This is a genomic window from Proteus penneri (genome assembly GCF_022369495.1).
GTDB lineage: Bacteria > Pseudomonadota > Gammaproteobacteria > Enterobacterales > Enterobacteriaceae > Proteus > Proteus penneri.
This window is the reverse complement of the sequence record NZ_CP059690.1, coordinates 1,038,087-1,095,757: the sequence shown is the minus strand read 5'-3', so window position 1 is coordinate 1,095,757 and position 57,671 is coordinate 1,038,087. Positions and strand designations below refer to the sequence as shown.

39 protein-coding genes and 2 pseudogenes (1 of these 41 only partly in view) are annotated in these 57,671 nt (G+C 37.6%); 6 read left to right on the top strand and 35 right to left on the bottom strand.

Annotation, left to right across the window (positions count from 1 at the left end; all coding sequences use genetic code 11):
- The 20 genes from H1225_RS04890 to yceD form a co-directional block, all read right to left on the bottom strand.
- Nucleotides 1–1,147: the 5' portion of an NAD(P)/FAD-dependent oxidoreductase gene (locus tag H1225_RS04890; RefSeq protein ID WP_239739524.1), read on the bottom strand. It extends 161 nt beyond the left edge of the window; the window shows 1,147 of its 1,308 coding nt (coding positions 1–1,147); it begins with the start codon at nucleotides 1,145–1,147; its stop codon lies beyond the left edge, outside the window.
- A gap of 450 nt (nucleotides 1,148–1,597) precedes the next feature.
- Entirely contained in the window at nucleotides 1,598–2,137 is a 540-nt protein-coding gene (gene ycfP, locus H1225_RS04885; RefSeq protein WP_006537233.1) for an alpha/beta hydrolase YcfP, read from the bottom strand.
- On the bottom strand, nucleotides 2,134–3,153 hold the full coding sequence (gene nagZ, locus H1225_RS04880) for a beta-N-acetylhexosaminidase (protein ID WP_006537234.1): 1,020 nt from the start codon (nucleotides 3,151–3,153) through the stop codon (nucleotides 2,134–2,136). Before nagZ ends, ycfP begins: the two co-directional genes overlap by 4 nt.
- Nucleotides 3,154–3,191: 38 nt before the next feature.
- A complete protein-coding gene (locus H1225_RS04875; RefSeq protein ID WP_161730030.1) occupies nucleotides 3,192–4,091 on the bottom strand; it encodes a phosphotransferase in 900 nt (299 codons plus the stop codon).
- Nucleotides 4,069–4,650, bottom strand: a complete 582-nt coding sequence (locus tag H1225_RS04870; protein ID WP_006537236.1) for a penicillin-binding protein activator LpoB — start codon at nucleotides 4,648–4,650, stop codon at nucleotides 4,069–4,071. The genes H1225_RS04875 and H1225_RS04870 overlap by 23 nt, the downstream gene beginning before the upstream one ends.
- A gap of 17 nt (nucleotides 4,651–4,667) precedes the next feature.
- Entirely contained in the window at nucleotides 4,668–5,069 is a 402-nt protein-coding gene (locus H1225_RS04865; protein WP_072062709.1) for a YcfL family putative periplasmic lipoprotein, read from the bottom strand.
- A 39-nt stretch (nucleotides 5,070–5,108) separates the two neighbouring features.
- Nucleotides 5,109–5,459 (bottom strand): purine nucleoside phosphoramidase, encoded by a 351-nt coding sequence (hinT, locus tag H1225_RS04860; RefSeq protein WP_036913377.1) that lies wholly within the window; start codon nucleotides 5,457–5,459, stop codon nucleotides 5,109–5,111.
- Between the two features lie 42 nt (nucleotides 5,460–5,501).
- The gene (locus H1225_RS04855) at nucleotides 5,502–6,287 is read right to left on the bottom strand and encodes a metal-dependent hydrolase (protein ID WP_006537239.1); all 786 of its coding nucleotides are present in this window, start codon (nucleotides 6,285–6,287) and stop codon (nucleotides 5,502–5,504) included.
- 71 nt (nucleotides 6,288–6,358) lie between these two features.
- A complete protein-coding gene (gene holB / locus H1225_RS04850) occupies nucleotides 6,359–7,345 on the bottom strand; it encodes a DNA polymerase III subunit delta' (protein WP_161671333.1) in 987 nt (328 codons plus the stop codon).
- Nucleotides 7,342–7,989: a dTMP kinase gene (tmk, locus tag H1225_RS04845; RefSeq protein ID WP_072062712.1), complete on the bottom strand. Its 648-nt coding sequence runs from the start codon at nucleotides 7,987–7,989 to the stop codon at nucleotides 7,342–7,344. The genes holB and tmk overlap by 4 nt, the downstream gene beginning before the upstream one ends.
- 2 nt (nucleotides 7,990–7,991) lie before the next feature.
- Nucleotides 7,992–9,014: an endolytic transglycosylase MltG gene (gene mltG / locus H1225_RS04840; RefSeq protein ID WP_161671332.1), complete on the bottom strand. Its 1,023-nt coding sequence runs from the start codon at nucleotides 9,012–9,014 to the stop codon at nucleotides 7,992–7,994.
- Nucleotides 9,015–9,031: 17 nt separating this feature from the next.
- Nucleotides 9,032–9,859, bottom strand: a complete 828-nt coding sequence (pabC, locus tag H1225_RS04835) for an aminodeoxychorismate lyase (protein ID WP_161671331.1) — start codon at nucleotides 9,857–9,859, stop codon at nucleotides 9,032–9,034.
- A 131-nt stretch (nucleotides 9,860–9,990) separates the two neighbouring features.
- Nucleotides 9,991–11,232, bottom strand: coding sequence for a beta-ketoacyl-ACP synthase II (gene fabF / locus H1225_RS04830; protein WP_072062715.1), 1,242 nt, complete (start codon nucleotides 11,230–11,232; stop codon nucleotides 9,991–9,993).
- Between the two features lie 74 nt (nucleotides 11,233–11,306).
- Nucleotides 11,307–11,543 (bottom strand): acyl carrier protein, encoded by a 237-nt coding sequence (gene acpP / locus H1225_RS04825; protein ID WP_004247087.1) that lies wholly within the window; start codon nucleotides 11,541–11,543, stop codon nucleotides 11,307–11,309.
- A 157-nt stretch (nucleotides 11,544–11,700) separates the two neighbouring features.
- Entirely contained in the window at nucleotides 11,701–12,435 is a 735-nt protein-coding gene (gene fabG, locus H1225_RS04820; RefSeq protein ID WP_006537248.1) for a 3-oxoacyl-ACP reductase FabG, read from the bottom strand.
- Nucleotides 12,436–12,443: 8 nt separating this feature from the next.
- On the bottom strand, nucleotides 12,444–13,376 hold the full coding sequence (gene fabD, locus H1225_RS04815; protein WP_006537249.1) for an ACP S-malonyltransferase: 933 nt from the start codon (nucleotides 13,374–13,376) through the stop codon (nucleotides 12,444–12,446).
- Between the two features lie 19 nt (nucleotides 13,377–13,395).
- Nucleotides 13,396–14,349: a beta-ketoacyl-ACP synthase III gene (locus H1225_RS04810; RefSeq protein WP_006537250.1), complete on the bottom strand. Its 954-nt coding sequence runs from the start codon at nucleotides 14,347–14,349 to the stop codon at nucleotides 13,396–13,398.
- Nucleotides 14,350–14,353: 4 nt separating this feature from the next.
- A complete protein-coding gene (gene plsX, locus H1225_RS04805) occupies nucleotides 14,354–15,391 on the bottom strand; it encodes a phosphate acyltransferase PlsX (RefSeq protein ID WP_072062717.1) in 1,038 nt (345 codons plus the stop codon).
- A gap of 24 nt (nucleotides 15,392–15,415) precedes the next feature.
- The gene (rpmF, locus tag H1225_RS04800) at nucleotides 15,416–15,586 is read right to left on the bottom strand and encodes a 50S ribosomal protein L32 (protein ID WP_006537252.1); all 171 of its coding nucleotides are present in this window, start codon (nucleotides 15,584–15,586) and stop codon (nucleotides 15,416–15,418) included.
- Nucleotides 15,587–15,591: 5 nt separating this feature from the next.
- Complete coding sequence (gene yceD / locus H1225_RS04795; protein ID WP_006537253.1) at nucleotides 15,592–16,125, bottom strand: 23S rRNA accumulation protein YceD; 534 nt, start codon at nucleotides 16,123–16,125, stop codon at nucleotides 15,592–15,594.
- Nucleotides 16,126–16,266: 141 nt separating this feature from the next.
- Here yceD and H1225_RS04790 point away from each other — a divergent pair.
- Nucleotides 16,267–16,866, top strand: a pseudogene (locus tag H1225_RS04790) (Maf family protein).
- Between the two features lie 46 nt (nucleotides 16,867–16,912).
- Entirely contained in the window at nucleotides 16,913–17,314 is a 402-nt protein-coding gene (locus H1225_RS04785) for a hypothetical protein (protein ID WP_006537255.1), read from the top strand.
- A gap of 104 nt (nucleotides 17,315–17,418) precedes the next feature.
- Here H1225_RS04785 and rluC read toward each other — a convergent pair whose 3' ends face one another.
- Nucleotides 17,419–18,372, bottom strand: coding sequence for a 23S rRNA pseudouridine(955/2504/2580) synthase RluC (gene rluC / locus H1225_RS04780; protein ID WP_006537256.1), 954 nt, complete (start codon nucleotides 18,370–18,372; stop codon nucleotides 17,419–17,421).
- A 531-nt stretch (nucleotides 18,373–18,903) separates the two neighbouring features.
- Here rluC and rne point away from each other — a divergent pair.
- A complete protein-coding gene (rne, locus tag H1225_RS04775) occupies nucleotides 18,904–22,407 on the top strand; it encodes a ribonuclease E (protein ID WP_239739523.1) in 3,504 nt (1,167 codons plus the stop codon).
- Nucleotides 22,408–22,594: 187 nt separating this feature from the next.
- Here the strand turns inward: rne and tmaR are convergent, their stop codons facing one another.
- Together tmaR and H1225_RS04765 are read right to left on the bottom strand one after the other, a co-directional pair.
- Nucleotides 22,595–22,933 carry a PTS system regulator TmaR gene (tmaR, locus tag H1225_RS04770; protein ID WP_006537261.1) on the bottom strand — a complete coding sequence of 113 codons (339 nt, stop codon included), beginning with the start codon at nucleotides 22,931–22,933 and terminating at the stop codon, nucleotides 22,595–22,597.
- A gap of 253 nt (nucleotides 22,934–23,186) precedes the next feature.
- Complete coding sequence (locus H1225_RS04765; RefSeq protein WP_072062720.1) at nucleotides 23,187–24,449, bottom strand: MFS transporter; 1,263 nt, start codon at nucleotides 24,447–24,449, stop codon at nucleotides 23,187–23,189.
- 357 nt (nucleotides 24,450–24,806) lie between these two features.
- Between H1225_RS04765 and sbcB the strand changes: the two genes are divergently transcribed.
- A complete protein-coding gene (gene sbcB / locus H1225_RS04760) occupies nucleotides 24,807–26,237 on the top strand; it encodes an exodeoxyribonuclease I (protein ID WP_109847707.1) in 1,431 nt (476 codons plus the stop codon).
- 67 nt (nucleotides 26,238–26,304) lie between these two features.
- Here the strand turns inward: sbcB and dld are convergent, their stop codons facing one another.
- Nucleotides 26,305–28,074, bottom strand: a complete 1,770-nt coding sequence (dld, locus tag H1225_RS04755; RefSeq protein ID WP_239739522.1) for a D-lactate dehydrogenase — start codon at nucleotides 28,072–28,074, stop codon at nucleotides 26,305–26,307.
- 232 nt (nucleotides 28,075–28,306) lie between these two features.
- A complete protein-coding gene (locus tag H1225_RS04750; protein ID WP_161671328.1) occupies nucleotides 28,307–29,194 on the bottom strand; it encodes a LysR family transcriptional regulator in 888 nt (295 codons plus the stop codon).
- Nucleotides 29,195–29,342: 148 nt separating this feature from the next.
- On the opposite strand from H1225_RS04750, the gene H1225_RS04745 reads away from it, so the two are divergent.
- Nucleotides 29,343–30,992, top strand: a complete 1,650-nt coding sequence (locus H1225_RS04745) for an alpha-keto acid decarboxylase family protein (RefSeq protein WP_161671327.1) — start codon at nucleotides 29,343–29,345, stop codon at nucleotides 30,990–30,992.
- A 332-nt stretch (nucleotides 30,993–31,324) separates the two neighbouring features.
- Nucleotides 31,325–34,246: an autotransporter domain-containing protein gene (locus tag H1225_RS04740; protein ID WP_239739521.1), complete on the top strand. Its 2,922-nt coding sequence runs from the start codon at nucleotides 31,325–31,327 to the stop codon at nucleotides 34,244–34,246.
- Nucleotides 34,247–34,258: 12 nt separating this feature from the next.
- Here H1225_RS04740 and H1225_RS04735 read toward each other — a convergent pair whose 3' ends face one another.
- The 10 genes and pseudogenes from H1225_RS04735 to H1225_RS04690 form a co-directional block, all read right to left on the bottom strand.
- The gene (locus H1225_RS04735) at nucleotides 34,259–34,396 is read right to left on the bottom strand and encodes a hypothetical protein (RefSeq protein ID WP_157955976.1); all 138 of its coding nucleotides are present in this window, start codon (nucleotides 34,394–34,396) and stop codon (nucleotides 34,259–34,261) included.
- 595 nt (nucleotides 34,397–34,991) lie between these two features.
- Nucleotides 34,992–35,195, bottom strand: a complete 204-nt coding sequence (locus H1225_RS04730; protein WP_109847711.1) for a hypothetical protein — start codon at nucleotides 35,193–35,195, stop codon at nucleotides 34,992–34,994.
- On the bottom strand, nucleotides 35,195–37,042 hold the full coding sequence (locus H1225_RS04725) for a VENN motif pre-toxin domain-containing protein (RefSeq protein ID WP_161706402.1): 1,848 nt from the start codon (nucleotides 37,040–37,042) through the stop codon (nucleotides 35,195–35,197). Before H1225_RS04725 ends, H1225_RS04730 begins: the two co-directional genes overlap by 1 nt.
- A 79-nt stretch (nucleotides 37,043–37,121) precedes the next feature.
- Nucleotides 37,122–37,382 (bottom strand): hypothetical protein, encoded by a 261-nt coding sequence (locus H1225_RS04720; RefSeq protein ID WP_109848579.1) that lies wholly within the window; start codon nucleotides 37,380–37,382, stop codon nucleotides 37,122–37,124.
- A 37-nt stretch (nucleotides 37,383–37,419) separates the two neighbouring features.
- A pseudogene (locus H1225_RS04715) lies at nucleotides 37,420–37,632 on the bottom strand (VENN motif pre-toxin domain-containing protein); the annotation flags it as partial.
- Nucleotides 37,633–37,869: 237 nt separating this feature from the next.
- Entirely contained in the window at nucleotides 37,870–38,361 is a 492-nt protein-coding gene (locus H1225_RS04710) for a hypothetical protein (protein ID WP_109848581.1), read from the bottom strand.
- On the bottom strand, nucleotides 38,351–51,046 hold the full coding sequence (locus tag H1225_RS04705) for a two-partner secretion domain-containing protein (protein ID WP_239739520.1): 12,696 nt from the start codon (nucleotides 51,044–51,046) through the stop codon (nucleotides 38,351–38,353). The genes H1225_RS04710 and H1225_RS04705 overlap by 11 nt, the downstream gene beginning before the upstream one ends.
- An 81-nt stretch (nucleotides 51,047–51,127) precedes the next feature.
- On the bottom strand, nucleotides 51,128–52,840 hold the full coding sequence (locus tag H1225_RS04700) for a ShlB/FhaC/HecB family hemolysin secretion/activation protein (protein WP_239739519.1): 1,713 nt from the start codon (nucleotides 52,838–52,840) through the stop codon (nucleotides 51,128–51,130).
- Nucleotides 52,841–53,231: 391 nt separating this feature from the next.
- Nucleotides 53,232–54,611 carry an APC family permease gene (locus H1225_RS04695; protein ID WP_072062731.1) on the bottom strand — a complete coding sequence of 460 codons (1,380 nt, stop codon included), beginning with the start codon at nucleotides 54,609–54,611 and terminating at the stop codon, nucleotides 53,232–53,234.
- Nucleotides 54,612–55,576: 965 nt separating this feature from the next.
- On the bottom strand, nucleotides 55,577–57,598 hold the full coding sequence (locus H1225_RS04690; RefSeq protein WP_161670965.1) for a ligand-gated channel protein: 2,022 nt from the start codon (nucleotides 57,596–57,598) through the stop codon (nucleotides 55,577–55,579).
- Nucleotides 57,599–57,671: the final 73 nt, after the last annotated feature.

The following is a 57,671-nucleotide window of genomic DNA, read 5'->3' as shown; positions in this document are numbered from 1 at the left end:
TTAAATTCCCCATCAAACTCCCCACAGTACTAAATTTTGAGAGTGAAACTAATGAGCCATGATCGGTAAACACATAATCTTTGAGCGGTTTGTCTTTTAACATTGCTAATATATTGCCATAACAACGACTTGCCATTTGATGTGCAGATTGTGCTCTTGGTGGAACAAAACCGCCACCTTTTCTTGGGCAAGAAGAACAGTCGCCAATAGCAAAGATAGACTCATCTAAGGTTGTTTGTAAGGTCGGTTTAACAACCAGCTGATTAATACGGTTAGTCTCTAGACCCGCAATCTCTTTCATAAAATCAGGTGCTTTAATACCTGCAGCCCACACCATTAAGTCGGCATCGATATGCTCGCCTTCTTTGGTGTTTAACCCGCCTTCATCTGCACTTGTGACCATAGTTTTAGTCATCACTCGCACACCTAATTTTGTTAACTCTTGATGTGCCGCACTCGAAATACGTACCGGTAATGCAGGTAAAATGCGTTCTCCAGCTTCAACCAAAGTGATATTTAATGCTGAAGGTGCTAATTTTTTTAATCCATAACTATTTAATTGGCGTACTGCGTTATGCAATTCAGCTGAAAGCTCAACCCCCGTCGCACCACCACCCACAATCGCAATATTTACCTTACGATTTTCTTCTTGTGCATTGGCATCTGCTGAGTATTTTAAAAACAAATTCAACATTTCGTTATGGAAACGATGGGCTTGCTGTGGGCTATCTAAGAAAATGCAGTTTTCTTTAATGCCTGGAGTACCAAAATCATTCGATTTACTGCCTAACGCCATCACTAAAATATCGTAGTCTAATATGCGTTCAGGTACGAGTAGCTCTTGCTCTTCATTATAAATAGCAGCCAGTGTGATATTTTTTTGCTCACGATCAAGCCCTATTAATGAGCCTAATTGGAAATTGAAGTGATGATTATAACCATGAGCTAAATAACTTAGTGCATCAACTCCATCGTCTAAAGAGCCTGTCGCTACTTCATGTAATAACGGTTTCCATAAATGGCTATTATTACGATCAACTAAGGTGATTTCTGCTTTTTTGCTGCGACCTAATTTATTGCCTAATTTAGTCGCCAGCTCTAACCCACCAGCGCCACCACCGACAATAACAATTTTTTTTAATGACATTTAACGTCACTCCATAAAGATATTTACTGTTGTTATTTAAATAACCTTAGTGAAATCTACTTAAATAACGACAGTTAAATCGTTTCGGCTGTTATTTTTGTTCTTAAATAAGTTAGCTGGGAAGATGGTCATACCAAAGTTGATTTATATCAAAAATATTTGAATATTCATATCTCTTTTTTGAAGAAAAGAGTCATTTTTTGCTATTCAGTGATAAATCAATCACCATTAAAAACATAAGGATATTTTTTAATCAATTAATACAATCAACTAGAAAACAAGCATAACGAGGATCATTAAAATCAATCGCGATATTGAGATGATAAAAATAAAGGATCAAAACAAATATTGAAAAGAGATAGATAGCAGAAGAGTATGCACATTTTAGCTATGTTAGATAGAAAAATGGATGGAACAAACACCATCCATTTTAAACACATTACTTTAGTCTTACTTTTTACTATAAAACGCTTTAATTTTAAATAGATGCTCAGAAAGGCTCTTAAATTTATGCGTTTGCACTTCATCCCAAATGACAGAGTAATAAGGCGATAATTCATCAGCAGAACGCTGGTTATCTAAAATCTCATCATTGCGAGATAAAATCACTAAAGCGCTATCTTTGTTTTTAGAACGAAAATCTTTAATACATTTCGTTGCAATATCTAAATATTCTTCAGGTCTGTCGATTTTGTCTGTCATGTTTTCGTAAGGAAAAAGATTAGGATTAATCATTACCTGACGAATATTACATAAGAAACCAATACGCTCTGCCCAATATCCACCTAATCCTACGCCACAAATTAATACGGGCTCTTTTGTGGATTTAATCACTTTATCCGTTTCTTTCAGTAAGTGTTGCATGTCATGACGAGGATGCAACGTACTGTAGCTTAAAAAACGGACATCAGGATCAATAAACTGTAGCTGTAAAACTTTCTCATGATTTCCAGGACTTGTGGAATCAAAACCATGTAAATATATAATCATGCTCGCTCCTGCCATTGCTCCTGTAATTGGGTCAGCAACTGATTCGCTTTTTTCCAACGATCAGAGGTTTGTAGCTCACTCAATGTGTAACGACCTCGGTGATGGTACAATGTGGCAATGCGTTCTGCTTTGACAGAGGACAGGTTATCTAACACACTCACTGCCCCTTTTCGGTTATTACACACTAAAAGCATATCACAACCAGCATCTAGTGAACGTTGTGCTCTTTCTGCATAACTTCCCATAATGGCAGCACCTTCCATCGATAAATCATCAGAAAAGATAACGCCTTGGAAGCCTAGTTGTTCACGTAAAATCGATTTCAACCAATATGATGAACCGCTTGCAGGACGTTCATCAACCTGAGAATAAATAACATGAGCCGGCATAATGGCATCTAATAGCTGGCGTTGAATAAAGTCTTTGAAAATAGACATATCACGTTGGCGAATATCATTTAAAGAGCGGTCATCACGAGGTGTTTCTTTATGAGAATCAGCCCTGACTGCACCATGACCTGGGAAATGTTTACCTGTTGATTTCATACCTGCAGAGCGCATACCTTTAATAAAGCTCTCTGCCATTGTCATGGCAATTTCAGGCGAATCATGGAAAGAACGTTCACCAATGGCAATACAGTTATGACCTAAGTCGAGCACAGGTGCAAAACTGATATCAATATCCATGGCAATCATTTCTGATGCCATTAACCATCCCGCTTCTTGTGCTAAATGACTCGCTTGATAACTTTCATTTAATGCTGCGTAGGATTGTGCCGCGGGTATGCGAGTAAAACCATCACGGAAACGTTGTACTCGTCCCCCTTCTTGGTCTACTGCAATCACTAGACGTTCATGAGATGCATCACGAATTTGACGGACTAATTCATTTAATTGTTCAGCATCGTGGAAGTTGCGGGTAAAAAGGATTAATCCACCGACAAGAGGATGCTTTAAAATTTCACGCTCTTCACTATCGAGTTCATACCCTTCAACATCAAGCATTACTGGACCCATAACATTCCTCTCTTTGTAATTGTGACAAGATAATGTCTTTAATTCATCAGACTAAAATAACGACGTAAAGGTTCAGACATTATTAAAAATGACTCATCTTTTGTTTGTTGCCAACGGACTTCATACCACATTAGCATCATATAAAAAATGAATGGTTCTCTTGAAAAAATACGCGATTTCAGCTCTTTCATAGAATAAATGTCTGTTTCTTTGGATTGAGTATAATGACAATGATACGAACAGTAATAATCCAAAAACATATTTTGTTGCACTTCATTGAGTTGATTTGTCGCAAAAAACGTCATCAACGAATCTGCTGTATCAATATCGGCTGCATATTCCCAATCAATAAATTTTATACCGGAATCACTAAGAAGAATATTCTCAACATGTAAATCCATGTGAGCAGGCGCGTATTTTATGAGATTGCATCGCGGTTGGCGTAAAAAATGTTGTTGTAAACGTAACCATTTAGCAGATAAACGTTTTCTATCAATACACTGCCAATAAATTAATAATTCATGATTTAAGTTAAGAGGGAAGCCTAACGGTGTGTATTGATGAAGTATGGCTATTTTTTCAGCCAATGGCTTTAAATAAGTACTAAAAAGTGATTGATGAGTAAGATGTTCACCCTGTAACCAATAAAGAAAAAACCACTCTTTATAGCGTGTAGCAACTTTTGGCGATAAATTAGAGCCTGATAGCTGTTTTAAAATGGCGTATTCTTTTCTTCCATGTACATAAAGCGCTTTTTTTTCATCACCATAATAGCGGGCAACCCAGTCAATATCTGCACATTGCACACGAAAAGCGCCACCGCCAGATCCTTCTAATGCAATGATTTTCCATTTACTTAATGCCGTTGCAGGGAAAAGTGCTTGCAAGGCATTAAGCAAACTGGAGTAATGCGGATCATTCAACCTTATGGCGCCCATTCCAAAGAATTTCACCAGAAGAAACCGACATTAACTGCATACTGATCACACGATTATCTTTTTTACCATCAACAGTTGAGAATAAAATATAATCAGCTTTCAAATAGCGGGCTAAGCCAATAGCGGCACTACGAAGACCTAGGCTATCTTCACCAGATAAACCAAGCGCCTTCCGTGCAGACATCATTTGCGTATAAGGCACAGTTTGCAATGCACTAATACTATTAACTGATTCAATAATTGTATTGGTTGCATTTACTGCTTGGATGTTCCCACCTGAATTATTTTTAACATTATCAACAACGATAAGCTTACCCACTTCTAAGTCACCAGTAACTGCCATTTCTCTAATTAAAGGAGTGACGGCTGCATTCCAATTGATACTTGTGATTTTAGGTGGTGTCGGCACAACTTCAATTGGTGGCTCTATCGGTTTAGGTGGCTCTACTGGCTCTGTAGGTGTCACAGGCTCTACAGGTACAGGCGGTTGTTGTGGCAACATAGACGGACAACCTGCTAATAAAAACACAGACATCGCCACAAATAGAACTCTTTTCATGCTCGTGTTACCTTATCCTAAATAAAGAGATAAACTCTGACATAACTAATGGTTTTATCTGGTATATCACCGCTAATTTCGGTATCACCATCACCAAGAATAGTCACATCATTTACATGTCCAGCAGGAGATACTTCAAGCCCTTGCTCGTTATACCAATAAAAGCGATAGCGAATTGAAACAGGGTAAGATTGTGTATTTGACAGCATAACTGTCGCTCTTGTGCCGTTAGTGTGGTGTTCAAGGGCGGGTTGTCCCGCCACAATTCCCACAGCTAAGACCGAAGGCTCCATAATAATAGCCTGCTGACGATTAAAATAGAGTTTATTATCTGAATGAGATGATAAACACCCAGAGAGCAATGTCGTCATACACATAGCGATAAGTAATGAGTAAATAGCCTTACTTTGTCTTATCATGTATTACTTCCTGTTATCTCGCTTTTAGCATCATACCGATCATTGACTTAATAATGGCCCTAATGGTTTTCCACCAAGCAAATGCATATGAATATGGAACACTTCTTGTCCACCATGTTTATTGCAGTTCATCACTAGGCGATAGCCGTCTTCAGCAATACCTTCTTGTTGAGCTATTTTTGCCGCAACAACAAAAAGGTGTCCTAATACTTGCTCATCTTCTGCAGTAACATCATTTACAGTAGGAATAAGTTTATTAGGAATAATCAAAATATGAGTGGGTGCTTGAGGTGAAATATCACGAAATGCAGTCACTGTATCATCTTGAAAAACGATATTGGCTGGAATTTCACCACGAATAATTTTACTGAAAATTGTTTCTTCTGCCATTTCCATCACCTTATTATTTATTTTAATTCCTGATTAATTCTATTAAGCAGGCAAGTTTTGAATATGAAAGAGCTTAGCAAAATTACGCGTTGTTTGTTGCGCTAACTCTTCAACACTCACCCCTTTTAAGACAGCCATATACTCTGCAACATCACGAACATAAGCGGGTTGGTTTTCTTTTCCGCGATGAGGTACTGGCGCTAGATAAGGGGAGTCTGTTTCAATTAAAATTCGATCAAGAGGAACAATACGAGCAGCCTCTCTAATTTGTTCGGCGTTTCTAAATGTCACAATACCAGAAAAAGAGATGTACATTCCAAGATCAAGTAATGTTGTTGCTGTCTCTTTATCTTCAGTAAAGCAATGCAGAACACCGCCACAATCTTGAACTTTCTCTTCTTTTAAAATAGATAAGGTATCTTCGCGAGCACTGCGTGTATGCACAATAACGGGTTTATTAACTTGGCGTCCAATTCGAATATGCTCACGGAAAATTTCACGTTGCAGAGCCGCATTTTCTTGTTGGTAATAGTAATCTAGCCCTGTTTCACCTAAAGCCACAACATCAGGTGCGGTAGCTAAACGTGCTAATTCTTCAACATCATAACCTTCATCTAAATTTAAAGGGTGGATCCCACAAGAAAAGGCGATGTTGTCACGTTTACCGATTAGCTCACGCATTCTATTAAAACCCGGTAATGTGGTTGCCACTGCTAACATATATTGAACATCACGCTGCTGTGCTTTTTCGACAACATCATCAATATTTTCATGTAATTTTTCATAATCTAAGCAGTCGAGATGGCAGTGTGAATCAACTAAAAACATAACTTACTCTCATTTATCTGGTACGACTTATAGGTGTTTTTTATTACAGCTAAATTATAATTAATATATAGTTAATTAATTTTTGTGGTTAGCTGATTTTCCCAATCTAGTAGCTGTTCTACTAGTAATAATTCTCTATTTAACGCGGGGATGGTCATTAACTGATAACGACACTGTTTCCATCCATCAATAATGGATAACAAAATATCCGAAGACCATTGTGATAACGCCATAATCAATGCTTGCTGATCCTGATTAACACAATACACTTGTGCATTGGTTTGGTATTTTAATGCATCAAGCAGTAATGATAATAACCAGTATAAGCGACGCTCGGCATTATCTTGATTTAATTGTGGTAAAAATGAATATAAATCATGCTGTTGTATGCTTGTATATAAAGCTTGGCAAAAAATCTCTCTTTCTTTCCACTCATCTTTCAATAAGGAAAGCGCTAAAACTGGAGCGTTCTGCGATAAATTTAATGCCGTTACACTATTTGCATAAGGTATGTTTGGTAATTGTTGCTGTAACCAGTGCGTTGCATGTTGAAGATTAGGCGTTGCTAAATGGTAATAAAAACAACGACTACGCAATGTCGCTAATAAAACTTCTGGATGCTGACAATTCAGTAAAAAATAGGTGTCTTTAGGTGGTTCTTCCAACGTTTTGAGCAATGCATTTGCTGCCGCTTCTGTTAATGCTTCAACGTCTTTTATCCAAACAACTCTAAAACCACTTTGCTGAGCATGATGCTCCAGCTTTTCCGTGACTTTTCTTACTGCTTCAATACCAATCGAAGACTTACCCTTTTCACTCTGCAAAATATGCCAATCTGGATGTGTTTCAGCAAGCATCAAGCGACAACTATGGCATTCGTTACAACTTTTTAATCCCTGCCTATTCTGGCACATTAACCAACGACTTAACCCATAAGAGAGTGCTTCTCCTCCCATGCCTTCTATCGCATGTAAAAGCAGAGCATGATGACCACGCCCTTCTTGATATATGCTAATAAGTTGTCGATATGCCTGATTTAGCCAAGGATACCAATTCATAATGATTTATTTTCCTGCTGAACTAACCACGCTGTTAGTATTTGACGGATATCTGCTTGTACTTTATCAATTGCTTGAGATGCATCTATCGTGATAATCGTGTCATCATCTTTAGCCAATGCTTGATAACGTTCACGAGTACGATAAAAGAAATCCATTGATTCTTTTTCAATCCGGTCTAATTCACCTCTAGCACGGGCTCTGGTAAGCCCAATAGCCGGATCTAAATCAAGATATAAGGTTAAATCAGGGCGAAAATTACCAAGCACCGTATTACGAAGTGACAACATAAGATCTTTATCTAAGCCACGTCCGCCACCTTGATAAGCTTGTGAAGAGAGATCGTGTCTATCACCAATCACCCATTTACCTTCTGCTAGCGCGGGTTTTATCACATTTTCTATCAGCTGAACACGTGCTGCATATAGCATCAATAATTCGGCTTTATCCGTAACTTTTTCACCCTCAATACCTTGTTTGATAAGCTCACGTAATTTTTCGGCAAGAGGTGTACCACCGGGTTCTCGGGTAAATGCCAGATTGGTGATACCTTTATCTTTAAGTGTATCGATAACCGTTTGGATTGCGCTGGTTTTTCCAGCACCTTCAAGTCCTTCAATTACAATAAATTTACTGTTGTTCATAATTATCTTTGTTGTAAGCGTCGATATTGTGCGACGGCTTTATTATGTTCATTGAGTGTGGTTGAAAACTTATGGCCACCCGTTCCATCCGCAACAAAATAGAGATAACGAGTATCTGCTGGATGTGCAGCCGCCCTAATTGAAGCAACACCCGGCATTGCTATTGGTGTAGGTGGTAAGCCATCAATCTGATAGGTGTTATAAGGTGTATAGCCATTTAAATCACTACGATAAATCGTGCCTCTATATTTATCACCTAAACCATAAATGACCGTTGGATCAGTCTGTAATCGCATATTAGTTTTTAATCGATTGACAAAAACAGACGCCACCTTTGTTCTTTCAGCATCAATACCCGTCTCTTTTTCAATGATTGATGCCATGATAAGCATTTCATAAGCCGATTTATACGGTAGATCACTATCGCGTTTAATCCACTCTTCTTCTAATGTTTTTTCCATTTGTTGGTAGGCGCGCTTTAAAATTGCGACATCGGTCGTACCTGCCGTGTAATGGTATGTATCTGGGGCAAACCAACCTTCTAGGTTAACAAATTCAGGTTTTATCCCTATTTCTTCACGTAATTTATCGCTATCCATTGTGTGTGCGACAGTCGTAAGTTGCGGAGCTTGTTCAAAAATAGATTGCCAGTCTTGTAAACGGCTACCTTCAATAAAACGGATCGTAAATTGAGCTTCTTTACCACTTTTGATCAACAATAAAACATCACGCAATGTCATCCCTTTTGTTAAGCGATAGGTTCCTGCTTTAAATTGGCTAAGCTCTGGTTTTACTTTTAGTAAAATTTGAAAATAATCGCCTTGGTTAAGTAGATTATTTTTTATTAGCAGTTGTTCCATGGCTACGCGCCCTGTTCCTGCTGGCACTGTGAGTAGCATTTCATCTTGCTTTACAACAACATTTTCTTCTAAACCACGAATATGCTGCATCATATACAACGCTATTGCACCGATACTAATTAATAAGGCAAAAAAAACTATCCAGACTATTTTTTTTATCTTCATTTATAACTCATTAAATTCTATTTAAGTGACAAACTGTGTTGTAAAACAACATGATAGTAATCCCTACTAGGATATTGATAGCACTTATCATCTGAAAAAGTGATTTGTGAAACAGGGATCACTGGCATCAACGCATTTGTTAACCATATTTCATCAGCCTGATAAAGTGTTTCTGTTTTTTCTCTCACAATATCAATTTGCCAATGATTTTTCTGAGCTAATTGAAAAATAGATTGACGTATAATGCCATTTACCCCTGAATTAGTCAGGTTTGGTGTAAAAAGCCTATCTCCTTTGCGCCAAAAAAGATTCGCCGCATTCGCTTCCACTAAATATCCTTCATTATCACACACTAAAACATCATCAAATTCTGTTTTTTCTAAATGATATTTGATAAGGACTTGTTCAAGACGATTGAGATGTTTGATCCCAGCCAATAAAGGATTTTGCCCTAAAGTAACAGGACTTATACCAAGCGATACACCTGCACGTTGCTGGTGGAGATAATGGGTAGGATAAGATGACAGTGACATTATTACCGTCGGTGTTATAAATCCATTGGAAGAATATCCTCGTCCACCATAACCACGACTAATAATAATTTTAATCACACTTTTTGTTTGAACCTGTGAGGCGATATCTATGATCTGCTTTTTAAGTTCAAACCAATTAGGATGCGGTAAAAAAAGAGCGTTACAGCCTTGTTTTAAACGATTTATGTGTGCAGATAATAAAATGGGATCACCCTGCTCAACAGCAAGTGTTGTAAAACAGCCATCCCCAAATTGCACCGCTCGATCACTGGCATCTACATTTTGTTGCTGTTGTCCATTTACCCAATACATCTAACACACCTTACATCTATGTTATTGATATCAATCTGCACATGATAAAACAACTGGCAGTAAAAGGACAAAATAAAAGACCCAGAATAATCCTGGGTCTTTAATTATTTCAACTTTCTACAAAAAACAGCTTATACGCGTTTAAAGAGAATTGAACCGTTCGTACCACCAAAGCCAAATGAGTTACACAGAGCATAGTCCATGTTCTCAACTTTACGGGCTTTATGAGGAACAAAATCAAGATGACAATTTTCGTCTTGATTATCTAGGTTAATTGTTGGAGGTACGATTTGATCACGCAGTGAAAGGATTGTAAAGATAGACTCAATAGCACCCGCAGCACCTAATAAGTGACCTGTCATAGATTTTGTTGAGCTAACTAATACATCAGTACCTTTACCAAATACATTTTCTACCGCTTGTGCTTCAGCAACGTCGCCTGCATTCGTTGATGTACCGTGTGCGTTGATATAACCCACTTCTGATGAGGCAATACCTGCATCTTTCAGTGCATTTGTCATTGCTAGCGCACCGCCTTCGCCATTTTCTGCCGGTGAAGTCATGTGATAAGCATCGCTGCTCATACCAAAACCAACCACTTCAGCATAAATTTTAGCACCACGGTTTTTAGCGTGTTCGTATTCTTCAAGAACAAGAACACCCGCACCATCACCTAATACAAAACCATCACGCTCTTTATCCCATGGACGGCTAGCCGCTTGAGGATTATCGTTACGTGTTGATAATGCACGAACAGCACCAAAGCCACCCAAACCTAATGGTGTGGTCGCTTTTTCGGCACCGCCTGCCAGCATTGCATCTGCATCACCATAAGCGATAATACGTGCAGCATGTCCAATATTATGAACACCTGAAGTACACGCTGTTGCGATAGAGATTGTAGGGCCACGAAGGCCATACATAATACTTAAATGCCCTGCAACCATATTAATAATGGTTGAAGGTACAAAGAATGGGCTAATTTTACGAGGGCCACCATTCATCATAGATGTATGATTTTCTTCGATAAGGCCTAAGCCACCAATACCAGAACCAATAGCAGCTCCGATACGACTTGCATTGGCTTCTGTTACTTCAAGACCTGAGTCCGCAATGGCCTGCACACCTGCTGCAATACCATATTGAATAAAAAGATCCATCTTACGCGCATCTTTACGCGAAAGATTATAATCTTCATGATTGAAATCTTTTACCAATCCAGCGAATTTAGTCGCATGATGACTGGTGTCAAAATCTTCGATAAGGCCGATACCACTCTGTCCAGCACACACAGCTTTCCAAGAAGCTTCTGCGTTATTACCGACAGGAGATAACATGCCTAGTCCGGTCACAACTACACGACGCTTAGACACGCTTATCCTCCAAGGAGGGAAAAAGTTTAGGATTAAAAATATAGGCGGTCGAGTGACCGCCTAGATTAGCAAGCTTATTTACCTGCGTTTTCAACGTAATCAATAGCAGCTTGAACTGTAGTAATTTTTTCTGCTTCTTCGTCTGGGATTTCGATATCGAATTCTTCTTCCAGAGCCATTACCAGCTCAACTGTGTCAAGAGAATCAGCGCCTAAGTCATCAACAAATGAAGCTGAATTTACAACTTCTTCCTCTTTAACACCCAGTTGTTCAACAATGATTTTCTTAACGCGTTCGTCGATAGTGCTCATACTATTAAATTTCCTATCAAAACTCGCTTGCGCGATGATTTTCTTAGTTTATAAATACAGGAAAAGATCTAACCAATCCCGACTGTGTGGACTACTTTATTCGCTATATTTTGCATTATATTGTACGCAAAAAGCAAATATAAAGACGTCCCCATAATTAGATCATGTACATGCCACCATTGACATGCAATGTTTCACCCGTGATATAGCTCGCTTCATCAGAAGCTAAGAAGGCTACAGCACTGGCAATCTCTTTGGCATCACCTAAACGGTTAGCAGGAACTTGAGATAAAATACCTGCTCTTTGGTCGTCTGTTAATGCTCTAGTCATATCAGTTTCGATAAAGCCTGGAGCAACAACATTCACCGTAATGCCACGGGAAGCAACTTCGCGTGCTAATGATTTACTAAAACCAATCACACCCGCTTTTGCCGCCGCGTAGTTTGCCTGCCCTGCGTTACCCATGGTTCCAACAACAGAACCAATGGTAATTATACGACCATAACGTTTTTTCATCATAGCACGCATAACTGCTTTAGACAGACGGAAGACTGATGAAAGATTAGTGTCAATGATATCTTGCCATTCATCATCTTTCATGCGCATCAACAGGTTATCACGAGTAATACCTGCATTATTGACCAAAATATCAATTTCGCCAAATTCAGCACGCACATCTGCTAAAAATTTTTCGATAGAGTCGTTTTCTGTGACGTTTAACACAAAACCCTTACCCTTACCGTCTAAATATTCGCTAATAGCTTGTGCACCGTTTTCACTCGTTGCTGTACCAATTACTGTTGCACCGCGTGCAACTAAATCTTCTGCAATCGCACGGCCAATACCACGGCTTGCACCAGTAACTAGCGCTATTTTTCCGTCAAATCCCATGAGATCCCTCAGTCATTTCCTAATGCAGCATCTAATGATGCAATATCATTAACTGCTGCAGCGTTCATTTCTTTAGAAATACGTTTGGTTAAACCAGTTAATACTTTTCCTGGACCGATTTCTAATAGTTGTGTGATGCCTTTTTCAGCGATAAATTCAACCGTTTCAGTCCAACGAACTGGGTTATAAAGCTGACGAACTAACGCATCACGGATAGCATTCGCATCAGTTTGCGCTTTCACATCAACGTTATTAACGACCTGAATTTCAGGTTGTTTAAATTCAATTTCTTGTAATGCAACCGCAAGCTTATCAGCAGCTGGCTTCATTAAAGCACAATGCGAAGGCACGCTTACTGCTAATGGTAAAGCACGTTTAGCCCCCGCTTCTTTACATAACACACCAGCGCGTTCTACGGCTTCTTTGTTACCTGCGATAACAACTTGGCCTGGTGAATTAAAGTTTACAGGTGAAACGACTTGTCCTTGCGCTGCTTCTTCACAAGCTTTTGCAATAGCGTCATTATCTAAACCGATAATCGCATACATTGCACCAGTGCCTGCTGGCACGGCTTCTTGCATCAGTTGACCACGTAATTCTACTAATTTAATTGCAGCAGCGAAATCAATAACTCCCGCACACACTAAAGCAGAATACTCACCAAGACTGTGACCTGCCATCATTTGTGGCATTTTGCCTTGTTTTTCTTGCCATACACGCCAGATTGCAACAGAAGCGGCTAATAACGCTGGCTGTGTTTTCCATGTTTTGTTTAACTCTTCTTCTGGACCATTCTGAACTAAGTCCCAAAGAGAGTAACCCAATACATCAGATGCTTGAGCGAATGTTTCAGTCACAATTGGATATTGCTCTGCAAGTTCTGCAAGCATTCCAACAGATTGTGATCCCTGTCCGGGAAAAACCATTGCAAAATCAGTCATATTTATTTTCCTGATAATATTAAAAACGGATAAGTGCAGAACCCCAAGTAAAACCGCCACCAAACGCTTCCAGTAAGATTAACTGACCACGTTGAATGCGATTATCTCTTACAGCTTCATCTAATGCTGTTGGGACTGATGCTGCTGACGTATTGCCGTGGCGATCTAATGTCACCACTACTTTATCCATTGTCATATCCAGCTTTTTCGCTGTCGCTGAAATAATTCTTAAATTTGCCTGATGAGGCACAAGCCAGTCCAGTTCAGATTTATCAATTTTGTTAGCTTCTAGTGTCTCATCCACAATGTGGGCAAGTTCACGAACTGCGACTTTAAAGACTTCATTTCCTGCCATGGTAACGTAAGCAGGTAAATCTTCATTTTCTTTACGCTGATAAGGTAATGCTAATAAATCACCAAAACGCCCATCTGAATGTAAATGGGTAGAAATAATACCTTCGTCTTCTGACGCCCCCACGACTGCTGCACCTGCTGCATCACCAAATAAAATAATGGTGCCACGATCGTTAGGATCTAACGCATGGGATAATCTATCAGCACCAATCACAAGAGCATGCTTAACAGAACCAGCTTTAATAAATTGATCAGCAATGCTTAATGCATAAACAAAGCCAGAACATGCAGCTGCAACGTCAAAAGCGATGCAATCATTGATACCTAAAGCATTTTGAATCTGACATGCTGCGCTTGGAAATGCATGTGAGCCTGATGTTGTAGCAACAACAATCAATCCAATGTCTTGCTTATCAATACCAGACATTTCTAGTGCTTTTTCAGCCGCACCCGCGCCCATCACAGCAACAGATTCTTCTTCTGTTGCAATCCGACGTTCATTAATACCTGTTCGGGTAACAATCCATTCGTCAGATGTTTCAACCATTTTTTCTAAATCGGCATTAGTTCGCACTTGTACAGGCAAGTAACTACCAGTACCTAAGATTTTTGTATACATTCTATCAATCGCTCTTGGGTAATACTGTTGTCAGTCGAGAAGCGATCCGTTCTGGGATTTTTCGCTCAACGGCATGAACAGCCTGTTCTATTGCTGCTGTAAACGCGCTTTCATTTGCGCCACCATGGCTCTTAATGACGATACCGCGTAATCCTAACAGAGAAGCACCGTTATACTGGTCGGGGTTCATGTGTCCAAAACGCTTAATTAGCCGTTTTTGTAACCACTTCTTCAATATTTTCATCCACCACGACGTTTTTTTATTTTCGGTAGTAGAAGATTTAATCAATGAAAGGAAAACTCGAATCACTCCTTCCATCGTTTTAAGAGAGACATTACCTGCGAAGCCGTCACACACCAATACATCTGTTTTGCCTGTCAGTAATTCATTACCTTCAACATAACCAATATAATTGATATTAGATGTCGATTTTAATACCGTAGCAGCTTCGCGGATATTATCTAATCCCTTACTCTCTTCTTCACCAATATTTAAAAGTGCCACTTTTGGTGAATCAATCCCTGCTATCTCTTCGGCCATCACTGCGCCCATTACCGCAAACTGCACTAGCATTTTGCTATCACAATTAACGTTAGCGCCTAAATCTAGAACAACCGTCTTACCTTTTTTCTGATTAGGTAATACCGAAACCAGTGCAGGACGTTCAATTCCATCGATAGCATTAAGTCGAAGTTTTGCTAATCCCATCAATACGCCAGTATTCCCTGCACTTACACAAGCCTGTGCTTCACCTGTTTTCACCAGATCAAGAGCCACTCGCATTGATGTACCTTTACTTGCTCTAATGGCTTGTGAAGGTTTGGCATCATTGGCGACAATATGTTCTGCGGGTATAACTTGTAAACGGGTGATTAGCTCAGCATTTTGATTTGCAAGCAGAGGGGAGATAGAGTCTGGTTGACCTACCAGCAATATTTTTAAATGAGGATTAGATGCCAGCGCCCGCAAACAAGCAGGCACTGTGATACGAGGACCGAAGTCCCCGCCCATCGCATCTAACGCTATGGTTAGATTTGTCAAGGTATCAACGAGCTATAAAGCTAATTACTTGTTGATAACCTTGCGGCCACGGTAGTAACCGTCAGCAGTTACATGGTGACGCAGGTGAGTTTCACCAGAAGTTTTGTCAACAGAAACCTGAGTTACTGTCAGTGCGTCATGAGAGCGACGCATACCACGTTTAGAACGAGTTGGTTTGTTTTGTTGTACGGCCATTGACCTTACTCCTTAGTACTTTTCTTTAAACTGGCTAATACGGCAAATGGATTTGGTTTCTCTGATAATTCTTCAGGGAGTTCACCAAACACCATATCCGCGTCGGACACTTCACAGTGTTCAAAATCATGTACCGGAACCACCGGCAAGTTGAGGATTATTTCATCTTCAATCATCGCCAGTAAATCTATTTCACCAAATTCGTTTACATCGACTGGTTCATATTCTTCCGGTAATGCCTCGGCCCGTTCATCACTGACAACAGGGCTAAAACAATATGTTGCGTGAACATGATACGGAAAATGGCCACCACAACGTTGACATTCTAAAGTCACATCCACATCGGAATGTCCTTTAATCACGGCAAGACGTTGATGGTCAATATCAAATGATAAAACCACATCAATATCACTGTCCACACTGACCACCGATTCAGCTAAGCGGCTTACTTGCTCTGGAGAATAATGACCGTCATAGTCTAAATTCTTTTGAGCTGCTCGCAGCGCATCAATGGTCAGGGGTAATTTTACCTTTTGCATAAGGCGCGCATATTATCTTTGTAATGGAATATAGTCAAAGAAAAAGGCGGGTTATCTACACCTTTCCACCAAAATTCGCTTTATCAGCGGCGCATAGTTTAGAATGTCAGGCATCATTTTGCTACGGATTTTAAAAAAAATATGTTGCCACTCGTTCTTGCGTCTACTTCACCCTTTCGAGCTCAGTTGCTGAAAAAGCTTGGAATGCCCTTTATACAGGCATCTCCCGATATTGACGAAACCCCGAAGCCCACTGAATGTGCTCAAGATCTTGTCAACCGCTTATCCTATGAAAAAGCCAGCGCTTTATAAGCAAAATTTCCACAACACCTTATAATTGGTTCTGATCAAGTTTGTGTGTTGAATGAAAAGATCACGGGAAAACCCAATAATTTTGATAATGCCTTTGCACAACTAAAACAAGCTTCAGGACAGTGTATCTCGTTCTACACCGGATTAACTGTATATAATAGCCTAACTTTAGAACATCAAACGCATTGTGAATTATTCCAAGTTTACTTTCGTCATTTAACTGATGAAGAAATTATCTGCTATTTAAATAAAGAAATGCCTTTTAATTGTGCTGGCAGTTTTAAATCTGAAGGGCTAGGCATTACTCTATTTGATAAGTTTGTCGGTGACGATCCAAATTCTTTAATTGGTTTACCACTTATCCGATTGAATAAAATGTTACTCTCACAAAGAATAAACCCATTATTTTTCTCTGATGATCAAAAATAAACCTGATCATCTTCATTTTTAATCTTATGTAGCGATAAAGCGTATTATGAATAAATTAACATCAGTCTTAACAGCTTTAGTGGTGGCAATAGCATTAGTGGGTTGTTCTGATGAAAAAGACACTGAAATTTCGACAACAAAAACAACTAACACAACAAATACTATCCAAGACAGTGTGATTTCAGACAAAAAAGATGACAGCACATCCTTATTTAAAAAGAATTTTGTCAGTAGTTGCATATTGGGTTCTGGTATTACCGATGATGCGTTAATTCCTCAAATTGCTGAAGTATGTGAATGTACTTACGACGGCATTATTAAAGATTACGGAATTACTGAATTTATCCGTGTAGATATGGAAATGCGCAAAAACGGTTCAACATCAATGCCTAAAGAGTGGAACATTGATAAAATTGTTGAGCAATGTATGACAAAAGTGGAAGGTTAACCCTATTTTCTATTCACTTTTTTAGTGGTTTAAGAAAAGCAATACGCCCAGCTAACTGGGCGCATTGGGTATTCAGATTTTCTGTCGAAATAAAAATTTTCGATTTAAGATTTTTGACTGCGTAATACTTGTAAACAATAGCGTAACTGATTATCCATTGGCGCTTCAATTCGCATTTGGTCACCTGTTGAAGGATGAGTAAATGTCAAAGAGCTTGCATGTAAAAATAAGCGATTAAGTTTTGTTCCTACCAATTGTGAATCAAAATCACGATCACCATAACGATCATCAAATGCAATAGGATGACCTGCATGTAATGTATGTACACGAATTTGGTGAGTTCTGCCTGTTACAGGACTTGCTTTCACAAGTGTGGCAAATTCAAAACGCTCTTCAACCTTAAAACGTGTCTCTGAAGGTTTTCCTTCATTGCTCACTTTAACCACTCGCTCACCGCTTTGAAGAATATTCTTCAATAACGGAGCCTGAACAACTTTAGTGTGGGATTGCCATTGACCACGCACTAAGGCTAAATAATCTTTTTGCATCTGTTTTAAGCGTAATTGCTCATGCAAAGCACGCAATGCTGAACGTTTTTTTGCAATTAACAACACACCCGATGTATCTCTATCAAGACGATGTACAAGCTCTAAAAAACGGGCTTCTGGACGCAATGCTCGTAAGCCTTCAATCACACCAAAGCTTAACCCACTTCCCCCATGAACAGCCGTGCCAGAAGGCTTATTGATAAGCATTAAGTGGTCATCTTCATATAAAATACAATTTGCCAACGCTGAGACTTTATCAAGTTTTGGTGATACAGCGACTTCTTCTTTTTCCGACACTCGCACAGGAGGAATACGGATGCTATCACCCGCATTGAGTTTATATTCAGGTTTAATTCGCCCTTTGTTAACTCGAACTTCCCCTTTACGAATAATTCGGTAAATCATACTTTTTGGTACACCTTTTAAGCGTGCCAGTAAAAAATTGTCGATACGCTGGCCTGCTTCATCGCCATCAATGGTGACGAACTGAACTTGATTAAATGATTTCATAGTGGCGATTCTTTGGCTCTCTTAAAATAAAAATAACAAACTACTTTGTGGTGTACAAAATAACATCAAATCTGTCGTCTATTTTAACCTGAATAATGGGAAAAAGACGAAACATTAGCTAATCTCTCATATTTATACAGAAAAAGTCACCAAAGCAGAAAAGTCATCTTGCTATAACCCTAACACCAATGGAATAATGCAGACTCTCCTGATTATGTTTATCAGGTATATTTATGAAAATTTTGTTTGTTTGATTTTCAAAATGCAGCAATGGCGTAAGACATAGTCGAAAATCAAACAATTTAGTATGCCACAAATACATCGCTTATTGAGTTGAAACATCGTTTTCAATTAAACAGTGCTGAATTTTTGAACTGAAAATCAGACTCACCGACATATTGCATCTCTATACAATCGACAACCGTGAGGTTGACGCATCTGTAAAAGACACGAGGTCATCGGTTATCAATAGTGTAATTACGTATGTTAGTGGCACATTATAAAACGTGAAAATAACGAGTAAGTCACAATATGAAAAGAATGTTAATTAACGCAACTCAGCAGGAAGAGTTGCGTGTTGCCCTTGTCGATGGGCAACGTTTGTACGATCTGGATATCGAAAGCCCCGGTCATGAACAGAAAAAAGCAAATATCTATAAAGGTAAAATTACTAGAATTGAACCCAGCCTAGAAGCCGCTTTTGTTGATTATGGTGCGGAACGCCACGGTTTCCTTCCTATCAAAGAAATAGCCCGCGAATACTTTCCTAGTAATTATCACTCTCATGGTCGTCCTAACATCAAAGATGTCTTAAAAGAAGGCCAGGAAGTTATTGTTCAAGTTGATAAAGAGGAGCGTGGTAATAAAGGTGCAGCATTAACCACTTTTATCAGCCTAGCAGGAAGTTATTTGGTCTTAATGCCAAATAATCCTCGTGCAGGTGGTATTTCTCGCCGTATCGAAGGTGAAGACCGTACTGAACTCAAAGAAGCTTTATCAAGCCTTGAAATCCCAGATGGCATGGGTCTGATTGTACGCACTGCTGGTGTCGGTAAATCGGCTGAAGCACTACAACAAGACTTAAGCTATCGTCTAAGACATTGGGATGCTATTAAGAAAGCAGCAGAGAATCGCCCTGCTCCATTCTTAATCCATCAGGAAAGTAACGTAATCGTTCGTGCATTCCGCGACTACTTACGTCCTGATATTGGTGAGATTTTAATTGATAACGCAAAAGTCGTTGAAATGGCGCGTAGCCATATTGAGGCGATTGGTCGTGGTGATTTTGCTAGCAAAATTCGCCATTACACAGGTGCAGTTCCTCTATTTAGCCATTATCAAATTGAATCACAGATTGAATCTGCGTTTCAACGTGAAGTTCGCCTACCTTCTGGTGGCGCTTTAGTTATTGATACAACTGAAGCATTAACGGCGATTGATATTAACTCCTCTCGTTCAACGCGTGGTGGTGATATCGAAGAAACAGCATTCAATACTAACTTAGAAGCTGCTGACGAAATTGCACGTCAATTACGTTTACGCGACCTCGGTGGTTTAATTGTTATCGACTTTATCGACATGACGCCGGTGCGCCATCAGCGTGAAGTTGAAAACAGAATGCGCGAAGCTGTTCGCCAAGATCGTGCTCGCATTCAAATTGGACGTATCTCTCGCTTTGGCTTATTAGAGATGTCTCGTCAACGTTTAAGCCCTTCATTAGGTGAATCAAGCCATCACGTTTGTCCTCGTTGCTTAGGCACTGGTACTATTCGTGATAACGAATCACTGTCACTTTCTGTGTTACGTCTTATCGAAGAAGAAGCACTTAAAGAAAATACCCATGAAGTGCATGCGATTGTACCTGTTCAAATCGCCTCTTATTTGCTTAACGAAAAACGAAAAGCTGTAACTGATATTGAATTACGTCAATCTAATGTCAAAGTGGTTATTGTTCCTAATGACCAAATGCAAACGCCGCATTTCTCTGTTATTCGTGTGCGTAAGGGCGAAGAAATTACCTCTCTAAGCTACAACTTAGCCCAATTCCATGAAAGTCAGTTAAATGAAGCTGAGGACGATGTTGTTACAGAACGTAAAGCGCCTGAACAACCTGCTATTTCAGCTTTTGGATTGCAAGAAGAAGACACGTCAGAAGCGACGACGAAAAGTAAAAAAGCCCCTCAACCCCAAGCTAAAACTACTAAAACAGAACAAGCTCAAGCTACAGGTTTCTTTAGCTCTATCGCCAAATTCTTCTCTAACTTATTTAGTAGCGAACCAGAGCCTGTGGTAACACAAGAAAAACCACAGGAAAATAAGAAAGAGAATAACGAAAATCGTCGTGAACGTCGTAATAACAATAATCGACGTAACAACAATAATCGCCGTGACCGTGATAACGATCGTAATCGTGATAATGCAAATAGCGAAGACAATCGCAAGAATCGCAATCAAAAAACACAAGCGACACCAACAACTGAAGTTAGCAGTGAACAAGAGATTGCAGAACGCGAAGCACGTCGTCAGCAGCGTCGTGAACAACGTGCTGAACAACGTCGTCGTCAAGAAGAAAAACGTCAACAACAAGAAGCGGCTAAAGCTCAAGCTGCTCTGGCTGAAAATGATACCGTTGCAAAAGACAGTGCTAATGAGAAGAAAGAAGAACCTCGTCGCCCTGTTATGCAACGCCGTAATCGTCGTCAATTAACACAATCTGTACGTGTGACTGACAATGATAATGCATCAACAGTTGTGCCAGCTACGACGGAAAAAGCAGTTTCTGAACCACCAGTTGCAACAACACAAACGAAAGTTGCACCAACTGAAAAATCAGCACCTAAAGCAGTCACTGTTGCAAACGTTGAAACTAATGAAGCTCAAGCTGTAAAAGCATTACCTGATGCAACTAAATCACAAGATGAGAATAAGAACGAAGATAATAACGGACAGGATAATGTTATGCCTCGTCGTTCTCGCCGTTCACCTCGTCATTTACGTGTAAGTGGTCAACGTCGTCGTCGCTATCGTGATGAACGAACTTTAACCGTATCACCAATGCCTTTGGCAATGGCGGTTGCTTCTCCTGAACTTGCTTCAGGTAAAGTCTTCATTCACTATCCAATCACACCAATAAGTGATGCACCATTTATTGAAAATAATGTTGAAAACAACAATGACGTTTCTGTTGGAAACCACATTATTACTCATAAAGATCCACAAATGGTAGCTATCACACCAGCGGTTTCAGAAGCCATTGTGGCAAAAGTGGAACAAGCGGATACCACAGAATCCACCTACACTGTAACTGTTAGCTCTGAATCAACCACTGAAGCTGTTGCTGAAATTATTGCAGTAGAGCCACAATTAGCACCTGCAGAAGCAAATAACATTGAGAACCAAGTTGAAGAAAGTGTTGTCAACAACGTTATCGATGATGTGAATACCGAAGAGCATGTTACTCGTAAAGAAAATATTTCTGCGGTATTAAACACAACCGAGGCTTATATGCATGAAGCTTCACAACAAGCAGAAACAGATGCAGTGACTGAAAACGTGACACAAGAAGTCATTGCACCAGTAGAACGCGAAGTGACTGAAACATCTACTTCTGAGCCTCAAGTTGTTGCTACTTCAGTTACAACCGAAGAAACAACTGAGCAACATAAAGAAAGTGATGTTGAAACAGTTGCTGAAACAGTTGCTGAAACAGTTGCTGAGCCTATCGTTGAAACGGTTATTGAAAGTCAGCCTGAAGAAAATGAGAGTGCAACACCTACAGTAGAAGCAGAGTCTGTACCAGTAAAAGAAAGCAAACCTACAGCCGTGATTATTCGTCAAGAGCCGGTAGTACGCCAACTTCATGCAAGTGCACCAATGACAAAAGCGCCAGCATCTGATGAACCTACTGTCGCAATTGAGATCAAAGCGTGGGAAGCACGTCCTGCTTTTGATAAGAAAGGCCGCACAGGTGCCGGTGGACATTGTTCTACTAATCACGCTTCTTCAGAAATGGCAAAAGCTGAAAGTCAAAACTGATAATAAGGTGTTATTAAGAATATCTTGATAATACTTCTAAATTAAGAACCCACTTTGAGTGGGTTCTTTTTTTTGGAGATAACTATTAGTAAATTAACTTAGTACTTATTAAGGTTAAGGTAAAAATAAAAAAGACCTCTAAATATTCAATTCAGAGGCCTTCAATCTTTTATTCTTAGTAAAGCAATCAGTCTTTTAGATCAGGAATATTTTTAATTTCACCCATCGCTTTTAACTGTTTAGAAAGCTCACGGCGTTCTTTAGACAGGTCTGCATTTTTAATAATGTAATCGTCAACACGATCATCATAGTCACTACGCATGTTCGCAATAATACCCAGTACATCTTCAATTGACATACCCGGTTTAATGTATTCACTTAAGTTGTCTAACAAAAGAACACGTTTTTGGTTATCACGGATCTTTTTCTCATTGTCAGTGATCTCACGACGGATTTTGTTTTTACGACGATACATACGCACAAACTCCAGTACGTTTTGGAAAGACGGCTTGTTTGCGTTATCCATTTCCTACACCTTTACAATTGATATTTAAGATAAATAGTTCTGTTTAAGATTATCGCTTAATCGTGTCAATAAACAAGCAAAGTTTACAAATTTAATTGATTTTACTTAATTAACAATTAATTAGGATGATATATTAATAAATATAGTCAACATTCTTTAACCCGTAAATGTTCACTTAATTAATGATAAGAAAATGGCTACACATTTTTACTGGTAGCCTAATCGACACAACAAAGGATAAATTAATGAGCAACTAAATAAGTTGTGCTTTATTTTTATCTTCATGTTGTAAGCCATCAAGTTGCTGTAACGCTTTCGCATCTGAACGCAAAAATACAGCTGAGAGAAGTGTTGTCCCTATCACAATACATCCCATCACCATATAAGTTGGTGCAAACCCATAATGATCATACCCATAACCAGCCAATGGAGATAATAATGTCGCGACAATAGAGCTCACACATTGAAAACCGACTAAATAAAGTGTTGAAGATAAACGTTTATCAAAATGTTGGCTGTTATATTTAAAAATTGAAATTAATAAAATCGGCAGTTCAACAGCATGTAATAATTTCATACAAGAGATCAAGACAGGCCCTTCGACTAGTCCTGAGCCAATAATACGTGCAGCCATAACACTGCTTGCCAGTAATAAACCGTTTTTAGCACCTATTCTATTTACAAGGAAAGGCGCGATAAACATACCACCAGCTTCTAAGAATACCTGCAATGAATTCAGATACCCGTACATCTCATTCCCCTGTTGTAAAGTCGCAAATTGCGATGAGAAGAAGACGGGAAACTGTTGGTCATAAACCCCATAAACACAAGTGCCAATAACAAACAAAATAAGTGCCCAAAAACGAGGTAATGAAAGTAAATTCAGTGCATCTTTTATAGTAATAGCCGATGTTTTTCCATGCTCTAATTGATTAAATGCGTCTGATTTATCAGTTTTTAACAGCGCTAAAAGAATTAAGAACACAACACCAGAAATAGAAGCCATCACAAAATTGTAATTAGGATCGATATTTATATTGTGTCCTGCAATAAATGTTGCAGATGCCCAACCCAATGATCCCCACATTCTTGCCCTACCGTATTCAAAACCGCGAATACGACTAACACGCTCTGTATATGACTCTAATACGCCAATACCTGCGTTAAAAGTCATACCTACATATAAGCCCCCTAAAATCGATCCAACAAAAATATTCCAACGTAATATTGATGCGAAACCTAGAAAAAATGGTCCAGAAAGAATAAGTAATACTGCAATCACTAATAATAAATTCTTTCTTAGCCCTAATTTATCTTGAATAAAGCCATATAAAGGTTGAGCACATAATGCAATCAAAGAAATAGCAGAGAATATTAATCCCGTATCAGTCGCTTTTAATCCTACATACTGATTTAACCAAATGGAAACTAATGAAAATGATGAAGACCAGGTAAAAAAGAAGAAAAATAACAACGCGCTTAAGATCGCATAGTATTTTTTTGAGTCTTTGTTCATTTGTTGAGCGCCTTATAAAGTCATTTCACCTTTAAATGTTAACGTTAACTTTTGGATTCACAAACAATTATGTCGCTTTAATGTGATATGAAGCACATAAGTTAACGTTAACAATTTAAGTTATGTGTTCTGGATCTACTTTCTTCTTTTATCTTAGTGGCTTAGTGTTAAAGATACAAATAAGTACTCTTTTTAGAAAAAAAGCCTACATTTATATTCTATCACTTTCAAATAAAACCATTTGCATAGGATATTTCACGTTTACCACATTATGGTTTACCATGGTTTCAATTAAACCCAATACAACTCATTGAGTAATGATTGAAAAAATCATCAGTAAATTTACGGTAGGAAACCTTGTCTAATTCAGCGAAAACGTCCACATTTTACATCCATGACTACGAGACCTTTGGTACACACCCAGCGCTAGATCGCCCTGCTCAATTTGCGGGTATAAGAACTGATATGGATTTCAACATAATTGAAGATCCTCTCGTTATTTATTGCAAACCTAATGACGATTATTTACCCCATCCCGAAGCGGTAATGATCACGGGGATCACCCCACAAATTGCGGCAAAAAATGGGTTAATTGAAGCTGAGTTTACGCGTCAAATTCATCAAGCTTTTAGTCAACCTAATAGCTGTATTATGGGTTATAACAACCTTCGATTTGATGACGAAGTAACCCGTAATATCCTTTATCGTAATTTTTATGATCCTTATGCCTATAGTTGGCAAAAAGGAAATTCTCGGTGGGATTTGCTCGATGTTTTACGAGCCTGTTATGCACTGCGTCCAGAAGGTATTGTTTGGCCTGAAAATGAAGACGGTTTCCCAAGCTTTCGTCTAGAGCTATTAACCAAAGCCAATGGCATCTCTCATGAGAATGCACATGATGCAATGTCTGATGTCTACGCCACCATTGCGATGGCAAAAAAATTGAAACAAGCTCAACCGCGTATGTTTGATTATTTCTTCAATTTGCGCGATAAACGTAAAGTTCAGGCATTAATTGATATTCCCGCCATGACGCCAATTGTACATGTTTCAGGTATGTTTGGTGCGGCTCGTTCTAATTTAAGTCTTGTAGCACCATTGGCATGGCACCCTGATAATCGTAATGCTGTTATTGTGTGCGATTTATCTGCGGATATATCCCCGCTATTAACCTTAACATCAGACCAATTACGAGAGCGTTTATATACGCCACGCAGTGAATTGGCAGTTGATGAACCCCCTGTTCCAATTAAATTGCTGCATATTAATAAATGCCCTATTGTGGCTCCACAAAATACATTAAGACCACAAGATGCAGATAGAATTGGTTTAGATGTTGATACTTGTTTAAACAATCAAGCCATTTTATTTTCACATCCTGAAATACGTAATAAAGTCGTAGAACTCTTCGCTCAACAAACTCCTTTTGTTGTCTCTGATGATGTTGATTCTCAAATTTATAATGGCTTTTTCAGTGAAAATGATCGTAGTGCGATGGAAATTATTCGCTCAACGCAACCACAAAATTTACCTGCTTTAGATTTAACATTTGAAGATGCGAGAATGGAGCCGCTATTTTTCCGTTATCGTGCGAGAAATTATCCTTCTACTCTCAATTATGATGAGCAACAACGTTGGTTAGCACATAGAAAAGAGATGTTAACACCAGAGAAGCTGAATGAATATATCAATACAATCCAGCTATTAGCAGAAAAATATAGCGATAACGAAGAGAAACTAAAACAACTACAAGAGCTTTATCTATATGCTCAAGATATTGCAAGTTAGACAATAAGATAAAAGGCAGGTTTTATCCTGCCTTTCTTTTTAACTTAATAAACACGACACAAAGCGATTATTTTTTGGTTTCAATACTTTCAGTTTTAACCTCAGAGTGAGCCTGCCCACATCCACACTCTTCTCCCCAATATTTCAATTTCGAGGTTTTACCTATACCTGGGTTCATACTATTGGTTGGATCGTTATGTTTATAGAACGCTTTTAATTGAGGCTTGGCATAATACATATGACCTACATTATGCTCTGCGGGATACTCTGCCCCACGTTTATCTAATAACGCTAACATTTCTGCTTTTAGCGCCTTCGCATCAACACCTTTTTTAATAATGTAGTCTTGATGCATAACGTGACACATAAAATGTCCACAATAGAGTTTATAAAGTAATTTGCTTTCTATTTCTGGTGGTAATTTTTCAAACCAATCTCTGTCATTACGGCGCAATGCAATATCTAATGGCAATACATCTTCTACGTCATTCACATGTACAGCGTGATAACGGACAGCAGCACCGGCAGCGGCAAAACGATGCAAAAAGGCTTTATTTCCCTCTTCTTCAGTACATTCGAAATAATCACCTGAAGCTTGTTTAAAGTATTCTTTTAAATAAGTTGCAGCTTCTTCAATTCCATCATCTGCCATTCTTAACATGAGATGATGTTCATATTTATCACGAAAGTCTGTCATGCGCTCTGGTAAATGAGCAGGCCATAATTTGTTCATAAACTGCATGGTTCTATCCACCAGATTTTTAGGTAAAAAAGGAACTTTATTTAATACCGCATCTACTCGCCCTTTTACGGCAAATAATATTGGCATTTTATCTGTGCCTAATTTATCAATCACCAAAAACGTATCTTTTCCATACACTTCAGCCATTTTATAATAGCTTCTATGCATATATTCCCCAGCAACAGGTAATTTTTTAAAATGACTTAAGATATGACGACGAATATCTTCTAGTTCGTCCGGATTATTAGTACCAATATAAAAGACTTGAGTACGATGATCCGCAGGGAATGTATCTAATCGCACAGCAAATACAGATAATTTACCCGCACTACCCGCAGCCTCATATAAACGGCGTTCATCATTATTAAATCGAGAAGGCGTATTGGCATCTACATCACGCACACGTTCATGATATTCATGATCAGAGGCTAATTTCTCTGTCATTTGTATCTGATCCTCGTGATAATGGCGATTATCTAAATTGGTTAATATTTCTTCTGGAGTCTCGCCTAAATCAATACCTAAATGGTTAACTAATTCAGCTTCGCCCTCTTCATTCACACGAGCATATAGTGATAATTCGGTATAAGCAGGCCCTCGACGAACTAAAGCTCCGCCGGAGTTATTACAGATCCCGCCAATAACAGAAGCACCAATACAAGACGAGCCAATAACAGAGTGTGGTTCACGCCCCAATGGCTTCAATACTTTTTCTAAATGCCACAGCGTACTACCAGGAAAGGCAATAACTTGATTATGCTCTGAAAGAACCTGTATTTTATCTTGGCGCAATGTACTAATAATCACGATATCTCTATCATAATCATCACCATTAGGTGTCGAACCTTCGGTTAATCCCGTATTCGCCGCTTGCATAATAATAATTTTATCAGCTTCAACACAGGTTTTAAAAACACGCCATTGTTCTAATAAATTGGCAGGAAATACAACTGCTAATGCCTTGCCTTGTCCTGAACGAAAGCCTTTACGATAACGTTCTGTTTTATGTGCTTGTGTTAATACCTGTTTTTTACCAACAATACTTTCAAGTTTACGAATAAAATGTTGATTTACAGAGCTATTACTCTCATTCATTTTCCCTATCCTATTCCTGTCTTGTCTGATTAATTTGTATTTTGCTCGCTTTTATTATTACTCATAAGGCTACGTGCAAAATATAAACTTATCATTTATATAACTGCTTTTATACAGCTATTCATATTTCCCCAAAAAACAACATATTTTATGTCCAGCCATTTTTGTTATTTAAAAATATTTTTGATATTTATTTCTTAAATAGAATATAGATAAGCCTCAATTTGCTATTTTATTCTATTATTAGCTTTTCTCTTGCTAGCCGCTCCCATGCTCGGCAACTTCGACTTTTATAACTATTTTTATTATTTGCTAATGCCAATTGATATGACAATGTAGGTTCAATAACAGGAAGTACCACTAAATCATCAATGGGATTTTTATTACACATACTTCCAGGCAGTAGCGTTACACCGACACCCGCTTTTACCATCGCTATAATTAAATCTAAATGATTACTACGTCCTGCAATAATAGGCTTTGTATTATAAATACCGCAGGCACTATAAACTAAATCATTAATACGAAAATCTTCAGAGAAAAAAATAAACGGTTCATTAATCAACTCTTTAAAATGTACTTCTTTTTTGATGGCCAAAGGATGTGATGGAGAGACTAATAGCATCAAGCTTTCTTCTGAAAAAGGTGTTAATTCAAATATGTCATTATTAAAAGGTAATACTACGGCCGCTGTTTCCACTTTTCCCTCTATCATTGCTTCTGCCATTTGTTTAGTTCCCAATTCAAATATTTTTAGTTCAACCTGAGGGTGTAGAGAACTAAATGCCATAATAATATCGGCAAAATACGTCGAAGCTATTACCGGAGGTAATCCCACATTTAATGTCCCTGTCAATGGCCCTGACTTGTCTTGTATCGCTTTATTCATACTATTAAATTGTGCGAGTATTTTTTTTGCATGTTCAAAAAGTATCGCGCCATCATCCGTTAACCTTACGCCATCGACTTCTCTTACTAATAAAATAACACCTAATTCATTTTCTAATTTTTTAATACTACGACTAATTGCAGGCTGAGTAATAAATAGAGCATCAGCAGCTCGGCTAAAGCCATTTAATTGGACGACTTCAACAAAATAACGTAATGCACGAATATCCATTAGTCACATTTACCTTATTACATTTAGTTATACCACCAATAATAATAAACCATTTCATATTGATTTATATCCGCGGTAAAACATTAAACATAATATAAATGAATAACCCTGTTTTTACAGATTATTATTCTGATATTCTGGAGATAATATGAATAAGACTGTTGTTGAATATATGCTAAACCGACTATATAACTTAGGTATAAGTGATGTCTTTGGTGTCGCTGGCGATTATGCCTTTCCTATAGAAGACACGATTTGTAATAGCAATCATCTGCGTTGGATTGGTAACTGCAACGAATTAAATGCAGCTTACGCCGCTGATGGTTATGCCCGAATTAAAGGTATGGCAGCGTTATCGACAACATTTGGTGTTGGTGAATTAAGTGCGATTAATGCTATTGCAGGTTCTTATGCAGAAAATCTACCTATTTTTCATTTGGTTGGTATGCCAGCAAGTGGTGTACAAAAAAGCAAACGTCTCGTTCATCATACCTTAGGTAATGGCGATTTTGATATTTTCTATCAACTAGCCCAACGTCTTGCTTGTGCTCATGCAATATTAACGCCTGAAAATTGTATTACTGAAATGGAGCGCTTAATTGCGACAGCATTAAAAGAACGTCGTCCTGTTTATATTGGCTTACCATCTGATTATGCTGTTATGCCAGTGATAGAAAATACACTTGTTACCACACCGAAAAAATCAATAAGTGATAAAGAAATACTAGAAAAAGTGGTATCACTCATTATTGATAAGATTACACAAAGCAATAATATCTGCGTTTTACCCGGTATTTTATCCGCACGTTTAGGGTTATCAGATAATGTCCAAGCTTTTATTGATAAAACAGGTTTACCTTATGCCACTATGTTTATGGATAAAAGCATATTAAGTGAATCTAATACTCAATATATTGGGATGTATGATGGACAATTAATGACACCTGATGTCAGAGAGTTTGTCGAAAATAGTGAATATGTATTAGGGATCGGAGCAATGATGACCGACTTTAATACGGGAAGTTTCACAGCCAATATTAAACCAGAACAATTTATCAACATCATGCCAGAATATGTAGAAATTGATTCTGTTATCTACTCTTCTATTTATATGGAAGATATTCTCTTTGAGCTGACAAAACGACTACCGAATAAAACTTATCATCAGATAAAAGCTAAGGGATTAGAAGACGCTATTTTATCTGATAACGGTGAAATTACAGCTCAATACCTCTACCCTCGATTAGAGAAATTCTTTAAACCTAACGATATTATTATTGCTGAGACAGGTACGTCATCAATGGGATTAGGTTTTGCTCTATTACCAGAAGGTGCTCAGTTCCATAACCAAACATTATGGGGTTCTATTGGTTGGGCAACACCCGCATCATTTGGTGCCGCACTTGCCGCACCTAACAAACGAGTTATTTTAATTACAGGCGAAGGCTCACATCAATTAACCGTACAAGAGATTAGTCAATTTGTTCGTTTTGGATTAAAGCCGATCATCCTTATTTTAAATAACGATGGTTACTTAATTGAACGATTATTATGTGATTACCCTGAAGCTTATTATAACGATCTTGCTCAATGGAATTATCATCAATTACCTAAAGCTTTTGGTGCAAAAGATTGGCATTGTGAGAAAGTCACAACGATAGATGAATTAAATAAAGCGCTTGAAGTGGCAGAATCAACAGATAGTGCCTCTTATATCGAAATAGTAACAGAGCGATATGAAGCTTCTGAATTAGCTAAAAAATTAAAAGAATCTAAAAGCTCATTATATTCATTCTAATATAAATGGATAAAATGACAAATTAAGTTTTTAGACAGAATAAAACTGGGAAAAAGCTTGGTTTTTCATTTGTGAAATTAGACATTAATTAAATAAAAAGCATGATCTATTTTTATTTTAAATATATAGATCATGCTGATACTTTATTATTATCTTGTCAAAATTATATTTAAATTGTTGCACCTTATTAATAGAAATAATAAAGAAGCTTCTTATTTGATTAATTAAAAAGGATTTAAATATACCTATTAACATAATAGTATCTGTCATAAAAACTAAATATAAATAATATAAATTAGCTCCAACTTTTTTTGGAAACTATGGCTTATTTTATGAAAAATATTGTAATACCTACCTCGTTAAGTTTCTTTTTTTTATTTTTTTCGAATTCATCATGGTCTGAAATAGATATTTTAGAAACCAAACAACATATTATAGATCAACGCAATAATTGGCTGGAAGAGATCAAAAATGGTGTTATCACAACGCCCCCTGAAAAAGGGTCAAAAACAGCCGAACTAGATAGAATAATAAGTAATAATTATCAAACAATCTCAGGCGAACGAAGAAAACTAGCCGAAGCCGATAAGTCACAGACACATTCTTATGTTTTTAATACCTATGCCAATATTTTATTTGGCGACAACGTCAATTCGATCAATTTTAGCGATACTCAAGCTTACCAAGATCTGAACATATTACATAACACAGGAACATATGCTTATGATCCAAACAAAAAAAGAGTGCGCTCGATAGATTTTATCTTAAAAGGACTTTTTTTACGTGGCCGACCTTATCAAGTGATTGATAATAAAGGTAATTACTTTAATAATTACACCAATATAACAGGTTCATCTTACCCAAGTGGACATACATGGAATGGATACAAACAAGCTGCTGTTTTATCGATATTATTCCCTGAAAAGGGCAGTGAAATGTTTGCCCGAGCAATAGAATATGGTGAAAGCCGAGTTATTGTAGAGGCACATTTTGCAACAGATACCATCGCTTCGAGAATAGGAAATTATTACCTGTTATCACAAATGCTTGCAGATGATGACACAACTCGAACTTTTGTTAAGCTTGCCAAAGAAGTCCGCCAGAATGTCGCTAATCAGTGTAAAAATCAAAATTGTTTAACCACACCTAAAAAAATAACTAACGATGATGCAGGTTATTATGGAACAAAAGATCTTGAAACTTCATCGCTCATTTCCCCCAATCAAATACCCAGTTCGTCCAACAACTTACTGCGTTTACGTTTTGCATATTTAACCAAAGAGCAGAGGCAATCTATTTTAGCGAGCACAGCCTACCCGAGTCATTCTTTAGCGGGTTGGGCTTCACATGAAAATGTTCCAGATTCTAATTGGGGATTAATTAATCTTCCTAAAGCCTATAATGGGCCTTCATATTTTTATAATCATTTTCTTGTTAATCAAACAACTAATGAATTTGACTTCGCTGAGTTTGGTAAATTTGATGAATGGAAAAATGATATTAGTGGGCCTGGTAAATTAATCAAACAAGGCGATGGCGCATTGATCTTATCTGGTAATAACTATTTTGCAGGCATCGAGGTTAATCAGGGAAAATTACTCCTTATAGGCGAAAATCACTATTCAAAAAATTCTTCCATCAATGGTGGCACATTGTTACTTGAAGGAAAATTAAATTCATTACTGGATGTTAATAAAGGAACATTGCTATTAAATGATGGGAGCATAAGTTCTCAAGTCAATATCAATGACAAGGGTACACTTGCTGGTAAAGGAAAAATTAATAAGTTAGAGGTGAATTCAGGAGGCATCGTAGCACCAGGCCATTCAATTAGTACGCTTAATATAGATGATACTGTGATTTTTAATGCTGGCAGTCACTATCTGGTTGAAGTAAATTCACAGGGTGATAGCGATAAAATAGCAAGCCTCGGCACAGCGATACTTAACGGAGGAACAGTTAATGTATCTCTTGAAAATAATAGAAATCTCCTCACAAAAGACAATGTTCAGAGTCTATATAACACAAAATATACTATTTTAATGGCAGATAAAGGTATTAATGGTAAATTTGCTGATGTTAACCCAAACTACCTTTTTGTAGGAACAACACTATCTTACGATCAGAATGCAGTAATATTGAATGTCGGAAGAAATAATACTGCTTTCTCCAGCTTGGCAAAAACAAAAAATCAAGCATCAATCGCGAATGCAATAGATGCATTACCTTCAGGGCATCCTATTTATGAAAGCATTGTCGGAATGGATCTAAAAAATGATGTCCACTATACCTTTAATGAATTAACTGGCCAAATTCATGCCGATGTTTTATCTAATCAACTCAACAGTAGCCGACAAATAAAAGAAACACTCCTTTCTCAGGTTAAAAACGCTGAAACACTTAATGGTGAAAAAGAAACCGCAGACAATAAAGGTAATGTCTGGGCTAAAACTTTATATAATTGGGATGATAACTCAAGTGATGGTAATGCGAATAACTATGATGCTTCCACCTATGGCGTACTATTAGGTGCAGATCAACATTTTAATAACGATAAAATGTTGCTTGGTATAGCAACAGGTTTCACCAAAACCTCGCTCTCTGGCTATAACAGTCACGCAAACAGCGAAAATTACCTTTTATCATTTTATAGTGGCTATGATTTTAACCATATCAAGCTACGTGCAGGTGTATCGAATACGTTTCATCGTGTTCATACGTCAAAAACGGTCAACTACATCGCGCAATCAGATAAAAATAAAGCGAATTACAATGGGAATACCAGCCAGATATTTATCGAAGTAGCTTACCCAATAACTCTCTCGGACACACAATTAGAGCCTTTTGTTAATTTAGAATACGTCAAAACAAAAAACGCTGCCATTAACGAGCAAGGAGATCGTGCTGCCTTACAAGCCCATTCACAAAGTTTAGATTCAACCACATCTATCACAGGATTGCGTTTAAATAACAAATTGAAAATTAACAATAAATTTAATATTTCTCTGTATGGCGAACTAGGTTGGTTACACCAATACAACGATGTGGAACGAGGTATCAATTTACGTTTCACCGATACCCAACCAACATTTACTGCTAATAGCGTTGATACAGCACGGGATGCTCTTGTAGTTAAAGCAGGAACAACTATCCAAATAAATGAAATATCAAAATTATCAATCGGATATAGTGGATTGACAGCAAAAAATCAGCAAGATAATAGTATTGATATGAAATTCTCTATCGCTTTCTAACTAATGATGTATTTAAAGTGGATGATTTGCAAAAATGAGCGTGCGCTGAATATCACTTTCAACACTATTGCCTTGAATTTGGTTTTTTACTTCATTGGCAAGATAAGGGGCTGAGCCATTAGCAATCGCGGTGACAATGTTATTGCCCATCATACCTTGCGTAAATGCGGTAACGGCTTGGATGGCACGGGTATATTTACCTCCTGTGCCAAAGTCAGACTGATTGGTATAGTCCTGTAAACGTTGTTGGAAAAGGTAATTTTGAACGTCACGCTCAGTAACGTTCTCGTGAGTTTCAGAAAGGGCTTGGTAGAGATTGGTCGTAATTTAGATTTGAAAAACCAGCACTAGAGGGTTAGTACAAAACTGTGAACATCTAACTAACTATTCTAGATGAGTAACTGAATGAGTTTAATGTTACTCCCCCTCATATGCCAAGCCAGACTGTTAATAATCCAGTTGTCTGAAAAATGAGGTAGTCATACAAGACTCAGTGTGGCGCTAGTTTTTTTTGTAAAAATATTAGTGTCTTTTATATTCAAGATAACTGACTAAGCAAGCTACTATACTAAAGAAAAAACCAAATCCCATTCCCAAACATATATAATCTATAACATTCTCTTTAGTAATAGAAAAAAGACTATCTTCTATTGGGTAATTGTATATTAATTCTACTAGAGTTTTTATTATTAATAGAGTAAAAAAAACCATAACAGAGAATGCAATCCAAAGTAGAATAAAATATTTAAACAATTTCATATCGCATAACAATCCAAACAACTGTTCCAACACTGCTACCAATCAAGCCACCTAGTTTGATAGAATTCACCCAATCTAATTGATTTATACTTTTATCTGTTAAAAGCCATTCTCCTGATAATGATAAAAAAGAGAAAAATAAACCATATATAAAAATCATAAAAAATAAGGAATATATTGAGAGTTTCATTAATATGCACCTTTATCTAATTCTAAATAATATTGCTGTTCATTGTTAATCTCTTTAATATCCTTATTTTTCATAATATATCGTCCTAATAAACTACCACTTAGCTCTAATTCAAATGAACCAGCATCCCCACCTACAATCCCTGGGAGAGGACTTAATTTAAAACTTTCTGTCATAAAATTTGAATATTTGTACTTTTCTGCATACTGTAATGCATAACGACTTGCAGACATTCCAAAATGTTCTTTTATTAATTTTGCCTCCCAACGATTAACTAATACTGTTGTTAGACCATAACCCGATGTGGCCCCAAAAGTGGCTGAAACAACAGCAGCTTCTGAATTTTCGCCTGCAATCTTACTCCCTAAATAAGCACTACCTGCGTTTAATTGAACATTGGAATGTAGATTTCGACCTGTTCCTGTCCAACCGGTAAAGCCGGCTAGTCCGAAGCTCAGATAATCAAATTTATCTCCAGCATTATCATTGTAAACCTGTACACCTGCATTTGCGCCCATACTCAATCCAGTTCCTATCAGTTTAGCCTCCGCTGAGGCGGCTGAATTAAATAATGCCCTACCACCTAGGTACAATCCGAATACATTTTCTGGCTCTCCAACAAAGGAGGCAAATCTGTCCCAGTTATCTGAGTGTTTATTAGCAAATTCAACATCCTGATTATTAATATACAATACAGCATTTCTGACATCTTCATTATCTAAAGAACCATAAAGCCATGTTGGTCTCTCGGCTGCCGAAATTCCTCCATTCAGCTTGAGCCTTTCATAGCCAGCAGTGCATTCTAATGAGTTTCTTTGGCATGCCTTTCTAAATTCTTCTGAATTTTTTCCTTGAATTGTGGCGTACTTGTCAATAATAGGCTGACAATTCTCACCAGCTGCTTTACATATTGTTATTTTTTTATCAAACGCACGAGCCTCATCAAAACTCAGATAGTTATTCTCAACCACCACTTTCCCGGCTTGGGCGGCATTGGCGACACCTGCGCTATTATCGCTAATTAAACCACCGGCAATGCCTGAAGCTAACGTTGCCCATGCGCTTATATTCTGCTTTTCAGACTCAGTCAGTTCTTCGGGAGCTTTGCCATAAAGTGAATGCGATAAAATACCCACCGTTTCACCAGTCATCGCACCCGTGGCTTGTGCTGCCACATTTTCACCTTTTGCCAATGCAAGACCGGCATTGAGTAAACCGTGGGCAAGCGCGCGCTGAATATCACTTTCAACACTGTTACCTTGGACTTGGTTTTTTACTTCTTTGGCAAGATAAGGGGCTGAGCCATTAGCAATCGCGGTGACAATGTTATTGCCCATCATACCTTGCGTAAATGCCGTGATAGCTTGGATAGCTCGGGTATATTTACCGCCCGTACCAAACTCAGACTGGTTGGTATAGTCCTGTAAACGTTGTTGGAAAAGGTAATTTTGAACGTCACGCTCAGTAACGTTCTCGTGAGTTTCAGAAAGGGCTTGGTAAATATCGTCGTAAGCGGTATCAGAAAAATTATCGAGCCTTGACTCTTCTTTCGCTTGATGAGTGCCTCGAATAGTATCAGCTGTGGTTGCCAAATCGATAATTTGTGCGCCAATTTCACCCACTAGTTGCTGTTTCTGTTGGCGACTTTGCTCTTTCTCTTTATCAAAGATTTTATTTAACGTGCTGTGGGCGTTATCGGTATCTTGGCTTAATTGCGCGATATCTTGCTGTTGATTATCGCTATCACGAACTGTCCATGTGCCTTGTGATACCGCAGATTGAGTGGTGTTTTCAGCGCTGTCAACATGATTACCTAGCATTTCCTGTATGTATAAAGCACTTGCCATGTAAAAACATGGCTCATCATATTTATATTTAAGATATTAAAATAAAAGTGTTAATAATATTTAATAAAAAATTATCAAATTATCTTTCTCTCATTTCCATTAATTGGATAATAAAAATACTAACACCAAAAATAACTCCACCGCCTACACTCATTTTTAATAATTTTTCTACCTTATAATCTTCGAATAACATTGAAATAGGAGTATTAAAATAAAAATAATCAAAAACAAATAGAAAAAAATCAACAACAACCCCTATTAATAATAAGCCTAACATACCTATTATGGAATATAAAATAATAGCAAAAATAAAAAGTGGTATTTTTTTTATTGTTCTCATTTTTCTTCTCTTTTATCTATTAACTCTTGCAATTTAGATGCCCCATATTCGCCAGCATATTGCCTTCAACACCCCCTGAGGTACTTACACCACCAGATTGATGCTCAACTTTATATTCTGCGTAGTTATGGATATCACTAAAGCCTAATGTGCCCGTATCAAGCTGATTATTTTTAGCCTCTGCGGTACTGCTAATTACTGCACCATCAAGCTGGGTATGTTTACCCACACTGATATCAAACCCTTGATTACACACAAATAAGGCTGATTAAATAACAATTTAACACAGAACCATGTAGAAATACGGTTCCCCAACATGGCTAAATTGAACAGTTGACTATCTGGTTGTCAGTGACACTGTAAGCTAAATACACAGAATTATTTACAGGGCCAACTTGGCCTTTATCCTTAACCTATCTTCATCCTCTAAGCTGAGCAGTTGATTATTTAGGAACTAGAAGTAGATCCAAGAACAATTACAGAAAAACTACTCCTCTAAATAAAACAAACCGTGAGAATCTTTCAGCGTCGCATAAATTCTCATAGCCTCTTCCCCTTCAGCTATGTATTCCACATCAATCGGCTTAGGTGGAAAATCAGGATCAGTATAATTACCGCCCAAAAAGGCTTTATATTGTTCCAGAATATAAAGTAACTGATCAATGGTTAACAAAACTCTCTGTTCTTGCACATACTCATTGGCGATAAATACCATATTTTTCGTCACCATCACCCAATGGGCATTCCCCATACCAAAAAAACCATCGGGTGCTCGACTAGAGGGTAAGTTAGTTAAATTGTTTATCCAAATATCAATAGAATTTAGTGAGTATTGAATATCATCAGACAACCAGCCGGCTAATTCTCGAGAGCCATAGCCTAAGGTGGTTTTATCTGTTGATACCCATAATTTATTACCTATGGGTGTAAAATCTTTACTATTATTATTCCACCAAAAATTTATTTTATCATTTAGCATTAGTACTCCTACCTTCAAATACGGGCCATGCCGTTGCACCTGAACCATCCGGCTTGCCATAATAACCTTCTATTTTAACACCACTATCAGAATATCCAGTCCATTTTTCTGTGTTTGGTATATTTGTTGAATTTTTAAATGCACTCTCTATTTCCTGAGCGGTTTGTCGCTTAGACCAGTGTTCAGGGAAAAATGTTGTTTCACTTTGTTTTTTTATCCATTTTCCTGTTACTTCATTTCTTACTGATATATACCCTTTTGAAACACCATTTATATCGGGTATAGCAGTCCATTTATCAACCCTTACATTTGGATCTCTTAAATAATGGCCTCCACCTGCTTTTTGAAAACCATTTTTATATATTTTTACTTCTCCCTTAAGAATATGATCCATTCGTATATAAGCTGTTTTTAAACCATTACCACCTTGTTCCTGAATTAATTCTAGAGGCGTAGATGATGGCTTAAAATCATATAGATATTCACCCCCTTCCCACTTCGGAATTGACTGCCCATTTTTAACAAATGCCAAATAGGTTTTTGCTGCGATAAATTGAAGGGCTTTCGCTGTTGTAGTTGGTGGAGTACTTCCCACTATTTCAGCCGCTTTTTCAGGTGTCATCTTCTGTTGTATTAAAAATACATCAAGCGGTATACCTGTAATATTTCCCCATGCAATCATTATCCCCAAAGCAGGATCTTGCTCTTCTGGATGAATTCCTTTAGCTGCTCTTGTTAAAGCTGTATTAATTTCCTCTATACTATTATCATTTCGTGCCATCGAAATAGCCAGTGATGACATGGCTTGCCCATACTCAGCCATTCCTGCTGGCAGATCCTTAGGACCAAAGACATTATTCTCAACCACCACTTTCCCGGCTTGGGCGGCATTGGCGACACCTGCGCTATTATCGCTAATTAAACCGCCGGCAATGCCCGAAGCTAACGTTGCCCATGCGCTTATATTCTGCTTTTCAGACTCAGTCAGTTCTTCGGGAGCTTTGCCATAAAGTGAATGCGATAAAATACCCACCGTTTCACCAGTCATCGCACCCGTGGCTTGTGCTGCCACATTTTCACCTTTTGCCAATGCAAGACCGGCATTGAGTAAACCGTGGGCAAGCGCGCGCTGAATATCACTTTCAACACTGTTACCTTGAATTTGGTTTTTTACTTCATTGGCAAGATAAGGGGCTGAGCCATTAGCAATCGCGGTGACAATGTTATTGCCCATCATACCTTGCGTAAATGCCGTGATAGCTTGGATGGCTCGGGTATATTTACCGCCCGTACCAAACTCAGACTGGTTGGTATAGTCCTGTAAACGTTGTTGGAAAAGGTAATTTTGAACGTCACGCTCGGTAACGTTCTCTTTGGTTTCTGAAAGGGCTTGGTAAATATCGTCGTAAGCGGTGTCTGAAAGCCGATTTAGCGTTGACTCTTCTTTCGCTTGATGAGTGCCTCGAATAGTATCAGCTGTGGTTGCCAAATCGATAATTTGTGCGCCAATTTCACCCACTAGTTGCTGTTTCTGTTGGCGATTTTGCTCTTTCTCTTTATCAAAGATTTTATTTAACGTGCTGTGGGCGTTATCGGTATCTTGGCTTAATTGCGCGATATCTTGCTGTTGATTATCGCTATCATGGACTGTCCATGTACCTTGTGATACCGCAGATTGAGTGGTGTTTTCCGCGCTGTCACTATGGTTGCCTGCCATGGCTAATGCATGCCCCATATTCGCCAGCATATTGCCTTCAACACCCCCTGAGGTACTTACACCACCAGATTGATGCTCAACTTTATATTCTGCGTAGTTATGGATATCACTAAAGCCTAATGTACCCGTATCAAGCTGATTATTTTTAGCCTCTGCGGTACTGCTAATTACTGCACCATCAAGCTGGGTATGTTTACCCACACTAATATCAAACCCTTGATTGCCTGCAAATAAGCCCGTTTGTTCTTCCACTGAATGGTATTTGCTGTCCATTTTATCGCGACTAAACGAAAGATTTGCCGAACCTCCCGGCGTGCCCATCACATTGACACTACCACCCGCACTTTCACTCGATTGCTTCGATTTGTAATCATCAATCGCTTGCTGGCTTTCAAGATGTAAATCTCCGCCCACCTTAGCAATCACTTTATCGCCTTGCGCTTGAGTGCCTTTTAAGGTCGTATCTTGGCCGCTTTGTAAGGTGAGCGTTTGCCCTGCATTTAATGTGCTATTGGTGTAATAGGTGTGGTCGCCCTCTTCAAATCCTTTTGCTCGGCTACCATTAGCATTAATATTTACCCCAACACCCCCCGAGCCCACTGTGACGCCAACACCAACAGAAGCACTTTTGCTGCTGTTTTTACTGTCTATCGTCTCTTGGTTTTGTGCTGATTGTAATGTGATATCTCGCGTAGCACTTAAAGTAAGATCACCACCAGCCTGTAGCTCACTGCCTGTAATAGTGATATCGCCTTGCTCTTTTCCTGTTGCCGTAATAGAGAGATTTTCACCTGCGCTTAAGCTACTGCCCTGGGCGATGTTTTGTTGCTGTATACGTTCAGACTCAGAAGAACTTTTGCCATAAGCAACATTGGCACCAATCAACGTTGTGCTCTCATTATCAGTGCCAGATTGCGCATTATCTAATGCAACCGCACCTGCTACCTGAGCCCCAGAAAGTCCTGCTTTAATACCTTGAAGTGTGCTAATTTGGCTATCATCAGCTTCTTTAGATGCCTTATAACCTGAAATAGCGCCATTGATTGCACTTCCTGCGGTACCACTTAGTGCGACGGTAAAACCACTCTGCTTAGTCTTAGTTTTGCTTAGCTCAGTGTAACTATTTTCGGTAGCCAGAATATCAACAGAATCCCCCGTAAGAGATATCTCTTTTTTGGCTATCATTTCACTGCCATCAATGGTGAGATTATCCCCTGAACTGATGCGAATATTGCCATCCGTACTACCAATCACACTGCCTTTTTGAGTCACAGCATCACTATTATTGAGCTGCTCAAATGCAGATTTACCTACAGTAAAGCCGATGCCTCCTGTACCACCGATGCCTGATTTTTTAATTTTTTCTTCATAAGATTGGAAAGCAAACTCTTCTGCAGTAGTCAGCGATAATTGATTACCCGCATCAAGATTGATATCTTGTGTCGCAATAATCTCACTGCCCTGTGCAATTAAATCATTGCCAGCAGAAATAGAAACTTCATTTCCTTTTAGCTCTGTTCCAGTTGCTTGTTTATTATGAATTTCAGCATGTGTAGTGCGAGTTTCCGAAGAACCAAATGATTTATCTTTCGTCACACTGTGTGCGATTTGGTCAATAGAGGAATAACCACTTTGTAACGAAATATCATTACCTGCAGTTAATCCTAGCGAGCCTGTGGCTTGAATATCTGTTGCCGTAAGATGAAGATCTTCGCCCGATGCTATTGAGATATCCCCCGCATAAAGATGAGATCCAATCTCCTCTTCTGTGGTTTTATGCAGATAGTTATTGCTATCCCAATCAATATTCTCTTGGCGACGCGTATTAATAGTACCTAATTCAATATTTTTACCTGCGGTTAACGCCAATTGGCTGTTATCACCACTTGCGAGAATATCTGTTGCTGTTAACACTAAATTACGCGTTGCTTTTAATGTAATCTCACCATCTGACTCTGTTAAATAAATAGCCGCACCACGGTTTAGCCATTGATCGGTATTATTACCCGATACAGTTGCTGTACTAATAATGTCATTACCCGCTTGCAGATTAATGCGGTTTTGCCCTGCAATTTGTCCGCCTTCATTTTGAATATCTTGCAACGCAAGTAAATCTACCGTTTGCCCTTTAATTAGCCCTTGGTTAATTAAATTATCGGTTGAAGCTTGTAATTCTATTTTACTTAAAATAGTGCCTTTGTTTTTTAACTCAGGAATATTATTTAAAATAACTTCACTACCTGAAAGCAATGCTCCACTGTTTTGTAAATCACCGGGTAGAACACGCGCATAAACTTGAGGCACTAATACCTTTTCAACGGAGCCATTAGCTAATGTGATCTCTCTACTGGTTAATAACACCATATCCGTTGTGATCATTGCCATCTGTTCAGCGGTTAATGTCACACCTGGTTTAATGCCAAACTCTTCACTAAAGCGAATACCCGCATCCATTAAAGCATGATATTGCTGTTCGTTATCATTATGCCCATCAAGATATTGATTGCCGGTGAGCTGAATAATTTGATCACGGATTATGCGTTGTTCATAAAAACCATCGCCAATACGCTTATGGGTATTATTGTGATCAACAGATAATGCATTTTGCATATAATCTGAGCTTAACCACTCCCTTTTATTGGTAAAGCGAGAGTCAGTTTCAACAATATATTGGCTATCCGTTCCTTTATTAACATTAAATAAACGGTTTTCAGGGAATTTTAATATAGGCGCTACGGTCTGAATTTTAACTTCGATGGTTTTCTCTTCCGTTGGCTTTTCTAATTGAGGAACTGTAATTATTTTACCAATAGGAAGTTCAGGGTGTTTCTCTGACCGTTTTATTTCCGGTAATACACCATTAGGCTGCGTTATTGCGGTTTGTTCAGCATTAAATGTTGAAACCGTATCACCACTTTCTAATACGATTTTTGTCGATTGATTACCATTAATCGTCTCATCAAGTTTTTTTGTAGTTATTTTATCAAAGAGAGCAAGATCACTTTGGTCTGTTAATAATCCCTCTTTATATTTTGTTAATGAGAGATCATCCCCCAAATCATAATCTGTTTTTTCAGGCGTAATAGAGGTTAGCTCCGCCGTATCAACATCGACTTGATTATGATGAGCAATTAACCGACCGAATCTTCGTGTCGTAAATACTTTTATTTCACTCTGTTCACTTAATTCAGGACGTTTATCTGAGGTCAGATCGCTATTTTCTTTATATTCCAATAAACCTAATGATAAATCAGTAACCACCTCAAACGGCCCATATTGGGAATGTGAAGTTGAGCTACTCTTCTTACGACCCCCTCGACGTTTACCCGGTCTTTTATGCTTTATTGCTGTACCTTCATGGTATTCAATACGCTGACCTGCGGTTTCCTGATTATTAATATGCATACCATCAATAATCAGTTTGCCACCAGCGATAATATGGCTATCAATATTGTTTAAATTATCACCTTTTAAAGTGATATCTTTACCCGCCAATATTAATGCCGGATCACGATGTAATAATTTTGACTCTTCTGTAATTACCTTATATTTAAATTCATAGAAGTCTTTATATTGACGACTATTAATATTTAATAAATGCTCACGCGTATTGATGTTGTACCAGATTCGCTCATCATCAGAATCAAATTTATCGCCGCTATGATCGACACCAAATTGATACATTGGTACTTCAGATACTTTTTCCGGATCACTGATTTTTAAGTAGAGATCGCGGTTATTAATTTCTGAAATATGAGCAAATAAATTTCCACTCGCTTCAATTGATGCACTTTCATTATTTAATACATCAGCGGCAACACTTTCTGACAGATTTTCTGTTTCAAAACCCGCAATAGCCATATCGCCACCACTGTAAATAAGGGCGTGATTACGGTTATTTATTGTATTACTCAATAGCTGTAGATTTTCACGAGAAGCTAATACCGGAGCAATATCTTCAAACGGTGCATGATTATCAAATTGCTGGCTTTTTAGCTGGATATTATCACCATAAATGCGTCCACCCGCTTGGTTATAAATAGCATCAGCCGTTAATGTGAGTGTGCCACCAAAAGCATCAATCAATCCTGTATTTTGCAGTTTTTCTGAAATGGTTAATATCAGCCGTTTAGCACTAATTTCGCCATTACGTTTTTCATTATCATCGAGACTTCTTTTGCTGCGAGTCGTCACCAAATCATCATTTTCTAATGGTGCTACTGACTCACTGTTATTTAAGTTCGTCGCTTGAAGTGAAAGCCTCTCACCCGCATAAATAAATCCAGCGTTATGAATTTCATCCTCTGAAGAGAGTGTTAAAGAGTGCTGTGCTTTAATTGTGGCATCTTGTTCTAACTTAAAGGCGGTTTTTAATTGAATTTCACTGCCACCCGCCGAAATAATTTCGCCATTACCACTCAGCTTTTCCGCCCATAAACGAAGCTGTTGTGTCGCCGCTAATAGTCCCTTTTTATTATCAATCGCTAATTTATTTTCGTTTTTGCCTTCAATGGCTAACATTGCAGCAGATATTAAGCCACGCTGATTATTAAGGTTTTCAGCAGGAATTAATTTGAGTTGTTCACTGGCTTGAATAACGCCTTGATGATTAAGCAAATCGTTTACTGCAATATGAATATTATTGGCTTTTAATCCTAGGTTTTCATCATCTGTTTGCTGATTATCAAGCTGTTGAGCCGTTACAGTAAGTTGTTCTTGAGATTGGATCTGTCCTATCTGGTTATTTAATCCCTGACTGAGCGTGATTTCAGTATTGTTACCCGCAAGAATAACGCCTTGTTGGTTATCAATACTTTTACCGTCAATCAGTAAGTTATTAGCGGATAATAGTGTTCCTTGCTGATTATCTAACTCACTTTGGTTTAACTGAAGATCCAGTTTGTCAGTTGCCTGAATATGTCCTTTTTGGTTATTAAGTCCTGCAACATTAAGTTGGGTTTCAGTCGCACCAATAACTTTGCCATTTAAATTGATCAGATCATTTTGTCTGGTATTTAACTTAAGCTGACTGTCTGATTGCAATAATCCATCGGTATTAACCAACTCTTGAGAATGGATATTTAACTCTTTTTTGGCGTATATAGTGCCTTGATTGTTCTGTAACTCGCCGCTGTTAATAGTAACTGCATTAAGTGCAGTTATTTTCCCTTGCTGATTATCAATATCACCACTGTTTAATGAAATCGCACCCGCAGAAACAAGCGCCCCGTCACGATTAATAAGTGGTGTATTGGAATGGCTAATCGTTAATAAATCGCCAGCAGAGATTTTTCCTTGATAGTTGTTTAACTGTTCTGTTTGTAGGTCTGTTTTTTGACCTACCGTTATTAATCCTTGCTGATTATTTAATTTTTCAGGGCTAATTAGTTTTAGCATACTCGCGACAGAAATTAATCCATTTTGGTTGTCTAGCTGTTTAACCGTTGCATTCAGATTATGTTGAGTAATAATGCCCGCTGTCGCTTTGTTATCCGTATTTGTTAACTTACCATCAGCATTAATGGTGAGTGCTTTAACGGCGTAAATTAGCCCTTTCGCATTATTTATATTATTGGCATTAATAATTAATTGATGGCGATTACTGGCGATACTGCCTTTTCTATTATCAAGATCAGTCGCGTTAATCGTTGCTTGCTTATTAGTAGTTATTTTTCCTGTTTGATTAACCAGTTGCCCACTATAAATAGTCAGGTTAGTTAATGCGCTTATTAGTCCATTTTGGTTATTAATATTCTGTTTCTGCGTGTCAATAACGACATTTTGACTCGCACTAATCACACCTTTTTTATTATCAAGTTCAGCTGATTTTAAATTTAATCCACCCTGTTTGCTGCCTAATTGTGCTTGGCGATTAATCAGTTTTGCGCTAGAAATATTTAAGTCATCATCAGAAATCACGCGCCCTTGAATATTATTAAGCTCACCACTTTTTAGATCTAATTTTCCTTGGCTAATAATGCCACCCGATAGCGTCTGATTATTATTTAATGCATAACCTTGTGTATCTAAAGTGAAATTATCTGCTGAATAAAGTGTGCCTTGTTGATTATCTAACGTTTGAGTCGTTAATTTAAAGCCGTTTGCCTGACTAATAACTTCGCCACTACGGTTGCTCATCCCTAAACTATTAAGCAATAAAGATTTAGCAGAAAAGATATAGCCCGATTGATTATTTAAGTTACCTGTCACAAGGTTTAATGCCCCATGACTAATAATTCCTGCTTGAGATAATGTATTGCTATTATCTAATTGATTATTTTCTGTTGTAATATCTAATTGCGTTTTTGCTGTAATAAGACCATTTTGGTTATTAATTGCACCACTTTCGATTAATACCCGTTCTTCAATGCTACCAATCTTACCTTTTTTATTATTAATATCTTCAACAAACAGTGATTGTTTAGCCGTTGATGTAATTTTACCTTCAAGATTATCAATATTACCGGCATTAATTTCTAATTCGCCTTTACTTATAATACCGCCACTTGTTGCCGTATCACTATTATCAATACGCTGTTTACCAGTGTTAATATTTAATGCTATATTCGCCGTGATCAACCCAGCATGATTTAACAGTTCATGGCTGGCGATAAGCAACTTGCCTGTTTGGCTAGCTAATACACCTTGCGTATTATCTAGTCGCTGTCCGTTGGTATTAATTACCATCTCTTTTAGAGAATAAATTAATCCAGATATATTTTTTATTGATGCTGAATCAATAGAAATAGTGCCATTATCCGCGGAAATGATACCGTTATTATTGGTGATTTGTTGCTGATGCGTATTGATTATTGCGTCATATTTGGCAACTAACTGACCATCTTGATTATTGAGCGCTCCACTATCAATGGTGATATTTTTTTGGCTAACTATTCCGCCACTTTTTAAAGTTTGCGTGTTATCGATAGCATATTTATTTGGATCTAATTTAAGATCACCTTGGGCAGAAATAACGCCGCTACGGTTGTCAATTTGATGTGTATTTAAAGTCAGTGATGATTTCTCACTTCCTAAACGGCCTTGATAGTTAATTAAGTCACCATAAGATAAAACATTCGCACTATTACGAGCAATTATTTTACCTAGCGTATTATCTAATTTTCCTTGGGTTTCAATAGATAATGCATTATGGCTAGTGATTTTACCTTTAGTATTATTTAATTCACTCCCCGTCGTAAGCGTCATTAATTTATTAGAGGCAAGCGATCCTTGCGTATTATTTATCGCTTTTTTTGTTTCAATTTCTAATGTCTCATGACCACTTATTTCTCCTTGGGTATTGTTTAATTCGCCATAAGTTAAAATATTAACTGAAGCATTACTGATCAACTTTCCTTTGGTGTTATTTAATTCACCCGTTGTCATATTGAGTGCATTTCTACTAAAAATCTGACTATTGGTTTTCGTACTTTGGTTACTTAAACGCTCACCTTGTGTATTAATGATGATGTTATTGGCACTTATTGAGCCATCATCATTAATCAGTTGTTTACTGGTAATTGATAAATCGCTATTTAGGCTACCTAATATGCCTTGTTGATTGACTAAATTGCCACTTTTAACAGTTAACTGATCAGCAGAAACAATACGGCCTTGTGTGCTATCAATATCCCCACTATTGATTGTCAATGTCCCTTTTGTTTCGATCCCCTTATTACCATCAATTGTTTGACGATTAATCAAGTGATCACGCAAAGTTAATTGTAATTGTTGAGGAGAAAACAGATGTCCTTGGCTGTTATTTAGCGATATTCCTTTTAATGTTAAATTGGCTAACTCGCTAAGGATTTGACCTGATTGGTTAGTCACGATGTTAGTTTGTAAATCAACTTGCTGCTTAGCTAGAATTTGCCCTTGTTGATTATTAAGATCACCACTGTGAATATTTAATCCACCTTGACTCACTATTCCGCCGCTTTTTTGTGTTTCACTATTCGTTATTTTTTGCTGGTGGCTATCAATAATGAGATCTTTACCGGTAATAATCAGCCCAGTGTGATTATTTATCGCACCTGTTTTTAACGTTGCGTGATCAGATAATGTTAATCGACCAAATTGATTGATAAAGCCTAATTTAGCTGTATTTAATTGTAATTGGCTCGCACTAATATCACCTTGGCTATTATCTAATACTCCCGTATTCAGTCGTAAGTTTTGTGTTGCTTGAATACCTTGACCTTTTTGTGTATCGCGATTAATTAACGGCTGGTTATTTGAATTAATAGTGATATTAAATGCCTGTATTAACCCTGATGTATTATCCCACCCTTGCGTATTAGCGGTAAAATCACCTTGTGTAACGATTTTACCTTGCTGGCTATTAACTATTTTACTCTGGAGATCAATACTATTTTTAGCATTGATAATCCCTTGGCTATTGTTAATGTCACCAGCGTTTAGATGCAATTCTCCTCGACTAATAATACCGCCAGATTGATGCGTATTTTGATTATTTAACTCTCCATCTTGGGTCGATAACCACAAGGATTTTTCTGATTGAATAATGCCTTGGCTGTTATCAACGTTATTTGCCGTTAATCGCAGTCTATTTTGCGAAATTATTGCACCTTGTTGATTATCTGCATGTCCCGTTAAAGTGATATTTAATCCATTAGCACCCATTTCACCTTTGGCGTTATTTAATGTATTCGCTTTAATTTCACTATTATTTTTGCTAACAATTTTCCCAGCATTGTTATCAAGCTTATTGTTCAGGGTGAGATCAATAGTTTTATCGGCATTAATATTGCCTTGCTGGTTAGTTAATATATTGGCATGAAGTTTAAGAGTATCCGAAGATATCAATGCACCTTTATTATTAGTAATGGCTTCTATGGCGGTTATATCTAGGTGACTTTGGTTTAAGGTTCTCACTTCACCTTGGGTATTATCTATCTCTTGGGCATTGAGTGTTAATGCACCTTGCGTCTGAATATTACCACGTTGGTTACTGAGTTTTTTTTCTACGTTAATTGATGTTAGTTCAGTACCTATTTGCTTTAAATTAGCATCATTATGGTTAAGATTAACTGCACTAATCTCTATTTTTTTCGCTTGGGTTGTGGCTTTTTCTAAATCTACATATTGCCCTTGCAGAGAAAACTGCCCGGTTGTTAATAGGGAGCCTTCTTTACCTAATAACGTTTCAGTTTTTAGAGTGATGGCACCTTGTTGAGGCAATGATATTGTGCCTTGCTGATTATTTAGCGCCGTTGTTTTAATGATTAATTGGCGGCCAAGACTTTGAATATCGCCATGTTGATTATTCAGATTTTGATGATTTAAAGCGAGATTTCCAGCAGAATTAATCTCTCCTTTTGGGTTATTAAGTGTAACGGAATTGAGTTTTAAATCATGGCTACCTGATTGGCTTAATTTACCCTCACTATTATCAATCAGGTTAGGCGCAATAAGTTGAAGCTTATCAGCGCTGATCTCACCTTTACGATTAATAATCTCTGTTTTAGCATTAAGCATTACTGTATTGGCATTAACTTGGGCAGACTCTGTTTTAATTTGCCCTACTAATGCCGTAATGTGTAGATCTTTACTTTGTGTTTTGCTGTTTGAAATATCAACATTTTTAGCCGTTAAATTAATTTTATCGCCACTTAAATGCTGACCTGCAGAAATAATGTCATCCGCTATATTCAAAGTTAGCGAGGCAGGATTAACGGCATTACCGCTATTATCAATGCCTGCACCTAGTTGGCCCTTGTCTGTTGCCAAATAGCCTTTAGCATCAATTTGAATATTATTTTGAGCGACTATTTTACCTAATGCAGTTTGAGAAACGTTTTCTGTTGTTTTTAGCTGAATATTATTTTTAGCTTGTAGTGTGCCACTATTAACAAGATCACCTGTGGTATTTAGCGCTAGGTTTTTATCGCCTGCGATGACACCTTGGTTATTTAGACTTGCCGTATTAATTTGTAATTGTGCTTTAGACTGAATGAGTCCGATATTTATTAACTGACCGTTTTCATTTAGTGTTAAACCACCCGCTTCAGCACCAATTTCGCCTGCATTACGCACACCAACACCATGTTCTGTGCCAACCAATTTAATTTTGTTGGCATACATACCACCGATTAGGGCAACATCGACGGCATAATCATTTTTTTTAGCGACTGAATCATCTTGGCTAATCACATTGCCATTATTATCTAGTGTATTTTTACCTGTAGTAATTTCTAATTTATTGGCTTGAATGCGTGAGTTAACTTCTACGGCGCGCGCTAAAATACGTGTGTAATCACTTTGGCTATCATTTAGACCACGACCAGAAATAACTATTTTTCCGTTGTTAATTTCATAACCAGCAATTGCCCCATCTTGCGTTAAAGCTTTACCTGCAACTAAAGTGGTATTTACCGCATTAATAAAGCCACAGCCTTGGCAACTAATACCCGCTGGATTTGCGATAATAATTTCCGCTCGTTTGCCTGCAACTTCAATAAAACCATTAAGTTGGCTAGGATTTTGGCTATTAATTTCATTTAAAATAACATTCGCTTCGCCTTTAACCAACCACGGATTTCCCGTCACCATTCCAGCTAATTGTGTTTGTGTATCTTGTAGGCTGTTATTGAGAATGGCACCTTTATTATCAACATCGAATTGCGTAAATTGGTTACGTGATACGCCATGTTGATTCGGTTGCTGGATATTAATTTGAGCTATGCCATTGCTGGTTTGTAATACCGTTGCTTGTTGGTTATTTGGAGCATGCTGATCTGCAATAATTTGACTAGCTTGCACAGAAAAACTTATCATGCCTTGCATCAGTAATAAAATAAATGCCACGCTATTTAGCGAACTTTTAATGGGTGATGAAAAAAGAGTATTGCGCTTATTATTTTCACCACAAGATTTCGTTAATTCAGATACGACAACCATTAATTGTCGAGTACGATTATAAATAACGCGATAACATAATTTATTCATGAGTAAGTTCCTTGCCAAAAAGACAATATAAATTTCATTTAATTATTATTTCTTATTTAATATTTGAGTTAATTCTGTATTTTAATAATTAAATTTAATACTAAATCCTAAATTAACATGATCCGTTTTAAACCCATCGGGTTTAGATAATGGTGTGCCAATAAATGAATCATATTTTATTGTGGAGGAAAATAACGAACCTTTTATACCTACAACACCACCCGCAAGATGTTTACCTAATAATCGAGGATTATCTGTATTTGTTTTTAACTCGCCATAATCTGCGCCAAGATAAATAAATTGTTCTGATGCAGGATATCGCCAACTTAACGTATTTTGTATAAACCAACCTTCATTAGCACTCAGTGTTCTTTCACCATCAAATCCACGAATAGTCCAACGATTACCTATTGCAAACTGATCAATGGGTGTTAATGCATCATGTGTCATTTGTTTACGGTAATTTAATTGATATTTGAATTGCTGCTGAGCAATAGATATTGGAATATCTAATTCGGCACGCCATGTTAAAATATCGGCTTTATCTGTTGCATAATAATTATCACGATATTGTTCTTCATACGCTGCAACTGAACCAAACCAGCGTGTTCCTTTTTGGTAATTAATGCTACCTTCCAAAGTTCCAAAGCTAAAATATTGGCGATGAGAAAGATTCATTAACCAATGACTAACGCGTCGGCGTTGGATTTCAATTTCAGTATTATCAATATAATTTCGTAATACTTTAGCTTGAACACCATAGCGTAATGTCGTTTTACTGCTTTGATTACGAAAAAGGGTATATGACATACCTGCATTAATACTGTCACTTTCACCTGAATAGAGAATGTCTTTAATATGGCCAGCGACTGTTTGAGAATAATCGTATTGAGAGGCGTTAATATCAAATAACCAATAGCCAAAAGGAATTGAATAATGCGCCATAATATTTTGATTATTTTTATTCCCAGCAAAGTCTAAATCACGTTCTGTTGATAAATAAAACAAATCACTCAGTGCTAAAGGATTATCTAATGCTAACATTAAACCACCTTGATAACGCCCCGTTGCGGGTGATCCGGCATCATTGATCCATAATGAAGTATGCCAGAAACGAGATTGTTTTCGCTTTATCACAATATCGCTTTCACCCGCATTTACACCAGGCTTAATTTCCATTTCAGCACTCACAACCGGTAATCGCTGTAGGTTTTCTAACCCTTGTTCAATATCTCGTAAATCGAGTAATTGTTTTTTATGCGCAGGCATACTGGTATATAACAAGGCGTATTTATCAGAGTCATCAGTAAATTTAACATTACGAATAATGCCAGGAACTATTGTTAAATATAATGTTCCACAACTAATATCTTGTTCAGGTACAACAATACGCGTGGTGATCCACCCATGCATTAATAGGCGATTTTGCATACGAGTGACGACGGTATTTATTCCACTTATCCCCAAGCATTGCCCTATAAATTCAGACTTAAAAAGGGCCAAATTAACCCAATGAGGAATAACCTCTGCATTCGTTATTTCAATGTGCTCGATGTGAAAACAGAGTTTTTCTTCTGTTTTATTCTCTTTTTCTTCGTATTGGCTAATATCAAAAGATATATTAGGTCTTTCAGGTATTAATTGCTGATAAAGAGCTTCTTGTTGACTTTGATTATGCTGTTGTTGTTGGCTAAAGATTTCAGTTGTTTTTTCAGAAACGTCTGCTGAAGATATGGGAATATAAAATAGTGCAAAAAAAACCCATAACTTTAAAAAGAATATAATTTTTTTCATATTATGCAATAAATAGAGTCTGTGCTTTTAATTGTATTTATTCAAGATACATCTAATCTTTAACATTATTAATATTAAAATATGTAAAGTAAATATCAAAAATTAAATAACAAATAAAATACCGTGACTTTAACAATATAAAGATTAAAAAAATTAACCTATGTTAAAAAATTAGCTGTATATAATAAGAAAAAAACACTTAATAAATTTATTAATGTTAAACTTAATAAATTATAAAAATTAAAATAAATTATATTTTAATTTGAAAAATTTAAAGTAAAATATTTTATTATTGAAATATTTATTTCATGTAAATAAAAACTTAAATAAAAAAATGGCTTCATTACTGAAGCCATTTCTATACTGTTTTTTTATAACAATTTTTATAGCATTACTTTTCTGGCATTTGTGGCATCGGTCGACGGAATCGACGAGTGATCCACACCATATAAAGTATACCAATTGCGCCCCAAACAAGACCTAACTCCATAGAGCCTGGTTCAAGGTTTATCCACAAGACGCCCATTGTCGCGGCACCAATAAGAGGTAATATCAGGTAATTAATATGATCCATTAATCCTTTATTACGGCGCTCACGAATATAAAACTGTGAAATAACAGACAAATTCACGAAAGTAAACGCAACTAACGCACCAAAGTTAATTAATGCTGTTGCAGTCACTAAATCAAAGAACACTGCACCTAAGGCTAAGAAACCGACTAATAGCACGTTAAATGCCGGTGTACGCCACTTAGGATGTACGTAACCAAATGTCTTCTCTGGGAATACTCCATCACGCCCCATAACATAAAGTAAACGAGCAACACCTGCGTGAGCCGCCATACCTGAGGCTAATACAGTCACACATGAGAACACTAATATAATAGACTGGAATAAAGCGCCAGCAACATACAGCATTATTTCAGGTTGTGACTCCTCTGGATTTTTAAATCGTGAAATATCTGGGAAATACAATTGTAAAAAGTAAGAAACTGCAATAAAGATGATCCCACCAATCAGCGCAGTTAAGAAAATCGCTTTAGGGATAACGTTACCTGCATTTGGTGTCTCTTCTGATAATGTACTGATACCGTCAAAACCTAAGAATGAGAAACAGAGTATTGTTGCCCCGGTTATCATTGGTATCAATTCAGCATCCACAGATGCAAACGGTCTAAAGGTCCATAACTCCCCTACACCTTCTCCGTTATAAACACCGTGAATAAGTAATCCAACAAACACAACCATTACTGCAACTTGCACAATAACAATTGCTGTATTTAAGTTAGCAACAACGTTAATACCACGCAGGTTAAAGAACGTCATTAAAGCGACTAAACCAAATACAAAGATCCACGGTTCAACGCCCGGGAATATTGCTTGTAAATAGATTTTCGCCAATAAAATATTGATCATTGGCATAAATAAATAGTCGAGTAAAGATGACCAACCTACCATAAACCCAACATAAGGACTCATGGATTTTTGAGCATAAGTATACGCAGAACCTGCTGAAGGAAAACGCTTAACTAATTTTCCATAACTTACTGCGGTAAATAAAATTGCAATCAATGCAATCGCATACGAAGTTGCTACGTGACCATTAGTAATGCCTGAAACGATACCAAATGTATCGAAAATAGTCATAGGCTGTAAAAAAGCAAGCCCCATCATGACTACCTGCATTAGTGTCAAGGTTTTACGCAGTTGAACTCGATTGTTAGCACCTGTTTGGTTAGTGCCGATAGAGGAGATAACGTTATCTGACATTAGCGAACCCTCCCATAACTTCGGTGTGAGTATTAGATAAACTCAACCGACAGTTACTGGGAAGACTTCGCATCTGCCTATAAACAGAATAGAATGAAGTTTTTAAGGATGTGTATGTGTTTAGGAGACGCCGTGCTCCGTAGTCATCGTTGCCCGCAGTGCCGTTAGGCCCGACTGCGAAAGAGAATAATTGTACCATATTAGCATTCCTCTATCATGACAACCCTTTCTCTAAGGGGCTGGCTGCTAATCAAATTATGTTATCTATTCAGACTCAAATGAATCTGACCTCTTGGTGTAGTAATAAGTAAAAACGCAAAAAAAAACCGATGCACTTTAAACGCATCAGTCATATTTTTAGTGGGCGCATTTTGCACGTCTCAGACTTAAATAGCAATACATTTTCATCAAAAAACCCCCTTTTTTTACGATCTTTTTAATTCTCAAACTAAGTCAACATATAGCGCTACATTTTATTAACAACAATTGTGCTTTTATCATAACTTTTAAGTTTTAAACATTTCAAAGGTCATACTTCACTGGAAGAAAAAAAATATAATGCATTGATAAATAAGAATTAAATATCATATTAAAATTAATTTCGTCAACAAATCATCAAAATAAAACATTTAAAATACATTAATAAGATTAATGCTAATGTTTTGTTAACTCATACTTCTTTTGAACTCTAAAAATAGACTCTTAATAAAAAGTATCTATTTTTTAACAGCCTACTTTATATAAATTAAAAATAAGAGAATAAATTAAGAAAAAAATGACTGGTAATAAGTAGAAATAACAATCTAATTGTCTGAATAAAGCGATGAGTAAGATGAATTATTGAGCTAAATATAAACCTCAATACTTAAACTTTCCAGTGTTAATTCTGATCAAATGTTAGAAAAGCAGAGATAAAAAAAGACTCCGTAAGTGGAGTCTTAATGACACAAACTGAGGGGAATAAATTAGAAGTTATAGTTCAAACCGATATTGTAACGACGACCTTCTAATGTGGTATTAAAATGCTCTTGGTCAATGCGACGATCTAACACATTATAAACACCGCCAATCACATTGAGTTGTTTGGTTAAGCTGTAGCTGGTTCCAATATCAACAAATGCATACGAAGGTGTACCATGTGACATTGATGTACGTGCTAAGTAATCAGAGGTTTTGCCACGGAAGTTAATACGCGCCCATGTTTCCATCTCTGGAGTAGTTTCCCAATTTAAGGTTGCATTCGCCATATGACGTGGTTGTTTATTTAATGGCTTACCTTTGAAATCACCACTTTTTTGTTCAGTATCCGTAAAGGTATAGTTAGCTGCTAAATTCCACTCTGGTGATATTGTCCAATTAAAGGTAGCTTCAACGCCACGCATATTGGCTTTATCAACGTTAGTTCTATCACTCACAAAGTCATATGCATCACCACCATTACTCACACCATCACTTAAATTACAGTCACGGATCCCTGGCGCCATTTTAGAACCATCTTTATTGGTACGACTATCACAACGGCGAACTTCCATAATCTTATCTTTAAAATCGGTATTGAAAAGACCTAAACTTGCTGTCAGGTTTTCACGATTATCCCAAATAATCGAGATCTCTTCAGTGACTGATTTTTCAGGTTTTAAGCTTGGATTACCATAAATAACCGCATCATAATTACCACCGCCAGTACCTTGACCCCATGATGCTGTTGCTTGACGTAAATCAGGCGAACGATAACCGGTAGATACCCCACCTTTTAATGTCCACTCATCAGTAAGATGCCATACACCATAAACTCGAGGTGTCCAATGCGTACCAAAGTTTTCATCTTTGTCCATACGCAGACCGCCCGTTAAAGCGAAATCATTGGTCATAGCCCATTCATCTTCAGCAAATAGTGCCCAGCTATAACGGTCTAATTTATTGCTAGCTTTAAGTTTATTACCTTCATCTTTTAACTCTTCGTAACGATATTGAGCACCAACACTTAAAGTATGATCACCGAACATTAAAACGGTCTGATTACGCACAGTTGTGTCGTCATAATCCATTTTACGTGATGGATTACGGCTTTCATCACGCTGAACATAAGTATTCATGGTTCCAAAATCATAAATACCATCATGAGTCAGAGCATAATGTGTTAGTTCATAGTCAGTAAAACTACTTTCAGGGGCTTTTCCTCGGCTAGGTAATCCTGATTTAGAATGCCAAACGCGAGAGTCACGATGTTGATTATCTTTTTTAAACTCAAAATCAATCGTATTTTGCTCATCAGGCGTCCAACTTAAAGTACCGCCACCTGTTGTAGTGATCTGGCGGTTATAGCCATTCACAATTTTATCTTCACTACGATGTGAATATTGACCTTGAATTTTTAAACCCAGCACATTATCAATTAATGGACCAGCGGCATAAAAACTACCTTGATTCGTATTACCTGAGTCTTTACGCTCTGTGATAGTGCTGTCTGCACGTAAACTAAAGTTCCACTCTTTTTGCGCTTTACGGGTAATAATATTGATAACCCCACCCATTGCATCTGAACCATATAAAGAAGACATTGGACCACGTACAACTTCAATACGTTCAATCGCAGGCAACGGCGGTAACCAACCTTGTTCAATACCGGCATTATCACTATTAGGGCGCGTTTCACGCGATGCAACACGCTTACCATCAACTAAGATCATGGTATATTTTGCATCCATACCACGAATACTAATATCAGAGCTACTTCCACCGCCTGTGACTAATACACCTGGTACATCTTTTAGTGCATCAGTTACGTCACGATAAGACTTAGTTTCTAATTGTTCACGAGTGACAACAGAAACCGATGCAGGGGCATCTTCGACGGTTTGTTTAAAACCAGAAGCCGTTGTAACAAGCAGTTTTTCTACATTTTCTGCTGTTGCAGTCATAACAAAACTTGATGCAATAGCAGCAACAACGCCAAGCGCAATTTTATTTTTATTTAACACGACCATTCCCGATTCTCCAAGAATATATTCTTTAAGTTTTATATAGATGGATATATCGACAGTTGCTCAAAAACTAAGG

What these genes read in the sequence shown, in the direction of transcription:
- H1225_RS04785 (WP_006537255.1), top strand. Translation starts at nt 16,913, where the DNA reads ATGAATAAATTAACATCAGTCTTAACAGCTTTAGTGGTGGCAATAGCA.
- H1225_RS04810 (WP_006537250.1), bottom strand. Translation starts at nt 14,349, where the DNA reads ATGTATACAAAAATCTTAGGTACTGGTAGTTACTTGCCTGTACAAGTG.
- H1225_RS04875 (WP_161730030.1), bottom strand. Translation starts at nt 4,091, where the DNA reads ATGGGCGCCATAAGGTTGAATGATCCGCATTACTCCAGTTTGCTTAAT.
- rpmF (WP_006537252.1), bottom strand. Translation starts at nt 15,586, where the DNA reads ATGGCCGTACAACAAAACAAACCAACTCGTTCTAAACGTGGTATGCGT.
- rluC (WP_006537256.1), bottom strand. Translation starts at nt 18,372, where the DNA reads ATGAAATCATTTAATCAAGTTCAGTTCGTCACCATTGATGGCGATGAA.
- rne (WP_239739523.1), top strand. Translation starts at nt 18,904, where the DNA reads ATGAAAAGAATGTTAATTAACGCAACTCAGCAGGAAGAGTTGCGTGTT.
- holB (WP_161671333.1), bottom strand. Translation starts at nt 7,345, where the DNA reads ATGAATTGGTATCCTTGGCTAAATCAGGCATATCGACAACTTATTAGC.
- H1225_RS04705 (WP_239739520.1), bottom strand. Translation starts at nt 51,046, where the DNA reads ATGAATAAATTATGTTATCGCGTTATTTATAATCGTACTCGACAATTA.
- H1225_RS04740 (WP_239739521.1), top strand. Translation starts at nt 31,325, where the DNA reads ATGAAAAATATTGTAATACCTACCTCGTTAAGTTTCTTTTTTTTATTT.
- tmaR (WP_006537261.1), bottom strand. Translation starts at nt 22,933, where the DNA reads ATGGATAACGCAAACAAGCCGTCTTTCCAAAACGTACTGGAGTTTGTG.
- H1225_RS04735 (WP_157955976.1), bottom strand. Translation starts at nt 34,396, where the DNA reads ATGGGCAATAACATTGTCACCGCGATTGCTAATGGCTCAGCCCCTTAT.
- hinT (WP_036913377.1), bottom strand. Translation starts at nt 5,459, where the DNA reads ATGGCAGAAGAAACAATTTTCAGTAAAATTATTCGTGGTGAAATTCCA.
- yceD (WP_006537253.1), bottom strand. Translation starts at nt 16,125, where the DNA reads ATGCAAAAGGTAAAATTACCCCTGACCATTGATGCGCTGCGAGCAGCT.
- H1225_RS04720 (WP_109848579.1), bottom strand. Translation starts at nt 37,382, where the DNA reads ATGAGAACAATAAAAAAAATACCACTTTTTATTTTTGCTATTATTTTA.
- fabD (WP_006537249.1), bottom strand. Translation starts at nt 13,376, where the DNA reads ATGACTGATTTTGCAATGGTTTTTCCCGGACAGGGATCACAATCTGTT.
- H1225_RS04865 (WP_072062709.1), bottom strand. Translation starts at nt 5,069, where the DNA reads ATGATAAGACAAAGTAAGGCTATTTACTCATTACTTATCGCTATGTGT.
- H1225_RS04710 (WP_109848581.1), bottom strand. Translation starts at nt 38,361, where the DNA reads ATGCTAAATGATAAAATAAATTTTTGGTGGAATAATAATAGTAAAGAT.
- H1225_RS04750 (WP_161671328.1), bottom strand. Translation starts at nt 29,194, where the DNA reads ATGGATATTCGTGCATTACGTTATTTTGTTGAAGTCGTCCAATTAAAT.
- dld (WP_239739522.1), bottom strand. Translation starts at nt 28,074, where the DNA reads ATGAATGAGAGTAATAGCTCTGTAAATCAACATTTTATTCGTAAACTT.
- H1225_RS04695 (WP_072062731.1), bottom strand. Translation starts at nt 54,611, where the DNA reads ATGTCAGATAACGTTATCTCCTCTATCGGCACTAACCAAACAGGTGCT.
- H1225_RS04765 (WP_072062720.1), bottom strand. Translation starts at nt 24,449, where the DNA reads ATGAACAAAGACTCAAAAAAATACTATGCGATCTTAAGCGCGTTGTTA.
- ycfP (WP_006537233.1), bottom strand. Translation starts at nt 2,137, where the DNA reads ATGATTATATATTTACATGGTTTTGATTCCACAAGTCCTGGAAATCAT.
- nagZ (WP_006537234.1), bottom strand. Translation starts at nt 3,153, where the DNA reads ATGGGTCCAGTAATGCTTGATGTTGAAGGGTATGAACTCGATAGTGAA.
- fabG (WP_006537248.1), bottom strand. Translation starts at nt 12,435, where the DNA reads ATGGGATTTGACGGAAAAATAGCGCTAGTTACTGGTGCAAGCCGTGGT.
- H1225_RS04700 (WP_239739519.1), bottom strand. Translation starts at nt 52,840, where the DNA reads ATGAAAAAAATTATATTCTTTTTAAAGTTATGGGTTTTTTTTGCACTA.
- H1225_RS04855 (WP_006537239.1), bottom strand. Translation starts at nt 6,287, where the DNA reads ATGTTTTTAGTTGATTCACACTGCCATCTCGACTGCTTAGATTATGAA.
- mltG (WP_161671332.1), bottom strand. Translation starts at nt 9,014, where the DNA reads ATGAAGATAAAAAAAATAGTCTGGATAGTTTTTTTTGCCTTATTAATT.
- tmk (WP_072062712.1), bottom strand. Translation starts at nt 7,989, where the DNA reads ATGAACAACAGTAAATTTATTGTAATTGAAGGACTTGAAGGTGCTGGA.
- H1225_RS04730 (WP_109847711.1), bottom strand. Translation starts at nt 35,195, where the DNA reads ATGAAACTCTCAATATATTCCTTATTTTTTATGATTTTTATATATGGT.
- H1225_RS04870 (WP_006537236.1), bottom strand. Translation starts at nt 4,650, where the DNA reads ATGAAAAGAGTTCTATTTGTGGCGATGTCTGTGTTTTTATTAGCAGGT.
- pabC (WP_161671331.1), bottom strand. Translation starts at nt 9,859, where the DNA reads ATGTATTGGGTAAATGGACAACAGCAACAAAATGTAGATGCCAGTGAT.
- H1225_RS04725 (WP_161706402.1), bottom strand. Translation starts at nt 37,042, where the DNA reads ATGGCAAGTGCTTTATACATACAGGAAATGCTAGGTAATCATGTTGAC.
- H1225_RS04690 (WP_161670965.1), bottom strand. Translation starts at nt 57,598, where the DNA reads ATGGTCGTGTTAAATAAAAATAAAATTGCGCTTGGCGTTGTTGCTGCT.
- acpP (WP_004247087.1), bottom strand. Translation starts at nt 11,543, where the DNA reads ATGAGCACTATCGACGAACGCGTTAAGAAAATCATTGTTGAACAACTG.
- H1225_RS04745 (WP_161671327.1), top strand. Translation starts at nt 29,343, where the DNA reads ATGAATAAGACTGTTGTTGAATATATGCTAAACCGACTATATAACTTA.